The organism is Micromonospora sp. NPDC047738 (assembly GCF_040642675.1).
In the GTDB taxonomy this organism is placed as follows: domain Bacteria; phylum Actinomycetota; class Actinomycetes; order Mycobacteriales; family Micromonosporaceae; genus Micromonospora.
The window spans coordinates 1-42,888 of record NZ_JBEYSO010000045.1; the positions used below are offsets into that span (position 1 = coordinate 1).

Sequence of the window (42,888 nt, forward strand, 5' to 3'; positions counted from 1 at the left end):
CCCAGCGCGCAGAACCGCAGGTGTGCGGCGAGCAGCGGGAACGCCTCCCGCGCCGGCACCTCGGTGAACGGCGCGCCCAGGTGCGGCGTCGCCAGCACCGCCCGGCCGTGCCCGGCCAGTTCGCGTAGCAGAGCCGTACGGACCCCGCGTGCCGCCGTGGGGTTCTCCTCGTGGGCGTACGCCAGGGTGGGGTCGACCAGCTGCACGGTGTGCACCAGCAGGTCGCCGGTGACCAGCAGGCGCTCGTCGCCCGAGTCGACCAGCACCGACTGGTGGCCCGGGGTGTGCCCGGGCGTGCTCAGCACGCGTACCCCGGGGGTGAGGTCGGTGTCGCCGTCGACCAGCCGGAGCTGGCCGGCGGCGCGCAACGGCCCCAGGAGTCGGGCCGGCAACTCGGGGTGGAACCGGTCCAGCGCCGCCAGCTCGGCCTGTTGCAGCAGGTAGTCCGCGTTGCGGAAGTACGGCGTGCCGAGCACCGCCCAGCCGACGTGGTCGCTGTGCAGGTGGGTGAGCACCACGGTCCGGACGTCCGCCGGGTCGATGCCGGCGACGGCCAGTTCCGCCGGCAGCCGGCCCGGGACCGGCGCCCAGCTCGCGGCCAGGGAGTCGGCCGGGCCGATCCCGGCGTCGACCAGGGTGACCGGCCCGTCCCCGGCACGCAGGGCGAAGCACCGGAACGGCAGCCACCAGCGGCCGTCCGGGGTGACCGTGTCCGGGTCCCGGCGGTCGGCCGCGCGCCACTGGTCCGCGGTGGCGTCCGGGAAAGCCTCCTCGCGGGGCTGGAAGAACGGCCCCGCCCCGTCGACCAGTGCGGTGACCGTGATAGACCCGATCGTGTGCGTCAGCGGCATCCGGGAAGGATGCCATCCCGACCCGTCCCGGGTGACCCCGATTTCATCGGGTGAGGCCGGCTGAGAAGCCCCGGTCAGTTTCCAGTACGCTCGTACTGCTTGAGCACGTGTCCCCCGAGAGGAGCGCCGGCCGATGGCGAAGATCAAGGTAAACAACCCGGTCGTGGAAATCGACGGCGACGAGATGACCCGGATCATCTGGAAGCAGATCCGGGAGCAGCTGATCCTGCCGTACCTCGACGTCGACCTGCACTACTACGACCTGTCGATCCAGTACCGCGACGAGACCGACGACCAGGTCACCGTCGACGCCGCCAACGCGATCAAGGAGCACGGCGTCGGCGTCAAGTGCGCCACCATCACGCCGGACGAGGCTCGGGTGGCGGAGTTCGGGCTGAAGAAGATGTGGCGGTCGCCGAACGGCACCATCCGCAACATCCTCGGCGGCGTCGTCTTCCGTGAGCCGATCATCATGTCGAACGTGCCGCGGCTCGTCCCGGGCTGGACCAAGCCGATCATCATCGGCCGGCACGCGCACGGCGACCAGTACAAGGCCACCGACTTCGTCGTCCCCGGCCCGGGCACGGTGACCATCACCTACACCCCGGCCGACGGCGGCGCGCCGATGGAGATGGAGGTCGCCAAGTTCCCCGGCGGCGGCGTCGCCATGGGCATGTACAACTTCGACGAGTCGATCCGGGACTTCGCCCGCGCCTCGATGCGCTACGGCCTGGACCGCGGCTACCCGGTCTACCTGTCCACCAAGAACACCATCCTCAAGGCGTACGACGGCCGGTTCAAGGACATCTTCGCCGAGGTGTTCGAGAACGAGTTCAAGGCGGAGTTCGAGAAGGCCGGCATCAGCTACGAGCACCGGCTGATCGACGACATGGTCGCCGCCGCGCTCAAGTGGGAGGGCGGCTTCGTCTGGGCCTGCAAGAACTACGACGGTGACGTGCAGTCCGACACCGTGGCCCAGGGCTTCGGCTCGCTCGGCCTGATGACCTCCGTGCTGATGACCCCGGACGGCCGCACCGTCGAGGCCGAGGCCGCGCACGGCACCGTCACCCGGCACTACCGGCAGTGGCAGAAGGGCGAGAAGACCTCGACCAACCCGATCGCGTCGATCTACGCCTGGACCCGGGGCCTGGCCCACCGGGGCAAGCTGGACGGCACCCCGGCGGTCACCGAGTTCGCCAACACCCTGGAGCAGGTCATCGTCGACACCGTCGAGGGTGGCCAGATGACCAAGGACCTGGCGCTGCTCATCTCGCGGGACGCCCCGTGGCTGACCACCGACGAGTTCATGAACGCGCTCGACGAGAACCTGGCCCGCAAGCTCGCCGCCTGATTCCCGTACCCGTCACCGATCGAGCCCGCCGGCACCCGCCGGCGGGCTCCGTCGTCGCGTGCCGGCGTCACCAAGCGGTGGCGCGCCTCGTTGAGCTGGGTGGACGGGATGCCAGTCCCATCCAGGAAGGTTGACTGCGGTCGCCTCGCGGCAGAGTGCCGATCAGCCAGCCTTCCCGGCTGTCGCGCACAGCCAGCCGTCCCTTCCCTTGCGGGGGGCCCTGTCCCGGGCCCCCCGCGCCCTGTTGTGGCACCCGCTCCGCCCCGAGTGTCGGCACGCGGCCGTCGCCACCCAGGGACCCTTCCTTTCAGGCCGCCCGCAGCAGCTCGGCGGCCCGCTCCGGGGCGATGTCGTTGATGAAGACGCCCATCGCCGACTCCGAGCCGGCCAGATACTTCAGCTTGTCCCCGGCCCGCCGGATGCTGAACAGCTGCAGGTGCAGGTGCCCCAGCTCGCGGTCGACGTGCAGCGGGGCCTGGTGCCAGGCCGCGATGTACGGCATCGGCACGTCGAACAGCCCGTCGAAGCGGCGCAGCACGTCCAGGTAGAGCGGACCGAACGCGTCCCGCTCGGCGTCGTCCAGCGCGGGGATGTCCGGCACCGGCCGGTGCGGGGCCAGGTGCACCTCGAACGGCCAGCGGGCGGCCGCCGGCACGTACGCCGTCCAGTGCGCGTTGCGCGCCACCACCCGGTCCCCGGCGGCGCGTTCCGCGGCGAGCACGTCCGCGTACAGGTTGCCGCCGGTGCGCTCGGCGTGCCGGCGGGCGGCGGCGAGCATGGCGCGGGTCCGGGGCGTCACGAAGGGGTACGCGTAGATCTGCCCGTGCGGGTGGTGCAGGGTCACGCCGATCTCCACGCCCCGGTTCTCGAACGGGAAGACCTGCGCCACGCCGGGCAGCTCGCCGAGGGCGGTGGTCCGGTCGGCGAGCGCGTCGAGCACGGTCCGCACCCGGCGGGGCGAGAGACTGGCGAACGAGGCGTGGTGGTCGTCGGTGAAGCAGACCACCTCGCACCGGCCGTGCCCGGGCCGTACCGGGGTGAACGGGGTGATCTCGGCGGGCTCTGCGGCGACCCGCTGGCTCAGCGACGGGAACCGGTTCTCGAAGACCGCCACGTCGTAGTCGGGGGCGGGGATCTCGCTGAGCCGGTCGCCGCGGGACGGGCAGAGCGGGCACTGGTCGGCCGGGGGAAGGAAGGTGCGGGTCTGCCGGTGCACCGCCACCGCCACCCACTCGTCGGTCAGCGGGTCGTACCGGAGCTGCGACGCCTGCGGCGGCGGGGGCAGGTCCCGCCGGTCCGGCTGGTCCCGGACCGCGTCGTCCCGGTCGTCGAAGTAGATCAGCTCGCGGCCGTCGGCCAGCTCGATCCGCGTACGCTTCACTTCGTCCCTTCCGTGCCGCGGACGATCAGCAGTTCGCCGACCCGTTCCTCGAGTACCCGGCGCGCCTCCGGCGCCAGCCGTTCGTCGGTGACCAGCACGTCGGCGGCGTCCAGCCCGACGATCGAGGAGATGCCGACCGTGCCCCACTTGGTGTGGTCGGCGAGCACCACCAGCCGGTCGGCGGCAGCCACCAGCGCCCGGTCGGTGTCCGCCTCCATCAGGTTGGGCGTGGTGAACCCGGCCCGCTCGCTGATCCCGTGCACGCCGAGGAAGAGCAGGTCCAGGTGGAGCGCCCCGAGCGCCGCCACGGCCAGCGGGCCGACCAGCGCGTCGGAGGGGGTACGCACCCCGCCGGTGAGCACCACGGTCTGGTCCGGCCGGCCGGCGACGTGCAGGATCTCGGCCACCGGCAGCGAGTTGGTCACCACGGTCAGCCCGGGCACGTCGACCAGGCGGCGGGCCAGCTCGGCGGTGGTCGTACCGGCGGAGAGGGCGACCGCGGCGCCGGGCCGGACCAGCTTCGCGGCGCGGGCGGCGATCGCCGCCTTCTCCGCCGACTGGCGGACCGACTTGGCCCGGAAGCCCGGCTCGTCGGTCGAGCCGGCGAGGGTCGCCCCGCCGTGCACCTTGGCCAACAGGCCCTGCTCGTGCAGCGTCTCCAGGTCGCGTCGGATGGTCATGTCGGAGACGCCGAACTCGCCGGCCAGCTCGGTCACGCGTACGCCTCCGGCGGCACGGACCCGTTCCAGGATGGCCGCCTGCCGCTGCCGTGCCAGCACCCGACCTCACCTCCGCCTCCCGACCCCGTGCTCACGTGGTCGAACGTGTTCCAACAAGAATGAACACTAGCGCGCAGGTGGAAACAGCGGAAGAAAGGGGTGCGCGGTCGCCGGCCGCCGCCGCTCGGGCGACCGGACGGCGGCAGCACGAACTGCTCGGCCCGTAGCCGTGCCGGCGCGTCGGGCCGGGGTCGGGCAGGGGCGAAGGCCCGGGTCAGGCCGGCTGGAGACGGGGTTCCACCCAGCCGGTCTCGGTCAGGTGCTCCATCACCCGCTGGACCGCCTCCTCGACCGTCAGGTCCGTGGTGTCCACCACCAGGTCGGCATCGGTGGGCTCCTCGTACGGGTCGTCGATGCCGGTCATCCCGGTGATCAGGCCGGCCCGGGCGCGGGCGTACAGGCCCTTGCGGTCGCGCTGCTCGCAGACCTCCAGCGGGGTCGCGACGTGGACGAGCAGGAAGCCGGCCCCGGCCGCCTGCGCCATCTCCCGGGCGGTGGCCCGGGCGGCCGCGTACGGGGCGATCGGGCAGCAGATGCCGACCCCCCGGTGCCGGGCGATCTCGGCGGCCACCCAGCCGATCCGCCGGACGTTGGCGTCCCGGTCGGCCTTGGTGAAGCCCAGCCCGGCGGAGAGCTCCCGGCGCACCACGTCCCCGTCGAGCAACGTGATGCTCCGGTCGCCGCCCTCGCGCAACAGGTCGGCCAGGCCCCGGGCGATGGTCGACTTCCCGGAGCCGGAGAGGCCGGTGAGGAAGATCACCAGGCCCCGGTGCCGGCGCGCCGGACGGGCCCGCGACAGCTCCTTGGCCACCGCCGGCGGGGTGTGCCACTCGGGCAGCGGGAAGCCCCGGTCCAGCAGGTCGTCGATCTCCTCCTGGCTGAGCGCCAGCCGCCGGTTGCGCGGCGGGATGTCCTCCCGCCAGCGCCACTGCCCGTCCCGGTTGTCGTACGCCAGTTCCCGGGGCACGAGCACGCGCAGCCCGGCCCCGGAGAGCATCCCCTCGGTGGAGAGCAGGTGGGTCACCCCGTACGCGGCGGCGACCCGGGCCCGGAGCAGGGCGTCGCTGATCTCGTCGCGCCGCCGCACCAGTGGCACCGCCAGCAGGGTGGCCGGGGGCATCCGGTCCCGGGCGGCGAACACGCTGCGCACCAGCGCCTCGGACGGCAGCCCGCCGGTCGCCGCCTCACCCACCGGGATCATCACCAGCAGGTGCGCGGCCAGGGTGCGGGCGGCGTGCGCGATCTGCGCGAGCTGCGGCCGGTGCAGCGGACGGTCGGCGAAGACGCCGAGCACCCGCCCCGGCGGCAGCAGCCCGCGGACCTCGTCGGGACTGCGCCGCAGCCGCTGGAACGGCCCGTGACCGCCGTCGCCCAGCCGGCGCACCGCGCCACCCACGCCCGCCATGCCGTCGCGGACCGGCCAGACGTCGGTCACGTCCATCGCCGCCACCGGGGCACCCTCACCGTCGGTTAGCACCAGCGCTCGGCGCAGCGGGTCGTCCAGCTCAAGCCCGTCGGCGAGCGCCGCTGGCACCTGGAGGGTCACCGGCACCGGCCACGGCGTGCCGTCGGCGAGTCGACCGCGCCGGCTCAGCGAGGCCAGGTCGGCGCGGGCCATGAAGCCGGTCAGCGGGGCGTACGCCCCGGTCAGCAGCAACTCCAGATCGGCCAGCTCACCGGGGCGAGGCGCGTACGCCGGCGCGTCCCGCAACACGTCCTCGGGCAGCACCCACCCGTTGCTCATCGAACCCCCAACTCACCGGCCGGCACACAGTTTCTCAGCCCACCGGCGATCGGTCGAGAGCGCCACTCCACCTCCCAGCCACCGCCCGTTGGCGCGGCGGTCGTCGATCGGCTCAGCCGGCGGGGGTGAGCGGGGCCGCGCCGAACGACACGGCGAAGCGCTGGCACCAGATGGCGACGCTGGTCAGCCCGGTGAGATCGGTTCCGGCGGGGATCTCGTACGCCTGGTCTCCCCGATTTCCCTTGAGCGGGCCGAGCGCGACGTGGCGCCCGTCGTCGAAGACGCGCCACCCGGACGGCCCGGTACGAACCGGCTGGTCGGTCAGCCAGACCTGAAGATCCGGACCGTTCGAGGTGTCCAGCCCGGCCAGTTCCAGCCGGTACCGATCCCCGGTGGTCCGGACGATCCGGGCACTGCCCCGGGTGTCGTGCTCATGGCTGACGAACTCGCCCCGGCTCACCAGGGTCGGCGCCGCCCGGGTGGCGGTGGCGGGACTCGCGGTGGACGCGGTCGGGGCCGGGGTGATCTCCTCGACCGCGGTGAGCCGTTCGTGCACCTCGGTGTCGGTGACCAGCGCCCAGGGCCGGAACCAGTACAGGCCGGCGGCGGCGCCGGCCGCGAGGACGGCGACCACGACCCAGGTCAGCGGGGTGCGAAGCAGTCGGCTCGGCATGTGCCGAGTCTTCCGCGCCCGGCGCCCGCGGTCACCGGTCGCCGCGCTTACGAAACCCTTACCGACCGTACGGGCGGAATCAGGGGCATCCCCGAGCGTTTCCCGATACCCGGGGCGGCGTCGACTTCTTACGCTGGTCGTCGTGACACTGCTCGCGACCGAGTCGCTGACCAAGACGTACGGAGGTCGGGTCACCGCGCTGGCCGACCTCACGGTGTCGGTGGAGCCGGGGATCATCGGGCTGGTCGGCGCCAATGGCGCCGGCAAGTCCACCCTGATCAAGATCCTGCTGGGCCTGCTCGCCCCGACCAGCGGTCGGGTCTCCGTGCTCGGCCTCGACCCCACCACCGACCCGGCCGCGGTCCGCGCCCGGGTCGGCTACATGCCCGAACACGACGCCCTCCCGCCCGACCTGTCCGCCGCCGAACTGGTCACCCACCTGGGTCGGATCAGCGGCCTGCCGCGGACGGTCGCCCGGGAGCGGGCCTCCGAGGCGCTGCGCCACGTCGGCCTGCACGAGGAGCGCCACCGGGCCGTCGGTGGCTACTCCACCGGCATGAAGCAGCGGGTGAAGCTCGCCCAGGCCCTGGTGCACGACCCCGACCTGCTCCTGCTCGACGAGCCCACCAACGGCCTCGACCCGGCCGGCCGGGACGCCATGCTCGCCCTGATCCACCGGATCGGCACCGAGTTCGGCATCTCCGTGGTGGTCTGCTCGCACCTGCTCGGCGAGGTCGAGCGGATCTGCGACACCCTCGTCGCCATCGACGGCGGGCGGCTGCTGCGCGCCGACCGGGTGGCCGCGATGACCTCCGCCACCGACGTGCTCGCCGTCGAGGTCAGCGAGGGCACGGAGGAGTTGGCCGCCCGGCTCGCCGCGCTCCAGCTGCCGGTGTCCCGGGAGGGGCGGCTGCTGCTCGTCCCGCTCGCCGACGACGCCACCTACGACCTGATCCTCGGCGCGGTCGCCGAGCTGGACCTGCCGCTGCACCGGCTGGACCAGCGGCGGCACCGGGTGGCCGAACTCTTCGCCACGAGGGAGCCCAGCCATGTCTGAGCCGACCGGCGTCATCCACGACATCGGCTACCAGCGCTACACCGGTCCGCGGCTGGGCCGCCGGCACGTCTTCGGCGCGCTCTACCTGCACGGCCTACGGACCGCGTTCGGCCTCGGCCGGTCCGCCAAGGCGAAGATCTTCCCGTGGCTGGTGGTCGGCATAGTGGTGGTGGTCGCCGCCGGGCTGACCGCGGTGCGCACCCAGACCGGGCAGACCGTCATGACGTACGCCCAGTTCGCCGACGCGATGAGCTGGCTGGTCATCTTCTTCGTCGCGGTGGTCGGCCCGGAGCTGGTCTCCCGCGACCTGCTCAGCGGCGTGCTGCCGCTCTACTTCTCCCGGCCGCTGCCCCGCGGCGACTACGCGCTGGCCAAGCTCGGCGCGCTGGTCAGCGCGCTCTGGCTGCTGCTCGGCGCGCCGCAGCTGGTGATGTTCCTCGGCGCCGCGTTCACCACCGACAACGGCATGCACGGGGTCTGGGACGAGCTGCTCGACCTGCTGCCCGGCCTGCTCTACGCGGCGCTCTGGGCGGTGGTCTTCGCCTCGATCGGGCTGCTCATCGCCTCGCTCACCGGCAAGCGGGCGTTCGCGGCCGGCGGCATCGTGGCGGTGTTCCTGATGACCGCCCCGATCGTCGGCATCCTCTCGATCATGCCATCCCGGACGGTCAACGAGCTGGCCATGCTCGGCTCGCCCACCGCCCTGGTTCACGCCGTCGGCCGCTACGCCCTCGGCGACCTGCTGGCGCCCGGCGCGGCGGCGGACCAGATGATCGGCGGCTTCGGGCCGGTCTATGTCGCCGCCGCCGTGCTGCTGGTGGCCGGCTGCGTCGCCCTGCTCCTGCTGCGATACCGGAAGGTGGCCGCCCGATGACCACGATCAGCGCTGGCACCCAGGCGGCGGCGCCGACCACGCCCGCGTCCACCCTCGACCTGGCCGGGGTCTCCCGCTGGTACGGCAACGTGGTGGCGGTCAACGACATCACCATGCGGCTCGGGCCCGGGGTGACCGGGCTGCTCGGGCCGAACGGCGCCGGGAAGACCACCCTGCTGCACATGATGGCCGGCTTCCTCGCCCCGTCCCGGGGCGCGGTCACCCTCGACGGGGAGCCGACCTGGCGCAATCCGGGCGTCTACCGGCGGCTGGGCCTGGTCAGCGAGCGGGAGGCGGTGCACGCCTTCCTCTCCGCGTACGAGTTCGTGCTGGCCAGCGCCAAGCTGCACCGGCTGCCCGACCCGGCGGCCGCGGCCCGCCGGGCCATCGACCTGGTCGAGATGGCGGACGCGCAGGACCGGCGGATCGGCACCTACTCCAAGGGCATGCGGCAGCGCACCCGGGTGGCCGCCGCGCTGGTCCACGACCCGCAGGTGCTGCTGCTCGACGAGCCGTTCAACGGGATGGACCCGCGGCAGCGGCTGCACATGATGGCCCTGCTGCACCGCCTCGGCGACGCCGGCCGGACCATCCTGTTCAGCTCACACATCCTGGAGGAGGTCGAGCAGGTCTCCGGCACCGTCCAGGTGATGGTGGCCGGCCGCCTGGCCGCCTCCGGCGACTACCGGACCATCCGGCGGCTGATGACCAACCGGCCGCACGTCTTCGCGGTCCGCTCGACGGACGACCGGGCCCTCGCGGTCGCGCTGATCGCCGAGTCGTCGGTCACCGGGGTGGAGCTGGGCCGGGACGGGCTCACGGTCCGGGCCGGCGACTACGGCGCCTTCACCCGGGCACTGCCGAAGATCGCGCTGACCCGGGGCATCCGGGTCCGGTCCCTGACGCCCGAGGACGAATCGCTGGAGAGCGTCTTCTCCTACCTGGTGGGGAGCTGACTCATGTCGACCGTTTCCTGGATCACCGCGCGCGGGCTGTTCGGCCGGCGCCGGTTCCTGCTGCTGCTCCCGCTGCCCGCGCTGCTGCTGGTGCTCGCGATCGTCTCCCGTTCGCTCGGGGTCGACCCGGGCCAGTGGGGGCCGCCGGTGCTGGTCGGGCTCGGGCTGGCCGTGGTGCTGCCGGTGGTCGCGCTGATCGTCGGCACCGGGGTGCTCGGTGCCGAGATCGACGACGGCACGGTGGTGCACATCCTCACCAAGCCGCTGCCGCGCTGGCAGATCGTGCTGCCCAAGCTCGCGGTGGCGACCGGGGTCAGCGCGGCCACCGTCGCCGTCCCGCTCTACGTCGCGGGCGTGCTCGCCGATTCGGTACGCCTCGGCCTGGGGCTGGCCGCCGCGTCGGCGCTGGGCGCGCTGGCGTACTCGGCGCTGTTCCTGGTGCTCAGCCTGCTGACCCGGCGGCCGGTGCTGCTCGGGCTGGTCTACGTGCTGATCTGGGAGGGGCTGCTCGGCCGGTTCGTGGACGGCACCAAGGTGCTCTCCATCCAGCAGTGGGTGATCGCCATCGCCGACCGGATCGCCCCGACCGAACTGCTCGGCACCACCGTCTCCGTGCCGGTGGCCGCGGTGCTGACCGCCCTGGTGGCGATCGGCTCCACCATCCTGGCCATCGACCGCCTCCGCTCGTTCAGCGTGGCCGGCGAGACGAGCTGACCGCGCACCGCCGCCCCACCCTCCCCGGGGCGGCGCCGTCCGCCCGCCGAGGCCAACCCTCGGCGGGCGGACCTGTCTCCCGCCCCGCCCACGCTCCCCGCTGGCCGCCCGCCGTCGGCGAGCGCGGGCAGGGGGCAGGGCGGGGATCAGAAGGCGCAGGCGACGACGAGTTCGGGGGTGCGGTCGGGGAGCAGGTCGAGCTTGGCGATCCGGCCCGCCGCCCGGAGGTCGTCGGCGATCAGGGTGAGCTGGTCGAGCTGGGCGGCCGGGCCGAGCACCTCGGCCAGCGGCACATCCGCCTTCATCGACAGCTTCCGTTCCGACTTGGCCCGGCGCACCTGGCCCAGCGCGTCCGCGGCCAGCCGCAGCAGCTGCGGGTCACCCGGTCCCTGGGTGGCCCGACCCACCTCGTAGGTCGTGGGCCACGGCGCGCGGTGCACCGAGCCGTACCGCCACCAGGACCAGACCTCCTCGGTGACGAAGGGCAGCACCGGGGCGAACAGCCGCAACTGCACCGAGAGCGCGGTGGCCAGCGCGGCCCGCGCCGAGTCCGCCCCCGGCCCGGAGCCGTAGGCGCGCTCCTTCACCAGTTCGATGTAGTCGTCGCAGAACCGCCAGAAGAACGCCTCCGTCGCCATCAGCGCGGCGGTGTGGTCGTACCCGTCGAAGGCGGCGGTCGCGGCGGCGACCACGCCGGACAGTTCGGCGAGCATGGCGGTGTCCAACGGCTCGGTCGCCGGCGCGCGCAACGCGTCGGCGGCACCCAGCCCGAGCGCGAACCGGGACGCGTTGAGCAGCTTGGTGGCGAGCCGCCGCCCGACCTTGATCTGCGCCGGGTCGAAGGCCAGGTCCATCCCCGGCTTGCCGCTGGCGGCCCAGTATCGCACCGCGTCGGAGCCGTGCTGCACCAGCAGGTCCATCGGGGTGACCACGTTTCCCTTGGACTTGGACATCTTCTTGTGGTCCGGGTCGAGGATCCAGCCGGAGAGCACCGCGTCGCGCCACGGCAGCACGCCGTGCTCCAGGTGGGACCGGACCGCGGTGGCGAAGAGCCAGGTCCGGATGATCTCCTGCCCCTGCGGCCGCAGGTCCATCGGGAAGACCCGGCGGAACAGGCCCGGGTCGGTCTCCCAACCACCGACGATCTGCGGGGTCAGCGACGAGGTGGCCCAGGTGTCCAGCACGTCCGGATCGCCGACGAAGCCGCCCGGCAGCCCGCGCTGCGCCTCCTCGTAGCCGGGTGGCGGCTCGCCGGACGGGTCGACCGGGAGCATCGACTCGTCCGGTGTGAGAGGGTGGGACCAGTCCGGCTCGCCAGCGTCGTCGAGCCGGTACCACACCGGCACCGGCACGCCGAAGAAGCGCTGCCGACTGACCAGCCAGTCTCCGGTCAGGCCGCCCACCCAGTGCTCGTAGCGGTGCCGCATGTGCTCCGGCACCCAGCGCAGTTCCCGGCCGCGGGCCAGCAGCTCGTCGCGCAGCTCCGGGTCGCGCCCGCCGTTGCGCAGGTACCACTGCCGGGTGGAGACGATCTCCAGTGGCCGGTCGCCCCGCTCGTAGAACTTCACCGGGTGGGTGATCGGGCGCGGCTCGCCCACCAGGTCACCCGCGTCGGCCAGCAGTTGCACCACGGTGCGCCGGGCGCCGTTGACGGTCTGCCCGGCCAGCGCCGCGTAGGGCTCCGCCGGCACCCCGACCGGCGGCTCGGGCAGCAGCCGCCCGTCCCGGCCGATCACCACCCGGGTGTCGAGCTGCAGCTCCCGCCACCAGGTCACGTCGGTCAGGTCGCCGAACGTGCAGACCATCGCGATGCCCGTGCCCTTGGCCGGGTCCGCCAGCGGGTGCGCGCGCACCGGCACCTCGACCCCGAAGACCGGGGTACGCACCGACGCGCCGACCAGGTCCGCGTACCGCTCGTCGTCCGGGTGGCAGACCAGCGCCACGCAGGCCGGCAGCAGCTCCGGGCGGGTGGTGTCGATCAGCACCTCGCGCCCGCCCGGGCCGTGGAAGCGCAGCCGGTGGTACGCGCCGGGCCGCTCCCGGTCCTCCAGCTCGGCCTGGGCCACGGCGGTGGCGAACCCGACGTCCCAGAGCGTCGGCGCCTCCGCCTGGTACGCCTCGCCCCGGGCCAGGTTGCGCAGGAACGCCCGCTGGCTGGTCGCCCGGGCCACCCGCCCGATCGTGGTGTAGGTCAGCGACCAGTCCACCGACAGCCCGAGTCGCCGCCACAGCGCCTCGAAGGCCTGCTCGTCCGCCGCGGTGAGCTGCTCGCACAGCTCGATGAAGTTGCGCCGGGAGATCGGGGCCGGGTCCTTGCGGGCCGCCTCGCTCACCGGCGTGGCCGGCGGCTGCCACTCCGGGTCGTACGGCAGGGCCGGGTCGCAGCGCACCCCGTACACGTTCTGCACCCGCCGCTCGGTGGGCAGGCCGTTGTCGTCCCAGCCCATCGGGTAGAAGACCGTCCGGCCGCGCATCCGCTGGAACCGGGCCACGGTGTCGGTGTGCGTGTAGGAGAAGACGTGTCCCATGTGCAGTTCGCCGGATACGGTCGGCGGCGGGGTGTCGATCGCGTACACGTCCGAGCTACGACCATCCGGGCTCGGCGCGTCTGACGCCGCGCCGCGACCCCGGACAGCCGCTTTCGAGCGGTCGAACGCGTACGTGCCCTCCTCCTGCCAGCGGCGCGCCCAGGTCTCCTCGATGCCGTCCAGGGTCGGACGCTCGGGGACGCCGGCGCGGCCCGTCCTCGCCGTATCCGTCATCAGCCGATCGTAGGCAGCCGGTGACCTTCCAGCCACGAGTTATGCCCTCGCCACACCGTCCGTCGCGGTCGGCAGCGGCCCGGCCGCCGCCGACCGCGACCCCCGGCCCGGCGGACCTGGATGCGGAGGAGACCTCGCCCCCGGGCTGAGCGGGCGGCCAGCCGGTCAGCTCAGCGATCGACACCCTGCCCGAGACCGGCCAGGCCTGGTGGGTAGCCCACGGCAAGTAGCGCCGCTGGCGGTGCCGGGCGCCGGCGGTCAGCGGGCGATCGGGCCGAGCAGCGGGCCGCTGGTGGCGAGCTGGAAGTAGGGCCGACCGCCGAGCCGCGCGTTGGCCCGGTCCAGGATGGTGGAGACCGGTGCGTACGAGTTGTGCTCGTTCGGGTTGCTGCAGGGGCCCTGGCCCGGGTCGCCGTTGGAGAGGATGCCCAGCGCCTTGCCGTCCGACTCGGTGAAGAGCGGTCCGCCGCTGTCCCCCGGCCGAGCGCAGATGCGCACGTCGATGCCGCCGCTGCCCTTGCCGGTGATCTCGCCGCACCGGGTGCCCGGCAGGTAGCCGGCGCCCGCCCCGGAGTCGACGTAGACCTCGCCGGACTTCGGCGTGTACGCCGAACCGGTCGCGCAGACGACCCAGCCGACCTGGATGGCGCTGTACGCCACGTATCCGGTGATCGCCACGTCCCGGCTGGTCGTGCAGCGCGGGTTGTCGGCCACGCACCAGTAGTTGACCAGGCTGGGGGTGCTCGTCGTGCCCCCCTGGTACGCCCAGCGGTCCAGCGCCCCCGGCTGGTACGGCATGATCGCGTAGTCGTACGGGAAGGCGTTCTCGGCCAGCACCGGGTCGGTCGACTCGACCGAGACCGGGATCTTCGGGCCGAGGAACTGGTGCCAGGTCCGGTCCACCTGCGTGTGCCGCCCGCCGACGACGCAGTGCCCGGCCGTCAGGAGGTACGCCTTCCCGCTGCGGGAGCGGACGTTGAAGCCGGTCGTGCAGCCGCCGACCGTGCCGTCGTCGCGGGGCACATCCAGCCGGATCCCGCCCCGCATCGGCGCCTGGGCGCAGTAGCGCGGGTCGCACGCCTTCGGCACGGCAGCGCCGGCCAGCCGGGGCCGGGCCTGCGCGGGCACCCCGGCGCCGGCGAGCGCCCCGGCGAGCCGGGAGTCGTCGGCGGCGATCCCGTCCCCGGTGAGCACCACGACCGCGTTCCGCTCCTGGTCGACCAGGACGTCCTCGCCGGCGGTCAGGCCGAGCGAGGCGGCGAGCCGGGCTGCCGCGTCGGTGAGCTGCCGCAGCGGGTGGCGTACCTGGACCACCCGGACGTGCGCGGCGTCCGGGGCGCCGGCGACGGCCGCGCGCACCGGGGCGGCGTCGGTGGCCCCGATCATGAGCACGCCACCGGCGGCCTGGTCCAGCCACATGCCGCCGTACGTGTCGGGGTGGTCGCCGGCCAGCTTCGCGGCGAGCGGTGCGGAGAACTCCTGCAGGGCGAGTCGGCGGGCAGCCTCGGTGGCGGAGACGCGGTAGCGCTCGCGCAGGTAGGCGACGGACGCGGGGGCGGCCTCGGCCACCGCGCGAGCCGGTCGGGCGGCGGTGGCCACGGGGGTCCCGTCCCGGGTGGCGCCGCCGGTCGCCCGGCTGCCCATGCCGGCCTGGGCGCCCGGCGCCGGCTCGCCGGTCGCGGCGTCGGCACTCGGCGGGGCGGCGGCCGTGCCGGCCACCGGTGCCGGGTCGGCGTCGCCGCCCTGGGCCAGCACCACGCCGGTCGCCCCGACCGTGCAGGCGATGGCCACTCCGGCAACGACAAGACTTCTGCGGATCCGCACGCCGTGAACCTCCCCGTGTCCGGCGAAGCCGATCGGCGTGACGGTTGTCGTGGCAGGGCCGCTCCCGGCGGCCGGTGCATGCGGCCGATCGACGGTCCGGAAGTCTATCGGCAGGGCCGGCCGCCCGTGACCCCGTGTGGGAGCGGGTCAGATCAGCGAGTCGCGCCACTGGCGGTGCAGGGCGGCGTACCGGCCGCCGGCGGCGGCCAACTCGGCCGGGGGACCGTCCTCCACGATCCGTCCGCCGTCGAGCACCAGCACCCGGTCCGCGATCTCCACCGTGGACAGCCGGTGCGCGATCACCAGCGCGGTGCGGTCCCGCAGGATGCTGCCGAGCGCCCGCTGCACCAGGCGTTCGGTCGGCACGTCCAGCGACGAGGTCGCCTCGTCCAGGATCAGCACCCGCGGATCGGCCAGGAACGCGCGGGCGAACGCGACGAGCTGCCGCTGCCCGGCGGAGAGCCGGCCGCCGCGCCGGTGCACGTCGGTGGCGTACCCGTCGGGGAGCGCGGCGATGAAGTCGTGCGCGCCGATGGCCCGGGCGGCGGCTTCCACGGCCGCGTCGTCGGCGTCCGGGCGGCCGAACCGGATGTTCTCCGCAACCGAGCCGCTGAAGAGGTGGTTCTCCTGGGTCACCAGCACGACCGCCCGGCGCAGCTCGGCGTCCACCAGGTCCCGCAGGTCGACCCCGTCGAGGCTGACCGCGCCCGTGTCCGGGTCGTGGAACCTTGCGACCAGCTTGGCGATGGTGGACTTGCCCGCGCCGGTCGGCCCGATCAGCGCGACCGTCTGTCCGGCCGGCACGGCCAGCTCCAGTCCGGCGAGGATCGGCGCCTCCGCCCGGTAACCGAAGGAGACCGACCGGAAGACCACGGCACCCCGGCCGCCGCCGGCGGGCAGTGGCACCGGCCGCTCCGGCTCGGCCACCGCCGGCCGCTCGTCGAGCACCCCGGCCAGCTTCTCCAGCGCGGCGGTGGCCGACTGCAACGCGTTGTAGAACTGGCTGAGCTCCTCCATCGGCTCGAAGAACCGGCGCAGGTAGAGCAGGAACGCGGCGAGCACGCCGACCTCGGTCCGGCCGCCCAGCACCCGCCAGCCGCCGTAGCCGAGCACCACCGCCACGGTCAGGTTGCCGATCATCCGGATGCCCGGCGAGTAGACCGCGATCAGCCGGAACGCGTCCAGGCTGGCCTGCCGGTAGTCGTCGTTCACCGCGGCGAAGATGCGCTGGTTGCGCGGCTCCCGCCGGTACGCCTGCACCGCCCGGATGCCGCGTAGCGACTCGACGAAGTGCACGATGACCAGCGCCACCGCCTCCCGGGTCCGCCGGTACGCCCCGGCGGAGGCGCGGGCGAACCAGCGGGACAGCCAGAACAGGAACGGAAAGGCGAGCAGGGTGGCCGCGGCCAGCGGCAGGTCCAGCCAGAGCAGGATGCCCGCCACCGACAGCACCGACAGCGCGGCCATCACCAGCTTGTCGATCCCGCCGTCGACCAGTTCGGCGATCGAGTCCAGGTCGCTGGTCAGCCGGGACACCATCCGGCCGGAGGTGTAGCGCTCGTGGAAGCCGACGTCGAGGCGGAGGAAGTGGCCGTACACCCGCTGGCGGAGGTCGAGCAGGACGGCCTGGCCGATCCGAGCGGCGAGGGTGAGGAAGCCGCGCCGGGCCGCGTACTCGGTGCCGGTGGCGACGACGAAGGCGGCGGCGACGGCGACCAGCGGGCCGGCGTCGCCGGCCCGCAGCGGCCCGATGCCCCGGTCGATGCCCAGCATCACCAGGTACGGGCCGGCCATCGTGGCGGCGTTCTGGAGCAGCAGCAGCGCCACGGCCCAGCCGAGCCGGCGCCGGTGCGGGCGCAGCAGCCCGCGCAGCAGCGCCCGGCTGCGGGCCCGGAGCCGGGCCACCGCCTCCGGGGTGGCGACCTCGGCCCGGCTGCGGTCGGCGTCCGGGTCGGTGGCCCGCCCGCGCCACCGGGACAGGTCGAGGCCGTCGTCCCGTGGCCGGCCCGGGGCGGGGCCGCCGTCCCGACCTCGGCGCGGGGCGGAACCGCCACCGCGGCGCGGCCGGGGTACGCGGAGCGGACCGTCCGTCCCGCTCACGAGTGCACCAGGCCGACGCCGTCCGGCCGCCGCTCCGGCGCGGCGGAGAGCACCGCCCGGTACGCCGGCACGCCGGCCAGCAGTTCGGAGTGGGTACCGACGGCGACGATCCGCCCGCCGGCGAGCAGGGCGACCCGGTCGGCGAGCGCCACCGTGGAGGGGCGGTGCACCACCAGCAGGGCGGTGGTGTCCCGCAGGACCCGGCGCAGCGCCGCCTCGACCAGCGCCTCGGTGTGCACGTCGAGGGCGGAGAGCGGGTCGTCGAGGACGAGCAGCGCGGGTCGGCCGAGCACCGCCCGGGCCAGCGCCAGCCGTTGCCGTTGCCCGCCGGAGAGGGACAACCCCTGCTCGCCGACCCGGGTGGCCAACCCCCACGGCAGCTCGTACGCGAACTCCGCCTGGGCCAGCGCGAGCGCGGCCCGGACCTCGTCCTCGCCGGCGTCCGGCCGGCCCAGGGTGAGGTTCTCCCACACCGACATGGAGAACAGGGTCGGCTCCTCGAACGCCATCCCGACCAGCCGGCGCAGCGAGCCGAGCCGCAGGTCCCGCAGGTCGTGCCCGTCGAGGGTGATCCGGCCGCCGGTCACGTCGTGCAACCGGGGGACCAGCGACAGCAGCGTGCTCTTGCCGCAGCCGGTGGCCCCGACCAGGGCCAGCGTCTCGCCCGGTTCGACGGTCAGGTCGACCTCGCGCAGCACCGGCGCGGCCGTACCGGGGTAGCGGAAGGTCACCCGCTCGAAGCGCAGCCGGCCGCGGACGTCGGCGCGATCCAGCGCCCGGGCGTGCGGGGCGTCCACGATGGTCGGCGGGGTGTCCAGCACCTCCTGGACCCGGTCGGCGGCGGTCGCCGCCTCCTGCCCGTTCGCGATGATCCAGCCGAGCGACTGCACCGGCCAGACCAGCATGAGCTGGAGGCTGACGAAGGCGACCAGTTCGCCGATGGTGAGCACGCCCCGGGCGGTGGCCGCCGCCCCGGCCACCAGCACCACCCCGAGGGTCAGGTTGGGGACCAGGTCGAACAGCGCCGCGGTACGCGCCAGCAGCCGCGCCTTGCCGATCCCGATGTCGTGCAGCCGCCGGGCGCCGCCGGCGAACCGGGCGGCCAACTCCGGCCCCCGCCCGTACGCCCGCATGGTGCGCAGGCCCTGCGCGGTCTCCTCGACCAGCGTGGCCACCTCGCCCTGCTGGTCCTGCATCCGCCGGGACGCCGCGTGGTAGTGCCGGGCGAACCGGCGGCTGATCAGGAACAGCGGCACCGCGCTGGTCGCCACCAGCAGGCCGAGCCACGGGTGCAGCCGGATCAGCAGCACCACCACGGCGGCGTAGGTGACCAGGTTGAGGACCAGGAAGAGCAGTCCGAAGGAGAGGAACCGGCGGATCACCGACAGGTCGCTGGTGATCCGGCAGAGGAGTTGGCCGGACTGCCAGCGGTCGTGGCAGCCGGCCGGGAGCCGTTGCAGGTGGGCGTAGACGTCGGCGCGGATCGCCGCCTCCATGCCGACCGAGGACGACGACTGGGTCCACCGCCGGATGAAGATCAGCACCGCCTCGGCCACGCCGAGCAGCAGGGCGAGGGCGCCGAGCCGGAACAGCCCGGCCGGGTCGTGCCGGGCCACCGGCCCGTCCACCACCCGCTGCACGACCAGTGGCACGGCCAGGCTCGCCGCCGTGGCGGCCACGGCGGCGAGCAGCAGCCAGGCGAACTCGGCCGCGTACGGCCGCAGGTAGGGACGCAGCCGCCAGAGGTTGCGCAGCGGGGGGTGAGGCGCCGAGGGGTTGCCGTCGCTGTGCGCAGGCACTACGCGACGGTAGCGGCAGGGTGCGACGGTAGCGCTGTCAGCTAGCCGTCACCCGTCCCTCATGCCCGAGAAGCCACTTCTTCACGTCCAGCCCCCAGCGGTAGCCGCCGAGCGTGCCGTCGGTGCGCAGCACCCGGTGGCAGGGGACGAAGAGGGCGGCCGCGTTGCGGGCGCAGGCCGCCGCGGCGGCGCGGACCGCGGCCGGCCGCCCGGCCAACTCGGCGAATCCCGTGTAGGTCACCGGCTCGCCCGGCTTCACGTCGCGCAGCACCTGCCAGGCGTGCGCCAGGAAGATGCCGTCGGTGTGCTGCGCCACCGGGACCGGGTCGATCGCGGTCAGGTCACCGCCCAGATAGGCGCGTACGGCGGTGGTCACCAGGCCCAGTTCGCCGCGCTCCCGCAGCTCACCGCGCAGGCTCGGGTGCATCAGCGGGACCAGGCCGGCGGGCTCGGCGGTGAACCCGGCCGCGCGTACCGCCCCGTCGGGTCCGGTGAGGACGCTCAGTGGGCCGACGGGGGTGTCGATGACGGTGCTGTCCAGTGTGGTCATGCTGCTCTCCAGAGTCGGATCACCGCGTACGAGCGCCAGGGGCGCCAGTGGTCGGCGTACGCGTCGAGGTTCTTCGGGTCGTCGGGCAGGCCGAGCGCGGCGGCGCCCCGGCGTACGCCCAGGTCGGTGGGGAGGAGGACGTCGGGGTCGCCGAGGGCGCGCATCGCCACGTAGCCGGCCGTCCACGGGCCGATCCCGGGCAGGGCGACCAGCCGCCGTACGGCTTCCTCCCGGTCCCCGCCCGGCGCCAGGTCCAGCGACCCGTCCGCCACGGCCCGCGCCACCGCCCGGATCGTCTCCCGCCGCGCCCCCGGCATCCGAAACCCCTCGTCCCCCACCGAGAGCACCTCCTCCGCCCCCGGAAACGCCCCCAGCCCCGCCCCCCGTTCGTGTTGATCAAGAAGTTCGCGTCCGGCGGGGACTGTTTCCTCGACGCAAACTTCTTGATCAACGCGGCCGTGCCGCACGGCGGCGAGGAGGTGGGTGAGGGTGGTGCGGGCGGACTGGAGGGAGATCTGCTGGGTGGTGATGGCACGGACGGCCATCTCGAAGCCGTCGACGGCGTGCGGGAGGCGGACGCCCGGTTCCGTCCGGACTGCCGGGGCGAGGGCGGGGTCCTCGGCCAGGGTGCCGTCGACCGCGACCGGGTCGGCGTCCAGGTCGAGCAGCCGGCGGCAGCGGGCCACCGCCGGGGCCAGGTCACGCATGTCGGCCAGGCGCAGCGTCGCGCCCACGTGGCCGTCGGCCGGGGTCAGCGCGACCGTGCCGGCTCCGTGCGGCAGCCGCAGCCCCCGGTGGTACGTCCCGTCGCGTACCTCCTCCACCCCGGGCAGCGCCCGCAGCGCGAGGAAGTCCAGCAGCGCCGCCGCGTGCAACGGCGGACGGTACGCCAGCCGCAGCGTGATCGTGCCCGCCCCGCCCGCTGCCGGCCGTCCCGCTCGGCTGACCCGCAGCTCGGACGGCGTCGCCCCGTACACCTCCCGGACCGTGTCGTTGAACTGCCGGACGCTGCCGAAGCCGGCGGCGAACGCGACCTCGGCCAGGCCGAGCCCGGTGGTCTCGATGAGGATCCGGGCGGTCTGGGCGCGCTGCGCCCGGGCGAGCGCGAGCGGCCCGGCGCCGAGTTCGGCGCGGAGCATCCGGTGCAGGTGCCGCTCGGTGTAGCCGAGCCGGGCGGCCAGCCCCGGTACGCCGTCCCGGTCGACCACCCCGTCCGCGATCAGCCGCATCGCCCGCCCCACCACGTCGGCCCGGACGTCCCACTGCGGTGACCCGGGGGCGGCGTCGGGGCGGCAGCGACGGCAGGCCCGCAGGCCGGCGCCCTGCGCCGCGGCGGCGGACGGGAAGAAACGGACGTTCTGCCGTTTCGGCGTCATCGCCGGGCAGGACGGCCGGCAGTAGATCCCGGTCGACGTCACGCCGGTGTAGAACCAGCCGTCGAAGCGCTGGTCACGGCTGTCGACGGCCCGGTAGCACCGTTCGAAGTCCAACTCCACGCCATCGATCCTGCCTCGCAGGTCCAGCCCCCGGCTGGCGGGATTCGGACCCGGCCGTACTCCCCGCCCCGCCCCCTCCCCACCACCCGCCTGACCCCCGCCGGCACGCCCTTCCCTGCCTGCCCTGTCGATCATGAGGTTGGCGGCAGTCCGGGAGATCCACTTCGCCGTCAACCTCATGATCGACCGAGCCGACCTCGGGCTGTGCGGCCAGCCGGGCTCGGTCGTCCTCGTCCACGCACCCTCCCGCGCTTGTCTGTCAGTGATACAGACGCCCCAGCTCAGTCCAGCTATCCCTGACGCGGCAACGGTTTTCGGCACCGAAAGTGTCGGTAGTGGTCGGTACGGTCCCGCCAACCAACTCAAGAAGAGGGTGCGGGGAGATGGCGAGCGTGGCCGGGCGAGGTGCCCGCTGATGCGGTCGGGGCGGATTCGGGTGGATCGCGCGGTGGTGCAGGGCTTCTACGACCGGATGCGGGTGGTGGCGCCGGCCGCGTACGGCGCGATCGAACGGGACCGGGCGGACGACCCGGGGCGGGCCTTCGCCGAGACCGCCTGCGGCCGGCTCGTCGGCTCGCTCGACCGGGCGGGGCTGCGGGCGCTCGGCATGTGGGCGCACCACTGGTGCATGCGCTTCTACGACGACGACACCCGGGTGGGCCTGCGGCTGGTCCGGGAGATCGCCGGCCGGGCCGGGCTGGGCTGGACGGTCGACGAGGTGCGCTGGCTGCTCGACCAGTCGTACGCGGCCGGCCCGGCCGCCGCCCATCGGTTCACGCTGCCGCTCGCCGCCGCGGCCGAGTTGCCGCCCGGGGCGCTGCCGGATCGGGGCGGCGAGGCGCCGGACTGGCCCCGTCTGCTCGCCGGCTGAGCGCCGGCCGGCTCGCCTCCGCGGCGGACGCGGGCCGGCCGGCCCCCGCCGGGGACGTGAGCGGGGCAGTTCCCGCAGCGGACCCGGAGCCCGGCGCGGCGGGCGTGAGCCGGCCCGACGGTTCGCCCGGGCGGGGCCGGCCCGGCAGCTGACCGAGCACCATCGCGGCGACCGCCACCGCGAAGCCGACCAGCTGGAGCGGGCTGAGTGCCTGCCCGAGCACCAGCCAGCCGAGGGCGGCGGCGGTCAGCGGGCTCAGCGCGCCCAGCACCGACACCCGGGTGACGGGCAGTCGCGCCGCGCCCCGGAACCAGAGCGCGTACGCCAGGGCGGTGCCGACCAGCCCGAGCCAGGCGTACCCGAGGAGGGCCGGCCGGTCCGGCGCGGGCGGCGCACCCTCGACGGCGGCGGCGACCGGCAGGATCAGCAGGCCGCCGGCGACCAGCTGCCAGCTCGTCGCGGTGAGGGTGCCGACGCCGGCGGGCCGCCCCCAGCGGCGGGTGAGCACCAGCCCGGTGGCCATCGCGGCGGTGCCGGCGAGCCCGGCCGCCACGCCGAGCAGGTCCAGGCCGGCGCCGGGCCGCAGCACCACCAGTGCTACGCCCAGCGGCGCGGCCAGCGCGGCGAGCAGCGCCGGCCGGCCGGGCCGCATGCCCAGGGCGGCCACCGTGAGCGCGACGACCAGCAGGGGCTGGGTCGCGCCCAGCACCGCTGCGGTGCCCCCGGGCAGCCGGTACGCGGCGACGAAGAGCAGCGGGAAGAAGGCGCCGATGTTCAGCGCGCCGAGCAGGGCGGCCCGCCACCACCAGTCGCCGTGCGGTCGGTGGCGGGTCAGGGCGAGCAGCAGCAGCCCGGCCGGCAGGGCCCGGTACGCGCCGGACCAGAGCGGCCGCTCGGCCGGCAGCAGCTCGGCGGTGACCAGGTAGGTGGTGCCCCACGTGGTCGGGGCGACGGCGGTGAGCGCGACGTCGGTCCAGCGGCGGTGCATGGCGACCCTCTTCCCTCGCTGCTAAGTAGCTTAGAGCTAAGCTAATCAGTACCGAGTGAAGAAGGAAGTGCGAGGTGCGGCACAATCCCTCCGTGGCAGCGGACGACGTGGACGTCATCGTCGAGCAGTGGCGCCGGGAGCGGGCCGGCATGCGGCCCGAGCCGATGGCGGTCTTCGGTCGCATCTACCGGCTGGCCCGCCTGGTCGGCGACGGCCAGGAGAAGGTGTACGCGGGCTGGGGGATCAGCCGGGGCGAGTTCGACGTGCTCGCCGCGCTGCGACGCGCCGGCGACCCGTACACCCTGGCACCGAAGGCCCTGAGCGCCTCGCTGATGCTGACCTCCGGGGGGATGACCGGGCGGCTCGACCGGCTGGAGCGGGCCGGGCTGATCCGCCGATCACCCGACCCGGAGGACCGGCGGGGCCTGCGGGTCACCCTCACCGACACCGGGCGTCGCCTCGTCGAGGAGGCCGCCGACGCCGGCCTGGAGGTGCAGCGGTGCCTCCTGGACGCCCTCCCGCCCGCCGACCAGGAACGCCTCGCCGACCTGCTCCGCGCGCTGCTGGCCGCCGCCGAGACGGGTCGCTGACCCGGGCGGGCTGCGGGTGCCCGGGGCCGGTGGCGCAGGATGATCGGAGATCGCCACACCACCGACCGGGAGGACTTCATGCCGGCTGCCGAACCGACCATCGTCGCCACCAGCACAGGCTTCAGCAGCCGCCGCCGCGGCCCCTGGGACGCGCAGCCCGGGCCGATCTTCGAGCTGATGGCCGAGCTGGCGGAGGCCGGCCCCGCGCCGCGGATCTGCTACCTGAACCAGGCCGTCGGCGACCAGCCCACCTCGTTCAGCGTGTTCTACGGCGCGTTCGCCGGCACCCGGTTCCGCCCCTCCCACCTGGCCCTGTTCCCGATGCCCAACGTCGAGGACATCCGGGCCCACCTGCTCGCCCAGGACCTCATCTGGGTCGGCGGCGGCAGCGTCGCCAACCTCTGCGCGGTCTGGCGGGTGCACGGCCTCCAGGACATCCTGCACGAGTGCTGGCAGGCCGGGGTGGTGCTAAGCGGCGTCTCCGCCGGGTCGATCTGCTGGCACCTCGGCGGGGCCACCGACAGCTACGGCCCGAGCCTGCGACCCTTCACCGATGGCCTGGGCTGGCTCCCGTACGGCAACGGGGTGCACTACGACAGCGAGGGGCAGCGCCGGCCGCTCATGCACAAGCTGGTCGGCGACGGCACGCTGCCGACCAGCCACTGCACCGACGACGGGGTCGGGCTGGTCTACCGGGGCACCCGGCTGGCCGAGGCGGTGGCGGACAAGGAGGGCGTCGCCGCCTACCAGGTGACCAGGGAAGCGGACGGCAGCGTCCGGGAGACCCGGATCGAGCCCCGGCTGCTGACCGCTCAGCCCTCCTGAGCCCGGCCTGCTGGGCAGGGCCCGCCGCGCTCGGAGTCCCTTTTCGCTCGGCGGCGGGCCTGCCTGTCCGGGACGGGCGGCGAACCGCGTAAGCTGGCTCGTCGTGAGTCTCACCATCGGCATCGTGGGCCTGCCCAACGTCGGCAAGAGCACCCTGTTCAACGCGCTGACCAAGAACGACGTGCTCGCGGCGAACTACCCGTTCGCCACCATCGAGCCGAACGTCGGCGTGGTCGGGCTGCCCGACGAGCGGCTGACCAAGCTCGCCGAGATCTTCTCGTCGCAGAAGGTGCTGCCGGCGCCGGTCTCGTTCGTCGACATCGCCGGCCTGGTCCGGGGTGCCTCCAAGGGCCAGGGCCGGGGCAACGCGTTCCTCGCGAACATCCGCGACGCCACGGCGATCTGCCAGGTGGTGCGCGCCTTCTCCGACCCGAACGTGGTGCACGTCGACGGCAAGGTCTCCCCGGCCGACGACATCGAGACGATCAACACCGAGCTGATCCTGGCCGACCTGCAGACCCTGGAGAAGGCGCTGCCCCGGCTGGAGAAGGAGGCCAAGCTCCGCAAGGACCGGGCCGCCGCCGTCGAGGCCGCGAAGAAGGCCGTCGACCTCCTGGACAGCGGCGTCACCCTGTACGCGGGCGCGGCCGCCGCCAAGATCGAGCTGGAACACCTGCGTGAGCTGCACCTGCTCACCACCAAGCCGTTCCTCTACGTCTTCAACGTCGACGAGGCCGAGCTGGGCAACGCCGAGTTCCTCGACGAACTGCGCGCCCTGGTCGCCCCGGCCGAGGCGGTCTTCATGGACGCCAAGATCGAGTCCGAGCTGGTGGACCTGCCCGAGGAGGAGGCCCGCGAGCTGCTGGAGTCGATCGGGCAGTCCGAGCCGGGCCTGGACCAGCTCGTCCGGGTCGGCTTCCGGACGCTCGGGCTCCAGACGTACCTGACGGCCGGCCCCAAGGAGGCGCGGGCCTGGACCGTCCCGGTCGGCGCGACCGCGCCGGAGGCCGCGGGGGTCATCCACAGCGACTTCCAGCGCGGCTTCATCAAGGCCGAGGTGGTCTCTTACGACGACCTGGTCGCGGCCGGATCGATGGCGGCGGCGAAGGCCGCCGGCAAGGTCCGGATCGAGGGCAAGGAGTACGTCATGCAGGACGGCGACGTCGTGGAGTTCCGCTTCAACGTCTGAATCCGGCCCGTTTTGGCAGGTCAGAAGGCTGTGCCTTCGCCCCGGGGCACACCAGGGGCACAACCCCACGCCTCATCGACCGCACAGCGCGCACCTTGCCCAGGGGGACGCTGCCTCGCGCTCAGTTGGCCCTGACCTCGTCGTCCAGGCGGATCTCACCCGCGTTCATCGGGACCAGCCGGACGCCGAACCAGGTTCGCCCGTGCTCTCTTCGATAGCGGGCGAGGGTGCGAATCGGCTCCTTCCCCGTGGTGTGGCGAGCAGCGGTCCGGCGTCAGACAGGTTCAGTGGGCCGCCTGTGTGGCCGCCATGGTCGGCCGCCACCGGCCGGCGGCGGGGGTCGTCGAGCCACGCCAGCCGTAACGGGCGCTGGAACTGGGTCGAGAGCCATTCATGGGCCTCGTCGCAGGCACGGTGAGCGGCACAATGCGTTCCCGGTGGGCTGACGGCAGGCTGACCCGGAGCACGGGGGAGCGGCCCACGAGCCGAGCCAGCACCGCCGCTGCGTAGATCGAGCGGGAGGGCACACCCTATTCCGAAGCTACGACCATCCAAAACGGCCCTGATGCTGGGCACTGGCTGGGCAAGTCGACACCGTCCGGACGTGCTTCCATGGCTCCTCCCCCGAGCGATACCTTGTCGCCCGCCCGCAGGGACCTCGCTTGACCACCCAAAGAGGTAGGGAATACCGGCACATATGTGATGCTCGAACCGGAATCGGTAATGGTCAGACAGTCATGGGCAAACGCCGCAGTGCCCTCTAGTAGCGCGCTGTCGCCGACGCCGGGCTCTTTGTCGTAGTATTGGGCGAAATTCGGAGTTTCAGCGTCGGCGTTCTGGCCAGGTGATTCGGAACAACCGGTCATGCACCCCGCGACCACCCCCGCTATGAGAAGGTGTCGCCCGACGACGAGTCGCATCCGTCACCAGCCAGTCTGGTAGTTGCCCTGGGCCAGACCTGCTTTCGGGCCAGGTCGACGGTTCATGATCGTTCGTTCGCACCGAACGAGTCGCGAGCCCTCAGTCAAGGCCAACTCGCTCGACCACAATGCCCCTCTCGCTGCGGTCAGGTCAAGCTCCTGGATCGACCTGGGCCGCCTACCAGCAGGGGTCGGGCGGGCCGCAGCCGACAGGCGAAGGGCCCACCACCATCAGATACACGAAGGAGAAGGCCAGGACCGCAAACACGGCTGCGCCAGCCACGCACCCGGCAATCGCCAGACCGCGACCACGTTGCCCAGTCGTCTTGATCTCCTTCGTTCCCACGACGCCTACGGCCACCGCGCAGATGCCGAGCCCCAGCGCAGGGAGGAGAAGTCTGATGTCCAGGTCTATCAGCAAGGCATAGCCCGCGCTGACGTACAGCAGCGGAACCAGGCCCAGGCAGCAGGCCACGATCGCCAGGAGGCTGTACCTTCGCTGATTCTCGGAGAGCTGACCGGTCATGGCACGTCCTACCTTCCCTTCGCCGCTCGGATACTCCGGCTGCGGCGCCACGAGCCCGACCGCCCGAGGATCATGAATGGAGACACCATGGTGGATCATGCGGGCGGGCAAGGGAAGGCGGCTGAGACTCCGGCCTGAGCCGGGTACTTCGCGGAGCCGGGGCCCCGGCAAGCAGGCCGGCGATCAGCGACGCCGCAGATAGCGTGATGACCGCACCGACGGCGACGCCGAGCGGTCAACAGACACTTCGTGCGGTCACCGGGAGGGCTCGCCGGACTCGACGAGCCGGGCGAGGTTTGCCAGCGCCATGCGCGTACCGGTCTCGTTGTCGGCAGCGGGGATGCTGTCGGGGATCCCTTCGTGTACGACAAGGACGTCGGTGCCGCCGTCCGCGTCGGTAAGCGTGGTGGTCATCGTCATGGTGCCGCCGAACGCGGGATCTGCGGTCTCGAACTCGAACACCTCGACCACCTGCTCGTTCGGCACGAGCTTGAGGAACCGGCCGTGATAGGTGTCGGTGCGGGACGTCGACTTGCCGGTGCCTTCCGTCGTTTCGTAGGTGAGCGAGACGCGGAATGCGCCACCTTCGTGGGCTTCGAACTGGTGGACCTGGCCCCTCATGCCGGAGGGGACCCGCCACCTGGCGATCGCATCGCCATCCACCAGCGCCCGGTAGACGGCGGGACGCGAGGCCTTGACATGCTGAGAGACGCGTGTCGAATACATACGGTCAACGTACTGCCCGCATCCGCCGCGGACCGGGAGCTGATCGTCCAGTCGGGCAACCCTGGTCCGTGGTCCTCAGACCTGAAGGTGGGCGCGGATCTTCCGGGCCAGGGCTGACTGGGTGCCGTCATCGACCGCGAGAACGCCGTTCTCGGCCATGAGTGCGTGGAACTGCTGCTGGTGATAGGGCACGCCGGGCGGCAACGGCGCGAGGTGCCAGTGGAGGTGGGCGTTGCCCTGCCGGCTGCCGAGGCTCATCGAGTACATCCGCTCCGTCGGCAGGGTCGCCGCGAGCGCCGTGGCGACCGCGTGCACGACGCCCTGGAAGCGCTGGAACTCGCCCTGCCGCATCTCCAGCACCCAGCACTCGACGTGCTGCTTCGGCGCGACGAGGCAGTAGCCGAGCAGCGTCGGGTTGCGGGCGAGGAAGGCGATGGTGTCGTCGTCCTCGTAGACGACGTGGTGCCGGTAGTCGGGGTCACCGCGCACGAAGGCGCAGACGAAGCAGGGACCGAGCCGGACGCGACGCCCGTACCGCTCGAAGTCGAACGCCGTCTTCGCCGGCTGACCGTCCATATCGGCAGCCTAGGTCCACACAGCCGTTTTGAGGTGCGTGCCAGACTCCACATCATGGTGACGGAGGAGCGGTCCCGGGAAGTGCGTTCGATGGTGGATCTGGTGACGGGGTGGTCGGCTGAGCGCGCGGACGTCGCTGGGGTGGTGGTCGTGGGCTCCTGGGCACGCGGGGCCGCGCGGATGGACTCCGACGTCGACATCGTGGTCCTGACGGACAATTCGGGCCACGCCGAGGCGGGTGTCTGGGCGGATCTGCTCGGTGGTGAGGTCGTCCGGTTGGCCGAGTGGGGGCCGCTGCGGGAGGTCCGGGTACGACGTCCGTCCGGGCTCGAGGTCGAGCTGGGAGTCGTGCCGGTGAGCTGGGCCGACACCGATCCGGTCGACTCAGGCACCCGCCGAGTCATCACTGAGGGGCATCGCATCGTGCATGATCCGGCTGGTGTGCTGGCCGCGTTGTCGGCGGCCTGCTCCATCCCAACCGGGGCGGACACGGGGCACAAGACACGGTGACCGGACCCCCGGTTGCACGCCGCTCCGAACGTGTCGAAGCCCACCGCGGGCGCGCCCGTCAACTTGTGCGGACCGTGAATGATCGCGTCGCAGGTCGCGTACTCAGGCGCCGGGATGGAGCAGCGCAAGATCGTCGCCCCAACCATCCAGCACGTCGCCGTGTCCGCGCTCCCGGGCCAGGCGTGCCACGTCGGAGAACAGCCCGACCGGGTCACGCAGCGCCCGCGCTGGGAAGGCCACTGCCGTCCAGGGCCCGGGCAAGGGGTACGTCTCCAGCTCCCAGTGCAGGTACTTGTTGTACGGCCGCAGCCGCCCGTGCAGGGCGAACACCGCGGTGAGGAGCCACGGCACGCTCTCCCGCTCGTCCAGCGTGGCGGCCAGTTCATTCCCGTCGCGCCGGCTCTTCGCCGCCCGGTACGCCAGGTTCAGGTAGCCGTCGAGGGCGTCCCGGGCCCAGGCGGTCGCCTCCGCCTCGGTGGGTACGGCCTGTCGCTCCACCAACGCGGTGACGTTCCCGCCGAGCCGGTCCAGCAGCACCTTGGCGCCGCGGAACGCGTACCGCTGCCAGGGGTCGGAGGTGTCGGCCAGTTCGTCCACGGTGCAGACGATCTCGTCCAGCTCGGCGGTCCGCCGGGTGGCGTGCCACCGCTCGTCGCGGGAACGGACCACCACATGCACATCGTGGTCGGAGTGGACGGTCGCCATCCCGCGCGCGTACGAGCCGGTCAACACCAGACCGACGACCGCCGGGTCGGCGTAAGCGCGGGCGAGCAGATCCTCGAAGGCGTCCACCTGCTCACTCTCCCGGTGCTGACAAGCGAATATCGCTCGCCGTCCGGGTCGCGCCGGAGGGCTTCATGATCGCCGAAGCGATCAGGGTGATCTCACGCAACTTCCCCGGAACTGCTGCCTGCAGTGCGGGGGAGGCAGCAGTTCCGGGAAAGTTGCCGCGTTGAGCGGCTGGCCGCCATGCTGAGCGCCGTCAGCCGGCGCGGAGGGCGTCGTCGACGCCGGTCTCGCGGCGCCCGAGGCGGACGGGGTCGCGGCCGGAGAGCACGTCCACCGCCGCCTTCACCGAGGCGCCGTACTCGCGAACCGAGCCGATCCGCCACTTGGAGTACTGCCGGACGGTGTCGTCGCCGACGCCGTTGGCCTCGATGCCGAAGTGCCGGCACAGCGCCACGGCGCGGGGCAGGTGGAACGACTGCGTCACCACCGTCATCCGGTCCACCCCGAAGATCCGCTTGGCCCGCGCACACGAGTCGTACGTGTCGAAGCCGGCGTAGTCCAGCACCACCTTGCCCGTCGGCACGCCCCGGTCGACCAGCCAGCGCCGCATCGCCTCCGGCTCGTTGTAGTCGGCGTTCATGTTGTCGCCGGACACCAGGATCGCCCGGACCTTGCCGGCGGTGAACAGCCGCTGGGCGAGCTCCAGCCGGGCGGTGAGGAAGGCCGACGGGCTGCCGTCCGCCTCCACCTTGGTGCCCAGGACCATAGCGACCGGCGCCTCCGGCACGTCGGCCTCGGTGAAGATGTGCCCCTCGGCGCCACCGCGGAGCCACGCCACGCTGGCCACGCTGCCGCCGGTCGCCACCACCGCGCCGACCGCGACCGCGAGCAGCGCCCAACGGACCCGGCGGACGTTCCACCACCGTTTGACGACCCCGAACCGCCCCCGCATGCGGACGAGTATCCCAGGCAGGTTCCTGTGCCGGGCACCCCGATGTCGGGCCCGGGCCTTAGCGTGAGTCCGACGCTGGCAGGAGGAGGTCCGAGATGAGGGAACGCCATCCCGCGCTCGCACGGCTGGACGTGCTCGTCGGACGGTGGACGGTGCGGCCGAAGGTCGAGGGACTCGGCACCGGGTGGACGGACGTCACCTGGGTGGAGGGCGGCCAGTACCTGCGGATGTTCACCGACGCCGAGCCGGTGCCGGACACGGCGCCGCAGGCGTGGCGGGACAACGCACCGTTCCCCACCACCCAACTCGTCGGCCTCGACGACGCCGACGAGCAGTTTTCCGTGCTGTACGCCGATGCGCGCGGCGTGCACCGGGTCTACCGGATGACGTTCGCCGGCGGCGTCTGGCGGATGTGGCGCGACGCGGCCGGCTTCCACCAGCGGTTCACCGGGACGTTTAGCGCCGACGGCGACACCATCGACGCGAGCTGGGAGAAGTCGGCGGACGGGGTCGACTGGACGCTCGACTTCGAGCTGACCTACCGGCGCTGACGCCGTCGGAGTCCCCAGGGGCAGCGCCCAGGTCCGGACAGTGCCTGAGATCAGGCCGCCCGAGCGGCCACGATCAGTTCGCCGTCGTCGCTCGCGCCGACCGGCTCGCCGGCCCAACCGCCGCACACCCGCTCCACGGTGAAGCCGGCACCGGCGAGGGACTCGCGCAGCTCCGCCTCGGCCCGGAAGCGCAGCGTGCCCGGGCTGCTCAGCTCCGCGCCGTCCAGCCACCGGTAGTGGTGGACGTAGCTGACCAGGCCGTCGCGTACCTCGGTCAGCTCGGTCCAGGCGTCCACCGGGGTGCCATCGGGCAGGGTGAGCCGGCGGCGGGAAGCGCTCGGGGTCCAGCGCTCCCAGCGGCGGGCCGCCGGGTCGCGCGAGTCGAACGCCAGCGCCCCGCCGTCCATCACGGCCCGGCGCAGGTCGGCGAGGGTGCCCGCCCACTCGTCGTCGCCCCGGATCTCCTGCGCCACGTGGCTGGTCATCAGGGCCACCTGGTACGCGGCGTCGGGCAGGTCGGCAGAGCTGCCCTCGATCCAGGTGACCCGGTCGGCGCCCGGCTTGCTGCGGGCCGCGGCCAGGGACGCCGAATGCGGCTCCAGCCCGGTGACGGTGTGACCGGCGGCGGCCAGCGCCAGGGTGAGCCGCCCGGTCCCGCAGCCCAGGTCGAGCACGCGGGCCGCCGGAGCCGCGCCGACCACGCCGAGGAAGAACTCGTCGTCGCGCCCCCACGGGTTCTCCACGTCGTAGAGAGCCGCCAAGAGCCGGTCGGCCGGCGTCACGCCGCCTCGTTACGCCGGATGATCTCCGCGACCACCCGTTCCAGCTCGGCCCGCTTGGCCTCGACGTCCGCGAGGTCGGCGAAGTACGCCATCCGGCGGTCCGGCCACGTGCCCTCGAGTAGTGGGCTGTCGATGGTGGCCAGGTGCGGGTTGTGGAAGACCAGGTGCACCCGCTTGCGGTCGCGGAGGTTGAAGGTGGCGATGTAGTCGCCCCGGCTGAACGACGGCGCCTTCCACTTGATCTGCTCGGTGATCCGCACGTCGACCCCGGTGATGATCGCCCGCAGTGCGACCACCTCGGCCTTCAACGGGTGGTCAAGCTCGGCCAGGAACCGGTCGACGTCCGCTGGCCGGTGCGCGTGCAGGTCCGCCATGGTTGATCAGGATAGGGGTCAGGAGATGTGGTGGAGGATCACGTTGTGCACGTGGTGGCTCTTCTGCGCGCCCCGGAACTCGACCTCGTAGGTCTGCGCGCCGACGTGGATGGCGATCGCCCCGGTGGAGAAGAAGGAGCCGCCCCATGACTTGTTGCTCACCACGCTGACGCTGGTGATCTTCGAGTACGGGATGCTGGTGATGGCGTACCGCTTGCCGATGAAGGACCGGTCCTGAATGATCACGCGGCGGTCGGTGAGGCCGATGAATCCGGTGCCGGCGCCGACCGCGTCGTACACGGCGATGATCTGCTCGCCGGCCAGGAGCCCGCTCTGGATCTGCTGGAACTGTTCCTTGCGGTCGTACGTCGGGGTGGTCATGTCCCCGACGGTAGGTGGCGCGCGCCAGCCGGCTCAGGGTGCGGTGACCGCACGGACGGCGTCCTCGATGCGGGCCGCCAGCAGCACCTCACCCTCCGTCAGCGGCTCGCCGTCGCCGTGGCCCACCCGGATCTGCGTACGGTCGGCACGGCGGCTGATCTCGGGCCGCAGGCGCAGCGCGTCCGCGACCACCTTGACCCGCTCGGTCAACGCGGCGTGCTGGGTGTCGTCCAGGACGAGTGTCCGGCGGATCTCCTCACCCTCCCGGGTCCACCCGGACAGCAGGGCGAGCGCGTCGCTGAGGTAGTCGTGCTTCGCCCGGCCGCTGAACAGCACGCGCATCACCGCACCTCCCAGGCGTCGTTGCTGGCTTGTGGCCAAATCGTCGCCATCCCGTGTCCCAGTCGACGCCCTCTAGTCTGTCGTCGTACAGATCGTGTGTCCACGCCCACACTTCCGTGTTCTGCTGACCTGACGGCGATGCTCAGCTACCCAAACCGCCGATTGATCTGGCACCCTGGACGCCCGTGCGGACCGAACGGGTTAGCGGCAACGGGCAGGGCGGGCGGGAGCCGAAGGTGGTCGTCGGGGCGGCCATCATCGCGGACGGCAGGGTCCTGGCCTGCGAACGGTCCGCACCTCCGGAGGTGGCCGGCCGCTGGGAGTTCCCCGGCGGCAAGGTCGAGCCGGGGGAGGACGAGACGACCGCGCTGGTCCGCGAGTGCGCCGAGGAACTCGACGTACGCGTGGAGATCGGCGCGCGGGTCGGCCGGGACGTCCGGATGGCCCACGGCCGTTCCGTCCTCCGGGTGTACGTGGCCCGCCTCCTCCATGGCGACCAGCCGAAGGCCTTGGAGCACTCCGAGCTGCGCTGGCTCTCGGTCGCCGAGCTCGACACCGTCGCCTGGCTCCCCGCCGACGCGCCGATCGTCGCCGCCCTGCGCCCCCTGCTCACCAACCCCTGAGCGGGGGAAGGGGACGCGGGGGCGGAAACGGGACGGGGGCCGGCGGCGTGTGCCGCGGCCCCCGTCTTCGTTGTCGTGCTGCTCAGTGCTTCGGCTGGTCCTGCTGCGGGTGCGCGAAGTTGAGGTGCTCCGGCGGCAGCGGGAAGGTGACGTCGTCACCGAACGGCGACGGCGCGGCGGCCTTGTCGAAGGTCAGCTCAGTCAGCGGCAGCTTGCCGTTGGCGTCGAGCGGGGGCGTGGTCGGGTGCGGCACCTGACGGTGCCAGTTGACGCCCTTCTGCGCCTGCGCCTCGGACCGGGCGTCGTGCGAGCCGCCGGCGTGCGAGTGCACCCCGCTCTGGGCGGAGCCCGCGCCGCCGCTGTGGTGCTCGCTGGTCACGCTGGTTTGAGGCACCTGACCCCTCCGGAAGATCTTGCTACCAAGCCACACGAGGGGATCGTACCTGCGGTCTACGACCCGCTCCTTCATGGGGATGATCCCGTTGTCCGTGATCTTGATGTGCTCGGGGCAGACCTCGGTGCAGCACTTGGTGATGTTGCAGAAGCCGAGTCCCATCTCGGACTGCGCGTACTCCTTGCGGTCGGTCTTCGCGTCGAGCGGGTGCATGTCCAGCTCGGCGGCCCGGATGAAGAACCGGGGACCGGAGAACGCCTGCTTGTTCTCCTCGTGGTCACGGATGACGTGGCAGACGTTCTGGCACAGGTAGCACTCGATGCACTTGCGGAACTCCTGCGAGCGCTCGACGTCGACCTGCTGCATCCGGTACTCGCCGGGGGCCAGGTCGGCCGGCGGTGCGAACGCCGGGGTCTCCCGGGCCTTCTCGTAGTTGAACGAGACGTCGGTGACCAGATCCCGGATGATCGGGAACGTCCGCAGCGGCGTGACCGTGACGGTCTCGTTCTCCTCGAACGTCGACATCCGGGTCATGCAGCTCAGCCGCGGCTTGCCGTTGATCTCCATCGAGCAGGAGCCGCACTTGCCGGCCTTGCAGTTCCACCGGCACGCCAGGTCCGGCGCGTCGGTGGCCTGCAGCCGGTGGATCACGTCGAGGACGACCTCGCCCTCGTTGACCTCGACGGTGTAGTCCTGGAGGTCGCCGCCGCTCTCGTCGCCCCGCCAGATGCGGAACTGTCGCTTGTTCCCCATTACTTGCCCGCCTCCTCGGTGAGGGCGTCGAACTCGGCGAGTTCCTCGTCCGTCAGGTACTTGGCCAGCTCCGCCCGGTCGAACAAGGTGATCAGCTCCGGGCGCATCTTCGGCAGCGGCTTGCGCTCCAACCGGACCGCGTCGCCGTCCAGCGAGCAGACCAGGTTCACCCGCCGCCACGCCGGGTCCATCGCCGGGAAGTCCTCCCGGGTGTGCCCGCCGCGCGACTCCGCCCGCTCCAGGGCGGCCTTCGCCGTGCACTCCGAGACCACCAGCATGTTGCGCAGGTCCAGCGCCAGGTGCCAGCCCGGGTTGTAGCGCCGTCCGCCGGCCGCGCTCACCTTGGCCACCCGCTCCCGCAGCTCCGCCAGCTTGCCCAGGGCGTCGGCCAGCTCACCCTCGCGCCGGATGATCCCGACCAGTTCCCCCATCACCGCCTGGAGGTCCTGCTGCAGGACGTACGGGCTCTCCCCAGTGTCCCGCTGCAGCGGCGCCAGCGCCGTCTCCACCGCGGCCTCCACGGCGGCGACCGCGACCTTCGGGCGCGCGGCCAGCTGATCGGTGTACGAGGCGGCGTGGCCACCCGCCCGCTTGCCGAAGACCAGCAGGTCCGAGAGGGAGTTGCCGCCGAGCCGGTTGGAGCCGTGCATGCCGCCGGACACCTCACCGGCGGCGAAGAGCCCGCGTACGCTGCCCGCCGCCGCGCCGGAGTCCGGGTCCACCTCGACGCCGCCCATCACGTAGTGGCAGGTCGGGCCGACCTCCATCGGCTCCTTGGTGATGTCGACGTCGGCCAGTTCCTTGAACTGGTGGTACATCGACGGCAGGCGGCGGCGGATCTCCTCGGCCGGCAGCCGGGAGGCGATGTCCAGGTAGACGCCGCCGGCCGGGGTGCCCCGACCGGCCTTGACCTCGCTGTTGATGGCGCGCGCCACCTCATCGCGGGGAAGCAGCTCGGGCGGACGCCGGTTGTTGTCGGGGTCCTTGTACCAGCGGTCCGCCTCCGCCTCGTTGTCGGCGTACTGCTTGCGGAACACGTCCGGCACGTAGTCGAACATGAACCGCTTGCCCTCGGAGTTCTTCAGCACCCCACCGTCGCCGCGGACCGACTCGGTGACCAGGATGCCCTTCACCGAGGGCGGCCAGACCATGCCGGTCGGGTGGAACTGGAGGAACTCCATGTTGATCAGCGTCGCTCCGGCGCGCAGCGCCAGCGCGTGACCGTCCCCGGTGTACTCCCAGGAGTTCGAGGTGACCTTGTAGGAGCGGCCCACGCCGCCGGTGGCCAGCACCACGGCCGGTGCCTCGAAGAGGATGAACTCGCCGGACTCCCGGTAGTAGCCGAACGCGCCCGCGACCCGGTCGCCGTCGAGCAGCAGTTCGGTGATGGTGGTCTCGGCGAAGACCTTGATCCGGGCCTCGTAGTCGCCGAACTCCCGCTTGTCCTCCTGCTGAAGGGAGACGATCTTCTGCTGGAGAGTCCGGATCAGCTCCAGGCCGGTCCGGTCGCCGACGTGCGCCAGCCGCGGGTACTCGTGGCCGCCGAAGTTGCGCTGGGAGATCTTCCCGTCCTTCGTCCGGTCGAAGAGCGCACCGTACGTCTCCAGCTCCCAGATCCGCTGCGGCGACTCCTTCGCGTGCAGCTCGGCCATCCGGAAGTTGTTGAGGAACTTGCCGCCGCGCATGGTGTCGCGGAAGTGCACCTGCCAGTTGTCGCGCGGGTTCACGTTCCCCATCGCGGCGGCGGCGCCGCCCTCGGCCATCACGGTGTGCGCCTTGCCGAAGAGCGACTTCGAGATGATCGCGGTCTTCTTGCCGGTCAGCCGGGCCTCGATCGCCGCGCGCAGGCCGGCGCCGCCGGCGCCGATCACGACGACGTCGTAGTGGTGTCGTTCGATTCGGGTCTCAGTCATGTCCGGGCCTCTAGTTGATGAACCGCAGGTCGTTGAACCAGCCGGCCGCCACCGCCATGACGTAGAAGTCGGTGAGCGCCAGCGTGCCGAGGGTGATCCAGGCGAGCTGCATGTGCCGGACGTTGAGCCACGAGACGAACGTCCAGCCCTTGTATCGCAAGGGGTGCTTGGAGAAGTGCTTGAGCCGCCCGCCGATGATGTGCCGGCAGGAGTGGCAGGAGATCGTGTACGCCCAGAGCATCACCACGTTGGCCAGCAGGACCAGGTTGCCGAGCCCGAAGCCGAAGCCCTTGGGGGAGTGGAAGGCGTAGATCGCGTCGTACGTGTTGATGATCGAGATGATCGCGGCGGCGTAGAAGAAGTAGCGGTGCAGGTTCTGTCCGAGCAGCGGGAATCGGGTCTCCCCGCCGTACGCCTGGTGCCCGTCCGGGACCGCGCAGGCCGGCGGCGTGAACCAGAACGACCGGTAGTAGGCCTTGCGGTAGTAGTAGCAGGTCAGCCGGAACAGCAGCAGGAACGGCAGGGTCAGCGCCGCGTCCGGGATGATCCACCAGCCGGGCAGGAAGGTGCCGACGTGGGCGGAGCCCTCGACGCACCGGTCGGTCACGCAGGGGGAGTAGAACGGCGTCAGGTAGTGGAACTCGTCGACCCAGTACCACTTGTGCATGAAGACCCGGACCGTCGCGTAGATGACCCAGGCGCTGAGCCCGACGACGGTGATCAGTGGCGCAAGCCACCAGCGGTCGGTTCGCAACGTCTTCGCCGCGATCGCGGCGCGTGCCCGCGCCCCCCGCGGCCTCGTTGCCGTTGATGTCATTCGAGTCGTCTCCCTGACGGCGCCCTCGCGGGGGCGGCGGATCACCTTCCGTACCGGCCAGCGGACCGGGCGAGACCGCGTCCACTGCCACGTCTTGCGCACGCATGCGACCGCGCCGGCGAACCGGCGCAGCTAAATGACACACGTTACGCCGATCTTCGCGGCCCGGCCGCGCAACGCAGTGTCCCGTGTGTCCCGCACGTTGGAAAGACCCGAGCCATGATCAATATCCGAGCGGCTGTCGCGGCCCGGGCCAGCGGCTGCCTCCGGTACACCGTCACGGGCCCCGGCAAGTCTCTCCGGACGCTACGAACTTGATGACGACAATGAATCAGGGAGACGGTTAGTCGGCCACGCCATCAAGTTCGTAGCGGGTAGCGCGGCTGTCCGCCGCAGCAGGCAGGGTCGCGTCCGGGTGTCCGGCCCGGGTCACCCGGACGCGCCGCCGGTGAAGTTCCACGACGCCAGCCGTAGCGGTGGCGCCTCCCACCAGACGCCGTCCGTCCGGTCCGGCTGGCGGAGCGGCAGCCGGCCCAGGCCGAGCACCCGGCCCGGCCCCAGGGCCCGGGGGTACGACTCGGTGAAGCGGAAGTCGCGGACCGCCCGGGTCGGCACCCCGTCCTCGACCAGCCACACCCCGTTCCGCGTCAACCCGGTGATGACCAGGCGTTTCGGGTCCAGCACCCGGGTGTACCAGAAGTCGCTGACCAGCAGCCCGCGCTCCACCCCGGCGACCAGCGCCGCGGTGTCCGCATCGGCCACCGCCCCCGCCGGGGTGCCACCGGTCGGGCCGCCCGCCGCAATCCCCTCGGCCGGTCCACCCACCGGGGCCGGGCTGTCACCACCGGCCGTGCGGGCGGCGGCGGGAAGCAGGCGGAGGTTGGTCGGGATCGGGCCGAAGGTGGCGGCGCCAGGAATCCCGTGCCCGGTGGACGCCACCCCCGCCTCGGCGCCGCTGCGCCGGTCGTGGGTCACCGCCCTGGTGGTGCCGGCGTCGACCAGGGTCAGTGCGTGTCGCGGGGTGCCCTCCAGGTCATACGGCAGGGCCGAGCCGTGCAGCGGATCGTCCACCAGGGTCACGGCCGGGTCGAACTGGGCAACGCTCAGTTCGGCGAAGGACTGCCGCTCGGCGTACCGCTTGCCGTTGAAGCCGAACCAGGAGAGATTCTGCAGCAGGTCGGCGACGGCGGCCGGTTCGAGCACGACCTCGTAGCGCCCCGGGGGCAGCTCGACCGGATCCGCCGCGGCCCGCGCCTTCGCCGCCGCCCGGCCGCCGAGCGCGGCGCCGTCGAGCTCGGCGAGCCGGTCGGCGCAGCGCCGGGCCACCCCGTCCGCTCCGCCGGCACGCGCGATGCCGTCCATCGCCGCCTCCGCCATCCGACCCGACGCGGAATGGCCGGCCGAGTTGGCGAACGCCCCCGACCGGTACGCCGTCCGGCAGTAGCCGGCCGCCTCCAGCCCGCCGACCGCGTCCACGAAGGCGCGTACCCGGGCGGCTCGCTCATCGGGCTCCGCGAACGCGGTGGCCTCGTCGAAGACCGCGCCCGCCGGCACCGGCGACGGCGGGGCCAGCCCGGGCCAGGCCGGATCGGGTGGGCAGAGCCGGGCGGCCGCCAGGGTCCGCTCGACCAGGGCGGTCAGCCCGTCGGTGTCGACCAGGCTGCCGCTGCCGGCGGCCGTCCGCCCGTCGACGTGCAGCCGCAGCCGCACCGCCGTGCCCGACTCGGCGACGTTCTGGTGGATGAACGAGTTCGCGAACCGGGTCAGCGCCAGGTCGGCGCGGGTCACCGTGACCTCGGCCTGCGCGTCCGGCCCGGCGAGCCGGCGGACCAGCTCCACCACGTGCCCGGCGATGTCCAGCTCGGTCATGCCGTCACCTCGCTTCGCTCGGCGCCGGCATGAGGCACCTCCGCACTGCATTGATGATTCGCTCGCTGACGCTCGGTCATGCCTTCACCTCGCTCCGCTCGGCGCCGGCATGAGGCACCTCCGCACTGCATTGATGATTCGCTCGCTCATGCCGTCACCTCGCTCCGCTCGGCGCCGGCATGAGGCACCTCCGCACTGCGTTGATGATTCGCTCGCTGACGCTCGCTCATGCCCGTACCCCCACCCGGACGTTTCGGAAGCGGGCCGGTGCGGCCGGGTGGCCGGTGTGTCCGACCTGGCCGGGCTGGCCCTTGCCGCAGTTCGGCGTGCCCCACGGGACGATCTCCGAGGAGAGCATGTCCATCGAGCGCCAGAAGACCGGCCCGATCCCGGTGTAGGTGGGGTTGCGCAGCATCCGCCCCCGCCGGCCCTTCTTGACCTCCCAGCCGACCTCGCAACCGAACTGGAAGTTCAGTCGCTTGTCGTCGATCGACCAGGAGCGGTTGATGTCCATCAGCACCCCGTCGTCGGTGGCCGCGATGATCTCGTCGAGGGTGTGCGGGCCCGGTTCGAGGCCCACGTTGGTCATCCGCACCATCGGCAGCCGCGCCCAGCCGTCCGCCCGTACGCTGCCGCCGTAGCCGAGACCCGCGACGGCGGCCGAGTCGCGGCCGGCGAGCACCCCCACCCAGCGCCCGGCGCGGACCGCGTCCCGCTTGACCGCCGGGGAGCCCTCGTCGTCGAAGCCGAAGCTGCCCAGCGCCCCGGGGATGGTCGGGTCGATGGTGATGTTCATCAGCTCGGAGCCGTAGCGCAGCGCGCCGAGCCGGGTCAGGTCGAGCCAGGACGTCCCGGCGAAGGCGGCCTCCCAGCCGAGGATCCGGTCCAGCTCGATGGCGTGGCCGACCGACTCGTGGATCTGCAGGGCGAGCTGCTCGCCGCCGAGGATCAGGTCGGTCTCGTCGGCCGGGCATTCGGGGGCGGTGAGCAGTTCCCGGGACTCCTCGGCGATCCGGGCGGCGTGCCCGGGCAGGTCGAGCGAGGTGACCAGCTCCCAGCCGGTGGTGCCGTACTGCCCGCGGTAACTCGGATAGGACCGCCGCTGGGTCTCGCCGTCGCCGATCGAGGTCGCCGAGATGCCGCCGCCGCACTCCCGGATGCGCTGGTCGATCCGGTGCCCCTCGCTGGAGACGAACCACTTGGCGGTGTCCCAGATCTGGTAGAGCCCCTCGGCCAGGTCGGCGCCGTGCGCGCGCATCGTCTCCGTGGCGCGGACCAGCAGGTCGCCCTTGTCGGAGAGGGCGACACCGAGCGGGTCCACCTCGCACCCGGAGGCCCAGCTCGCCACGGTGGCCGCGACGGGGACCAGGTCGATCGGCGGGCCGGGGACCCGCGCGCTCGCGGCGGCGATCGCCGCGGCACGCCGCCCGGCATCGCGGGCCGCGGCGTCCGACAGATCGGGTACGGCGTGGAAGCCCCAGCTCGATCCGACCAGCGCCCGGACACCCAGCCCGATGCTCTCGTCCTGGGTCAGCTCCTCGATGTCGCCGTTGCGGGCCGACATCGACTCGTAGCGGCGGTGCATCACCCGGGCGTCCGCGTATCGGGCTCCCGCGTCGAGGGCGGCCTGGACGGCGGCGCTCGCCGCGTCGAACTCGCTCATGCGCCCGACCCTAGGCGAGCGCACCGACATCCGTCAGGAGACGAGATCCTCGGGCCGGATCGTCGCCCGCACGGGGTCGCTCAGCTCCAGCACCTCGCCCCGCTTGGCGACGGACTGTTCGGTGTAGTGGCCGCCCCGGCGACGGTAAGGGCGCAAGCTGCCAGTCTCCTGCGCGACCAGTAGGTACCACTCGATGCCGGCGGCGGCATAGTAGTGCATCTTGAGCACCTTGTCGGTGGCCGCATTGCTCGGCGAGATGATCTCGCAGACCAGCCGCACCGCATCCGCCTCGATGATGAGTTCATCGAGGTCAACCGGCTCGGTGACGACGAGGTCGGGGATGGGGATGCGGCCGGGCCGGAGCCGCACGTTCACCGCCTCCAGCAGTTCCAGCCCCACGGCTTCGGCGGCCGCCTCGAGAATGTTGCCGAGCTTGCGTGAGATCCGCTGATGCCGCGGCGTGGGGGCTGGCGTCACGTGAAGGCTCCCGTCGAAGAGTTCGACGCGCTGCTGCGTCTCGCCGAGGGCGAGGTACTCCTCTTCGGTCCACGGGCCGTTGTGGTCGAACACCGCCGCGGTCATGGTCACCTCCACCTCATGCCGGCGGGAATCCTCACGTGACTGGCGCATTCATCGTCACACTTGCGGTGCGCTCACGGCACGAAGACATCGAGTTGCGGACGTGAATCTCCTGCTGAGGGGCTGGTCAAGCCCGAAACCCACTCGTTACGCTCAGGCCGCTGACATCCCACGTTTTGTAGCTTATTTTCGCCTCCAGAACTTTGCTGTAAGTTCTCTTCGTCACTGAGGGGGAGGCGGTCGTGGGCAGGTCGGAGTCGGCGCCGTCCGGGGAACCGGACCGCCCAGCGGTGCCGGAGCAGCGCTCTGGCGAGGGTCCCTACCTGCGGGTCAAGGACCTGCGGGTGCGGTTCGACACCGAGGACGGTGTGGTTCGCGCCGTGGATGGGGTGTCGTTCTCGGTGGAGCGGGGTCGCACCCTCGGCATCGTGGGGGAGTCCGGTTCGGGCAAGAGTGTCACCTCGCTGGCCATCCTCGGTCTGCACAACGCCAAGCGCACCACGATCAGCGGGGAGATCTCCGTGGGCGGCCGTCAGTTGGTCGGCCTGCCGGAGGAGGAGGTCCGGCGCCTGCGGGGCCGGGACATGGCGATGATCTTCCAGGATCCGTTGTCGGCCCTGCATCCGTACTACACGGTGGGTAGGCAGATCGCTGAGGCGTATCGGGTGCATCATCCGAGGGCCAGCCGGCGGGAGGCCCGCGGCCGGGCGGTGGACATGTTGGGTCGGGTGGGGATTCCGCAGCCGGGGAAGCGGTTCGACCAGTATCCGCACGAGTTCTCGGGTGGGATGCGGCAGCGGGCGATGATCGCGATGGCGTTGGTGAACGATCCGGATCTGTTGATCGCCGATGAGCCGACGACGGCGTTGGATGTGACGGTGCAGGCGCAGATCCTGGACCTCCTCGAAGACCTTCAGCAGGAGTTCCGGTCGGCGATCATCCTGATCACCCACGATCTGGGTGTGGTGTCGCAGGTCGCCGATGACGTGTTGGTGATGTACGGGGGGCGGGCGGTCGAGCACGGGAGTGTGGAGCAGGTGTTGCGGCGGCCGCAGCATCCGTACACGTGGGGGTTGTTGTCGAGTGTGCCGTCGTTGCACGGTGACGCGGACGCGGACCTAGTGCCGATCAAGGGCAACCCGCCCTCGTTGATCAACCTGCCCTCCGGGTGCGCCTTCCACCCACGCTGCCGTTACGCCGACCGCAACGGCGACCGTTCCCGCACCGAGGTGCCCGAGCTGCGGCCGGCCGGGGAGGCGGGACACCTGGTCGCCTGCCACCTGCCGGCCGAGGAGCGCACCCGGCTCTACCAGCAGGACATCGCCCAGGTGGGAGTCGCGCAATGACCGAACCACTGCTCAAGGTGCGCGGGCTGACCAAGCACTTCCCGGTGCGCGACGGGTTTCGGGCCAAGGGCGCCGTCCGCGCCGTCGACGGGCTGGACTTCGACGTCCGGCCGGGGGAGACGTTGGGCCTGGTCGGGGAATCGGGCTGCGGCAAGACCACCACCGGGCGGATGCTGGTCCGGCTGCTG

The 42,888-nt window shown here is 72.5% G+C and carries 41 protein-coding genes; 14 read left to right on the forward strand and 27 right to left on the reverse strand.

The window, feature by feature from the left end:
- The coding region (locus tag ABZ783_RS34555) for an MBL fold metallo-hydrolase (RefSeq protein WP_357446391.1) at nt 1-851 on the reverse strand (851 nt) is incomplete at its 3' end.
- Nucleotides 852-984: 133 nt separating this feature from the next.
- On the opposite strand from ABZ783_RS34555, the gene ABZ783_RS34560 reads away from it, so the two are divergent.
- On the forward strand, nt 985-2,202 hold the full coding sequence (locus ABZ783_RS34560) for an NADP-dependent isocitrate dehydrogenase (RefSeq protein WP_357446394.1): 1,218 nt from the start codon (nt 985-987) through the stop codon (nt 2,200-2,202).
- A gap of 307 nt (nt 2,203-2,509) precedes the next feature.
- Here ABZ783_RS34560 and galT read toward each other — a convergent pair whose 3' ends face one another.
- From galT to ABZ783_RS34580, 4 genes are all read right to left on the reverse strand, one after another.
- Nucleotides 2,510-3,583, reverse strand: a complete 1,074-nt coding sequence (gene galT, locus ABZ783_RS34565; protein WP_357446397.1) for a galactose-1-phosphate uridylyltransferase — start codon at nt 3,581-3,583, stop codon at nt 2,510-2,512.
- Nucleotides 3,580-4,362, reverse strand: a complete 783-nt coding sequence (locus ABZ783_RS34570) for a DeoR/GlpR family DNA-binding transcription regulator (protein ID WP_357446400.1) — start codon at nt 4,360-4,362, stop codon at nt 3,580-3,582. Before ABZ783_RS34570 ends, galT begins: the two co-directional genes overlap by 4 nt.
- Nucleotides 4,363-4,576: 214 nt before the next feature.
- Nucleotides 4,577-6,106, reverse strand: coding sequence for an adenylyl-sulfate kinase (gene cysC / locus ABZ783_RS34575; RefSeq protein ID WP_357446403.1), 1,530 nt, complete (start codon nt 6,104-6,106; stop codon nt 4,577-4,579).
- 112 nt (nt 6,107-6,218) lie between these two features.
- The gene (locus ABZ783_RS34580; RefSeq protein WP_357446406.1) at nt 6,219-6,779 is read right to left on the reverse strand and encodes a DM13 domain-containing protein; all 561 of its coding nucleotides are present in this window, start codon (nt 6,777-6,779) and stop codon (nt 6,219-6,221) included.
- A 142-nt stretch (nt 6,780-6,921) separates the two neighbouring features.
- Here ABZ783_RS34580 and ABZ783_RS34585 point away from each other — a divergent pair, with 142 nt between their 5' ends.
- The 4 genes from ABZ783_RS34585 to ABZ783_RS34600 are packed head-to-tail and all read left to right on the forward strand — an operon-like array spanning nt 6,922 to nt 10,380.
- A complete protein-coding gene (locus ABZ783_RS34585) occupies nt 6,922-7,836 on the forward strand; it encodes an ABC transporter ATP-binding protein (RefSeq protein ID WP_073834815.1) in 915 nt (304 codons plus the stop codon).
- Nucleotides 7,829-8,710: an ABC transporter permease subunit gene (locus ABZ783_RS34590; protein ID WP_357446411.1), complete on the forward strand. Its 882-nt coding sequence runs from the start codon at nt 7,829-7,831 to the stop codon at nt 8,708-8,710. Before ABZ783_RS34585 ends, ABZ783_RS34590 begins: the two co-directional genes overlap by 8 nt.
- On the forward strand, nt 8,707-9,666 hold the full coding sequence (locus ABZ783_RS34595) for an ABC transporter ATP-binding protein (protein ID WP_357446414.1): 960 nt from the start codon (nt 8,707-8,709) through the stop codon (nt 9,664-9,666). The genes ABZ783_RS34590 and ABZ783_RS34595 overlap by 4 nt, the downstream gene beginning before the upstream one ends.
- A gap of 3 nt (nt 9,667-9,669) precedes the next feature.
- The gene (locus ABZ783_RS34600) at nt 9,670-10,380 is read left to right on the forward strand and encodes an ABC transporter permease (protein WP_073834812.1); all 711 of its coding nucleotides are present in this window, start codon (nt 9,670-9,672) and stop codon (nt 10,378-10,380) included.
- A gap of 146 nt (nt 10,381-10,526) precedes the next feature.
- On the opposite strand, the gene valS is transcribed toward ABZ783_RS34600, so the two are convergent.
- The 6 genes from valS to ABZ783_RS34630 all read right to left on the reverse strand — a co-directional run bounded on the left by valS (nt 10,527) and on the right by ABZ783_RS34630 (nt 20,911).
- Nucleotides 10,527-13,142 (reverse strand): valine--tRNA ligase, encoded by a 2,616-nt coding sequence (valS, locus tag ABZ783_RS34605; protein ID WP_357446419.1) that lies wholly within the window; start codon nt 13,140-13,142, stop codon nt 10,527-10,529.
- 258 nt (nt 13,143-13,400) lie between these two features.
- The gene (locus ABZ783_RS34610; protein WP_357446422.1) at nt 13,401-14,966 is read right to left on the reverse strand and encodes a trypsin-like serine protease; all 1,566 of its coding nucleotides are present in this window, start codon (nt 14,964-14,966) and stop codon (nt 13,401-13,403) included.
- A 147-nt stretch (nt 14,967-15,113) separates the two neighbouring features.
- Nucleotides 15,114-16,946 carry an ABC transporter ATP-binding protein gene (locus tag ABZ783_RS34615; RefSeq protein ID WP_357446498.1) on the reverse strand — a complete coding sequence of 611 codons (1,833 nt, stop codon included), beginning with the start codon at nt 16,944-16,946 and terminating at the stop codon, nt 15,114-15,116.
- Nucleotides 16,947-17,062: 116 nt separating this feature from the next.
- Nucleotides 17,063-18,865, reverse strand: a complete 1,803-nt coding sequence (locus ABZ783_RS34620) for an ABC transporter ATP-binding protein (protein ID WP_357446425.1) — start codon at nt 18,863-18,865, stop codon at nt 17,063-17,065.
- A gap of 37 nt (nt 18,866-18,902) precedes the next feature.
- Nucleotides 18,903-19,415, reverse strand: a complete 513-nt coding sequence (locus ABZ783_RS34625) for a methylated-DNA--[protein]-cysteine S-methyltransferase (RefSeq protein WP_357446428.1) — start codon at nt 19,413-19,415, stop codon at nt 18,903-18,905.
- Nucleotides 19,412-20,911, reverse strand: a complete 1,500-nt coding sequence (locus ABZ783_RS34630) for an AlkA N-terminal domain-containing protein (RefSeq protein ID WP_357446431.1) — start codon at nt 20,909-20,911, stop codon at nt 19,412-19,414. The genes ABZ783_RS34625 and ABZ783_RS34630 overlap by 4 nt, the downstream gene beginning before the upstream one ends.
- A gap of 415 nt (nt 20,912-21,326) precedes the next feature.
- Between ABZ783_RS34630 and ABZ783_RS34635 the strand changes: the two genes are divergently transcribed.
- The gene (locus tag ABZ783_RS34635; protein WP_357446434.1) at nt 21,327-21,782 is read left to right on the forward strand and encodes a hypothetical protein; all 456 of its coding nucleotides are present in this window, start codon (nt 21,327-21,329) and stop codon (nt 21,780-21,782) included.
- On the opposite strand, the gene ABZ783_RS34640 is transcribed toward ABZ783_RS34635, so the two are convergent.
- A complete protein-coding gene (locus ABZ783_RS34640) occupies nt 21,685-22,770 on the reverse strand; it encodes an EamA family transporter (protein ID WP_357446437.1) in 1,086 nt (361 codons plus the stop codon). The genes ABZ783_RS34635 and ABZ783_RS34640 overlap by 98 nt on opposite strands.
- A 92-nt stretch (nt 22,771-22,862) precedes the next feature.
- Here ABZ783_RS34640 and ABZ783_RS34645 point away from each other — a divergent pair, with 92 nt between their 5' ends.
- From ABZ783_RS34645 to ychF, 3 genes are all read left to right on the forward strand, one after another.
- The gene (locus ABZ783_RS34645) at nt 22,863-23,360 is read left to right on the forward strand and encodes a MarR family transcriptional regulator (RefSeq protein ID WP_357446441.1); all 498 of its coding nucleotides are present in this window, start codon (nt 22,863-22,865) and stop codon (nt 23,358-23,360) included.
- A gap of 78 nt (nt 23,361-23,438) precedes the next feature.
- Nucleotides 23,439-24,185 (forward strand): peptidase E, encoded by a 747-nt coding sequence (locus ABZ783_RS34650; RefSeq protein ID WP_357446501.1) that lies wholly within the window; start codon nt 23,439-23,441, stop codon nt 24,183-24,185.
- Between the two features lie 103 nt (nt 24,186-24,288).
- Nucleotides 24,289-25,374, forward strand: coding sequence for a redox-regulated ATPase YchF (ychF, locus tag ABZ783_RS34655; protein WP_357446444.1), 1,086 nt, complete (start codon nt 24,289-24,291; stop codon nt 25,372-25,374).
- A gap of 1,098 nt (nt 25,375-26,472) precedes the next feature.
- On the opposite strand, the gene ABZ783_RS34660 is transcribed toward ychF, so the two are convergent.
- The 3 genes from ABZ783_RS34660 to ABZ783_RS34670 form a co-directional block, all read right to left on the reverse strand.
- The gene (locus ABZ783_RS34660) at nt 26,473-26,820 is read right to left on the reverse strand and encodes a DUF4190 domain-containing protein (protein ID WP_357446447.1); all 348 of its coding nucleotides are present in this window, start codon (nt 26,818-26,820) and stop codon (nt 26,473-26,475) included.
- Between the two features lie 255 nt (nt 26,821-27,075).
- Nucleotides 27,076-27,546 (reverse strand): SRPBCC domain-containing protein, encoded by a 471-nt coding sequence (locus ABZ783_RS34665; RefSeq protein ID WP_357446450.1) that lies wholly within the window; start codon nt 27,544-27,546, stop codon nt 27,076-27,078.
- Between the two features lie 75 nt (nt 27,547-27,621).
- A complete protein-coding gene (locus tag ABZ783_RS34670; RefSeq protein ID WP_357446453.1) occupies nt 27,622-28,122 on the reverse strand; it encodes an HIT domain-containing protein in 501 nt (166 codons plus the stop codon).
- 54 nt (nt 28,123-28,176) lie between these two features.
- Between ABZ783_RS34670 and ABZ783_RS34675 the strand changes: the two genes are divergently transcribed.
- A complete protein-coding gene (locus ABZ783_RS34675; protein WP_357446456.1) occupies nt 28,177-28,632 on the forward strand; it encodes a nucleotidyltransferase domain-containing protein in 456 nt (151 codons plus the stop codon).
- A gap of 102 nt (nt 28,633-28,734) precedes the next feature.
- Here the strand turns inward: ABZ783_RS34675 and ABZ783_RS34680 are convergent, their stop codons facing one another.
- Together ABZ783_RS34680 and ABZ783_RS34685 are read right to left on the reverse strand one after the other, a co-directional pair.
- Nucleotides 28,735-29,424: a nucleotidyltransferase domain-containing protein gene (locus tag ABZ783_RS34680; protein ID WP_357446459.1), complete on the reverse strand. Its 690-nt coding sequence runs from the start codon at nt 29,422-29,424 to the stop codon at nt 28,735-28,737.
- 190 nt (nt 29,425-29,614) lie between these two features.
- Nucleotides 29,615-30,313 carry an ElyC/SanA/YdcF family protein gene (locus tag ABZ783_RS34685; protein ID WP_357446462.1) on the reverse strand — a complete coding sequence of 233 codons (699 nt, stop codon included), beginning with the start codon at nt 30,311-30,313 and terminating at the stop codon, nt 29,615-29,617.
- A gap of 95 nt (nt 30,314-30,408) precedes the next feature.
- On the opposite strand from ABZ783_RS34685, the gene ABZ783_RS34690 reads away from it, so the two are divergent.
- Complete coding sequence (locus ABZ783_RS34690) at nt 30,409-30,864, forward strand: hypothetical protein (protein ID WP_357446465.1); 456 nt, start codon at nt 30,409-30,411, stop codon at nt 30,862-30,864.
- A 50-nt stretch (nt 30,865-30,914) separates the two neighbouring features.
- Here ABZ783_RS34690 and ABZ783_RS34695 read toward each other — a convergent pair whose 3' ends face one another.
- The 4 genes from ABZ783_RS34695 to ABZ783_RS34710 are packed head-to-tail and all read right to left on the reverse strand — an operon-like array spanning nt 30,915 to nt 32,743.
- Nucleotides 30,915-31,646: a class I SAM-dependent methyltransferase gene (locus tag ABZ783_RS34695; protein ID WP_357446468.1), complete on the reverse strand. Its 732-nt coding sequence runs from the start codon at nt 31,644-31,646 to the stop codon at nt 30,915-30,917.
- Nucleotides 31,643-32,020, reverse strand: a complete 378-nt coding sequence (locus tag ABZ783_RS34700; protein WP_357446471.1) for a DUF1801 domain-containing protein — start codon at nt 32,018-32,020, stop codon at nt 31,643-31,645. Before ABZ783_RS34700 ends, ABZ783_RS34695 begins: the two co-directional genes overlap by 4 nt.
- Nucleotides 32,021-32,038: 18 nt before the next feature.
- Nucleotides 32,039-32,401 carry a PH domain-containing protein gene (locus ABZ783_RS34705; RefSeq protein ID WP_073834793.1) on the reverse strand — a complete coding sequence of 121 codons (363 nt, stop codon included), beginning with the start codon at nt 32,399-32,401 and terminating at the stop codon, nt 32,039-32,041.
- A gap of 33 nt (nt 32,402-32,434) precedes the next feature.
- Nucleotides 32,435-32,743: a 4a-hydroxytetrahydrobiopterin dehydratase gene (locus ABZ783_RS34710; RefSeq protein ID WP_357446474.1), complete on the reverse strand. Its 309-nt coding sequence runs from the start codon at nt 32,741-32,743 to the stop codon at nt 32,435-32,437.
- A gap of 185 nt (nt 32,744-32,928) precedes the next feature.
- Here ABZ783_RS34710 and ABZ783_RS34715 point away from each other — a divergent pair, with 185 nt between their 5' ends.
- Nucleotides 32,929-33,366 carry a (deoxy)nucleoside triphosphate pyrophosphohydrolase gene (locus tag ABZ783_RS34715; RefSeq protein ID WP_357446477.1) on the forward strand — a complete coding sequence of 146 codons (438 nt, stop codon included), beginning with the start codon at nt 32,929-32,931 and terminating at the stop codon, nt 33,364-33,366.
- 82 nt (nt 33,367-33,448) lie between these two features.
- On the opposite strand, the gene ABZ783_RS34720 is transcribed toward ABZ783_RS34715, so the two are convergent.
- The 6 genes from ABZ783_RS34720 to ABZ783_RS34745 all read right to left on the reverse strand — a co-directional run bounded on the left by ABZ783_RS34720 (nt 33,449) and on the right by ABZ783_RS34745 (nt 41,357).
- The gene (locus ABZ783_RS34720; protein ID WP_357446480.1) at nt 33,449-34,513 is read right to left on the reverse strand and encodes a succinate dehydrogenase/fumarate reductase iron-sulfur subunit; all 1,065 of its coding nucleotides are present in this window, start codon (nt 34,511-34,513) and stop codon (nt 33,449-33,451) included.
- Nucleotides 34,513-36,426, reverse strand: coding sequence for a fumarate reductase/succinate dehydrogenase flavoprotein subunit (locus tag ABZ783_RS34725; protein ID WP_357446483.1), 1,914 nt, complete (start codon nt 36,424-36,426; stop codon nt 34,513-34,515). The genes ABZ783_RS34720 and ABZ783_RS34725 overlap by 1 nt, the downstream gene beginning before the upstream one ends.
- Before the next feature lie 10 nt (nt 36,427-36,436).
- Entirely contained in the window at nt 36,437-37,243 is an 807-nt protein-coding gene (locus tag ABZ783_RS34730) for a hypothetical protein (RefSeq protein ID WP_073834789.1), read from the reverse strand.
- 429 nt (nt 37,244-37,672) lie between these two features.
- Nucleotides 37,673-39,112: a metallopeptidase TldD-related protein gene (locus ABZ783_RS34735; RefSeq protein WP_357446486.1), complete on the reverse strand. Its 1,440-nt coding sequence runs from the start codon at nt 39,110-39,112 to the stop codon at nt 37,673-37,675.
- Between the two features lie 226 nt (nt 39,113-39,338).
- On the reverse strand, nt 39,339-40,775 hold the full coding sequence (locus ABZ783_RS34740) for a TldD/PmbA family protein (protein ID WP_357446489.1): 1,437 nt from the start codon (nt 40,773-40,775) through the stop codon (nt 39,339-39,341).
- 33 nt (nt 40,776-40,808) lie between these two features.
- Nucleotides 40,809-41,357: a Uma2 family endonuclease gene (locus tag ABZ783_RS34745; RefSeq protein WP_357446492.1), complete on the reverse strand. Its 549-nt coding sequence runs from the start codon at nt 41,355-41,357 to the stop codon at nt 40,809-40,811.
- Between the two features lie 287 nt (nt 41,358-41,644).
- On the opposite strand from ABZ783_RS34745, the gene ABZ783_RS34750 reads away from it, so the two are divergent.
- Nucleotides 41,645-42,700 carry an ABC transporter ATP-binding protein gene (locus ABZ783_RS34750; protein ID WP_357446504.1) on the forward strand — a complete coding sequence of 352 codons (1,056 nt, stop codon included), beginning with the start codon at nt 41,645-41,647 and terminating at the stop codon, nt 42,698-42,700.
- The coding region (locus tag ABZ783_RS34755) for an ATP-binding cassette domain-containing protein (protein WP_357446495.1) at nt 42,697-42,888 on the forward strand (192 nt) is incomplete at its 3' end. The genes ABZ783_RS34750 and ABZ783_RS34755, both read left to right, overlap by 4 nt.

What these genes read in the sequence shown, in the direction of transcription:
- ABZ783_RS34560 (WP_357446394.1), top strand. Translation starts at nt 985, where the DNA reads ATGGCGAAGATCAAGGTAAACAACCCGGTCGTGGAAATCGACGGCGAC.
- cysC (WP_357446403.1), bottom strand. Translation starts at nt 6,106, where the DNA reads ATGAGCAACGGGTGGGTGCTGCCCGAGGACGTGTTGCGGGACGCGCCG.
- ABZ783_RS34580 (WP_357446406.1), bottom strand. Translation starts at nt 6,779, where the DNA reads ATGCCGAGCCGACTGCTTCGCACCCCGCTGACCTGGGTCGTGGTCGCC.
- ABZ783_RS34590 (WP_357446411.1), top strand. Translation starts at nt 7,829, where the DNA reads ATGTCTGAGCCGACCGGCGTCATCCACGACATCGGCTACCAGCGCTAC.
- ABZ783_RS34595 (WP_357446414.1), top strand. Translation starts at nt 8,707, where the DNA reads ATGACCACGATCAGCGCTGGCACCCAGGCGGCGGCGCCGACCACGCCC.
- ABZ783_RS34600 (WP_073834812.1), top strand. Translation starts at nt 9,670, where the DNA reads ATGTCGACCGTTTCCTGGATCACCGCGCGCGGGCTGTTCGGCCGGCGC.
- valS (WP_357446419.1), bottom strand. Translation starts at nt 13,142, where the DNA reads ATGACGGATACGGCGAGGACGGGCCGCGCCGGCGTCCCCGAGCGTCCG.
- ABZ783_RS34625 (WP_357446428.1), bottom strand. Translation starts at nt 19,415, where the DNA reads ATGACCACACTGGACAGCACCGTCATCGACACCCCCGTCGGCCCACTG.
- ABZ783_RS34635 (WP_357446434.1), top strand. Translation starts at nt 21,327, where the DNA reads ATGCGGTCGGGGCGGATTCGGGTGGATCGCGCGGTGGTGCAGGGCTTC.
- ABZ783_RS34640 (WP_357446437.1), bottom strand. Translation starts at nt 22,770, where the DNA reads ATGCACCGCCGCTGGACCGACGTCGCGCTCACCGCCGTCGCCCCGACC.
- ABZ783_RS34650 (WP_357446501.1), top strand. Translation starts at nt 23,439, where the DNA reads ATGCCGGCTGCCGAACCGACCATCGTCGCCACCAGCACAGGCTTCAGC.
- ABZ783_RS34660 (WP_357446447.1), bottom strand. Translation starts at nt 26,820, where the DNA reads ATGACCGGTCAGCTCTCCGAGAATCAGCGAAGGTACAGCCTCCTGGCG.
- ABZ783_RS34665 (WP_357446450.1), bottom strand. Translation starts at nt 27,546, where the DNA reads ATGTATTCGACACGCGTCTCTCAGCATGTCAAGGCCTCGCGTCCCGCC.
- ABZ783_RS34670 (WP_357446453.1), bottom strand. Translation starts at nt 28,122, where the DNA reads ATGGACGGTCAGCCGGCGAAGACGGCGTTCGACTTCGAGCGGTACGGG.
- ABZ783_RS34675 (WP_357446456.1), top strand. Translation starts at nt 28,177, where the DNA reads ATGGTGACGGAGGAGCGGTCCCGGGAAGTGCGTTCGATGGTGGATCTG.
- ABZ783_RS34685 (WP_357446462.1), bottom strand. Translation starts at nt 30,313, where the DNA reads ATGCGGGGGCGGTTCGGGGTCGTCAAACGGTGGTGGAACGTCCGCCGG.
- ABZ783_RS34690 (WP_357446465.1), top strand. Translation starts at nt 30,409, where the DNA reads ATGAGGGAACGCCATCCCGCGCTCGCACGGCTGGACGTGCTCGTCGGA.
- ABZ783_RS34700 (WP_357446471.1), bottom strand. Translation starts at nt 32,020, where the DNA reads ATGGCGGACCTGCACGCGCACCGGCCAGCGGACGTCGACCGGTTCCTG.
- ABZ783_RS34705 (WP_073834793.1), bottom strand. Translation starts at nt 32,401, where the DNA reads ATGACCACCCCGACGTACGACCGCAAGGAACAGTTCCAGCAGATCCAG.
- ABZ783_RS34710 (WP_357446474.1), bottom strand. Translation starts at nt 32,743, where the DNA reads ATGCGCGTGCTGTTCAGCGGCCGGGCGAAGCACGACTACCTCAGCGAC.
- ABZ783_RS34720 (WP_357446480.1), bottom strand. Translation starts at nt 34,513, where the DNA reads ATGGGGAACAAGCGACAGTTCCGCATCTGGCGGGGCGACGAGAGCGGC.
- ABZ783_RS34725 (WP_357446483.1), bottom strand. Translation starts at nt 36,426, where the DNA reads ATGACTGAGACCCGAATCGAACGACACCACTACGACGTCGTCGTGATC.
- ABZ783_RS34730 (WP_073834789.1), bottom strand. Translation starts at nt 37,243, where the DNA reads ATGACATCAACGGCAACGAGGCCGCGGGGGGCGCGGGCACGCGCCGCG.
- ABZ783_RS34735 (WP_357446486.1), bottom strand. Translation starts at nt 39,112, where the DNA reads ATGACCGAGCTGGACATCGCCGGGCACGTGGTGGAGCTGGTCCGCCGG.
- ABZ783_RS34740 (WP_357446489.1), bottom strand. Translation starts at nt 40,775, where the DNA reads ATGAGCGAGTTCGACGCGGCGAGCGCCGCCGTCCAGGCCGCCCTCGAC.
- ABZ783_RS34745 (WP_357446492.1), bottom strand. Translation starts at nt 41,357, where the DNA reads ATGACCGCGGCGGTGTTCGACCACAACGGCCCGTGGACCGAAGAGGAG.